Consider the following 57,671-nt stretch of genomic DNA (forward strand, 5'->3'; position numbering starts at 1 on the left):
GATTCGAACCCTCGATACGGGATAAACCGTATACTCCCTTAGCAGGGGAGCGCCTTCAGCCTCTCGGCCACCTCACCGTCTTGCGGTCGCTCATATTACTGTCAGGCAAAAATAAGTCAAACACTTTATTGAGAAAAAGCGCCTTTCCATCGCTGGCTGAACACTTAATCACCAAACCGCTATCAAAAGCTTCCCGGGTGGTGACTTCATCATAATTTTCACTGACCTGGCGCGTTGTCAGCGCACAAAAACAAAAAAGGCCAGCTAATTAGCCGACCTCTTTATAAAACAGGAATTAGTAGTTACCTGAACCCTGTGTTCCGGTATCTTTTTCTGCCTGTATACGCATGTAGATCTCTTCACGGTGAACAGACACTTCTTTCGGCGCATTAACACCGATGCGAACCTGATTTCCCTTTACGCCAAGTACGGTCACGGTTACTTCGTCACCGATCATTAGCGTCTCACCTACGCGACGAGTCAAAATTAGCATTCGATTGCTCCTTGAGTAATCTTACTTGTAATTAGTGTTTATAAAGCTTTTTTATACAAAAAAGCCCATAGAGTTCATGGTCACTGCTCAAGAAACAGCGAGAAGTGGGCGATTATCCAGACTTTAACAATCAACCACAAACATTTTCTGCATCTGGCGTACCACTCAGATCAGGCCCAAAAACTGTACTCGACCACTCGCCATTACATATTCTGTCAGGTTCAACGACTCAATTGTCTGTAATTGTAGCACTTTTTTAATGATTGATGTCGACTGTACCACAGTCAACATCAACCCTTAAGTCGCCGTTCTGCAATCAAAGCGCTTCGTTAAAGGCGCTCGGTCAACCAAGGCGATACACTTTCCAGTGCGGCGGGTAACGCGCCGGCATCTGTACCGCCTGCCTGAGCCATATCAGGACGACCGCCGCCTTTGCCGCCAACCTGCTGAGCCACCATATTCACCAGATCGCCAGCTTTGACTTTCGCAATCACATCTTTGGTGACACCCGCTATCAGGCCAACCTTGCCGTCACTGACGTTACCCAAGACAACAACGCCGCTTCCCAGCTTGTTTTTCAGCTCGTCTACCATACCACGCAGTGCTTTGTTATCTGCACCGTCCAACTTAGCAATCAAGACCTTAGTACCATTAATTTCTTGCACCTGATTAATCAGATCCGCGCTTTCCTGGGCGGCCAGCTTGTCTTTCAGTTGCTGGATTTCTTTCTCCAGCTGCTTACTGTGAGCGACCAAAGCATTCACTTTGATGGCCACAGATGCTGAATCCGATTTCACCAGACTGGCCGTTTCGGCCAGCAGGCTGTCCTGCTCATGCAGCAGCGCAATGGCGCCTTCGCCCGTCACCGCTTCGATACGACGGATACCCGCGGCGATCCCCCCTTCCGACACTATCTTGAACAGGCCGATATCACCGGTCTGGCGGGCATGAATACCACCGCACAGCTCAGTCGAGAAATCCCCCATGCTCAGTACGCGCACTTGGTCATTGTATTTCTCGCCAAACAGCGCCATCGCGCCTTTGGATTTTGCGGATTCAATGTCCATGACATTGGTTTCAATCACATGGTTCAGGCGGATTTGTTCGTTGACAATGCGTTCAATCTTGCGCAATTGCTCAGGTTTGACTGACTCCAGGTGCGAGAAGTCAAAACGCAGACCATCAGGTTTCACCAGTGAGCCTTTTTGAGCCACGTGCTCACCCAGTTCCTGGCGCAGGGCCGCATGCAGCAGGTGCGTGGCTGAGTGGTTCAGACTTATAGCCGCACGGCGCTTAGCATCAACCTGGGCATTCACACGATCACCCACAGACAAAGCGCCTTCGCTCAGGGTGCCCTGATGGCCAATCGCGTCACCAAACTTCTGCGTGTCTTCCACGGTGAAAACCACACCCGTGGCAGAAAGCAGTCCTGTGTCGCCACACTGACCACCAGACTCAGCATAAAACGGTGTGTGGTCCAGAATGATCAGCGCTTTGTCGCCGGCAGCCACAGTGTCCACCGCTTCACCGTCACGGAAAAGCGCTACAATCTGACCTTCACCCTGAGTGCCGTCATAACCGCAAAACTCAGTTTCCGCATCCACTTTCACGCTGTCGTTATAATCAACGCCGAACTGACCGGCTTCACGGGCACGCTGACGCTGTGCTTCCATGGCATTGTTGAAGCCTTCTTCATCAATGCTGAAACCACGCTCACGCGCAACATCGTTGGTCAGATCAGCAGGGAAACCATAGGTATCGTACAGTTTAAAGACAGTTTCACCGTCCAGCACTTTGCCATCCAATGCATCAATCGCTTCATTGAGGATCGACATACCGCGATCCAGCGTACGACCAAAGTTTTCTTCTTCGATCTTCAACACTTTCTCAACCATGGCCTGCTGCTGTTTCAGTGTCTCGCCAGCGCTACCCATGACCTCAGCCAGAGGACCAACAAGCTTGTGGAAGAAAGCACCGCTCGCACCCAGTTTGTTACCGTGGCGTACCGCACGACGAATGATACGGCGCAGAACATAACCGCGGCCTTCGTTAGACGGCATCACACCATCCACAATCAGGAAAGCACAGGAACGGATATGGTCAGCAACAACCCGCAGAGACTGGTTAGTCAGATCGTCATAACCAATCACAGAGGCCGCTTCTTTGATCAGCGCCTGGAAGATATCTATTTCATAGTTTGAGTGAACGTTTTGCATGATGGCCGCCAAACGCTCGATCCCCATGCCTGTGTCGACAGAAGGCTTGGGCAGCGAATCCATCTGGCCGTCGGCCTGACGGTTAAACTGCATGAAAACGATGTTCCAGATCTCAATAAAGCGATCGCCGTCTTCTTCCGGCGAACCCGGAGGACCACCCCAGATATGATCACCGTGATCGTAGAAAATTTCAGTGCAAGGTCCGCACGGGCCGGTGTCGCCCATCTGCCAGAAATTATCAGACTCGTACGCCTTACCGCCGGTTTTGTCGCCAATGCGGATAATGCGATCTTCCGGTAAACCAATCACCTTATGCCAGATATCAAAGGCCTCATCATCGGTCTGATACACAGTGACCAGCAAACGCTCTTTCGGCAATTTCAGCACACCGGTCAGAAACTCCCAACCATACTGAATTGCTTCTTCTTTGAAGTAGTCACCAAAGCTGAAATTACCCAGCATTTCAAAGAAAGTATGGTGACGGGCAGTAAAGCCGACATTCTCCAGGTCATTGTGTTTACCACCAGCACGTACACAGCGCTGCGCCGTGGTCGCTCGGGAGTAATTACGCTTTTCCAGACCCAGAAAAGTATCTTTAAACTGGTTCATACCTGCATTTGTAAACAGCAGGGTCGGGTCGTTGGCGGGAACCAGCGACGAACTTTCGACTATCTGGTGGCCTTTGCTTTCAAAAAACGTAAGAAACGCACGGCGAATCTCATCAGTGCTCATGTACATTTGACAATCCTGAATAATGCTGTGTTAATCCCCCTGCCTGCAACTGCGCCCCAGTTGCCTGCTGCCGAACAGCAAAGTTCAGCTAACATGCAGGTTTAATCAATCTAAGATAAAAGGTTTACCGGCTATTGTAAAACAACGCGGGTTTGACGGGAAATGTTCTGTTAACACAATGGCAGAATCAGCCTCAGTATTCATCTTCAACCGCTAAGGCATAGCGAATCTGGTCGAAATCAAAACCTCTTGATTGCATAAAACGTAATCGGCGGGCTTTTTCTTTCGGTGTGTCCATCTGAGTGTCACCAAACTTGCGTTGCGCCACCGCTCTGGCCTGTTCGAACCAATCCACTTCGGCATCTTCCAGTGCTTGCTTGATACACAAGTCATGCACCCCTTTCATCTTCATTTCCTGTTTGATGCGCAGCATGCCCCAGCCTTTTGATACCCCGTTTCGCAACGCCATGGCCGCGTAGCGGGCATCATCCAGCCAGTTGTAATCCTGGCAATAGGCGACCGCGTCACTGATCTCCTGTTCGCTGTAACCGCGCTGCTTGAGCTTCTGCTGCAACTCTCGCTGGGCATGGTCACGCCGTGACAGATAACCTACGGCCGCTTCTTTGGCCGAGATTTTAGGTGCTTGCCTTCTCACCTAGATACCTCCCCGATTGACGTATACCTACGTAAAATAAATGACGGGTTCATTCCATGCCCCTCAAACGACTCAGGTACATCGATTGTAAATACAAAACGGGCACTGGCATGGGTGATTTCACCTCTGCACAGCGCCCGTTAAAGAATGACTGCTCCGGCTAACCAGCCGTGACATCATGCGTCGTGATTAAAAAGCTTCATCCTGAGCATCGACTTTATCAGTCTCTGTATTCACAAGCTCAGCATCGGCTTCTGAAACATTGGCAGGGTTCAGCAGCAACTCACGCAGCTTCTTATCAAGCTCTTCAGCAATTTCTGGATGCTCACCAAGGTACTTACAAACATTGGCCTTGCCCTGACCAATCTTATCGCCTTTATAGCTATACCAAGCGCCTGCTTTGTCTACTAGTTTGTTCTTCACACCAAGGTCAACCAGCTCGCCTAAACGGTTGAAGCCCTGACCATAAAGTATTTGGGTTTCAGCTTGCTTGAACGGTGCGGCAATCTTGTTCTTGACCACTTTAATGCGGGTTTCGTTACCCACCACTTCATCGCCTTCTTTGATAGCGCCGGTACGGCGGATATCCAGACGAACAGAAGCATAAAATTTCAGTGCGTTACCGCCTGTTGTGGTTTCCGGGTTACCGAACATCACACCGATCTTCATACGGATCTGGTTGATGAAGATACACATACAGTTAGACTGTTTCAGGTTACCCGTCAGCTTACGCATGGCCTGAGACAACATACGCGCCTGCAAGCCCATGTGCGAATCACCCATTTCGCCTTCGATTTCGGCTTTTGGTGTCAGCGCGGCAACGGAGTCGACCACTATCATATCGACAGCGCCGGAACGGGCCAGGGCATCACAGATTTCCAGTGCCTGCTCGCCGGTATCCGGCTGTGACACCAGCAGCTGATCAATATCCACACCCAGCTTCTTGGCATAAATCGGATCCAGCGCATGCTCTGCATCGATAAAGGCACAGGTTTTACCCTTGCGCTGCGCGGCGGCAATGGTTTCCAGTGTCAGGGTTGTTTTACCTGACGACTCCGGACCATAAATTTCGACGATACGACCCATTGGCAGGCCGCCGGCACCCAGTGCAATATCCAGAGACAATGAACCGGTTGAGATGGTCTCAATGTCCATCGTACGGTTATCACCCAGCTTCATAATGGAGCCTTTACCGAACTGCTTTTCGATCTGACCCAGGGCAGCGGCAAGAGCCTTCTGTTTGTTGTCGTCCATTCGACTCTCCAACGGATGCTAATTCAATATTCAAATTACTGGTTAGTATACTGTCTATTCATACAGTGTCTAGCACTGTATGGCATTTTTTTCCTGACCGGCTGCCAGGCCGGGCAAGAGTGTGATCTTCACTGCAGAGTGTTCAGGCGCTCAAGTAAACCTTGCAATGCACGCTCGATAGCCTGCGCACGCACCGCCTGCCGGTCTCCACGAAAATGACAGGTTTCGGCACCCAGCCAGCCTGTGGTATCCGCCCAGGCAAAACACACAGTGCCGACCGGTTTATCCGGCGTGCCGCCATCAGGCCCGGCAATACCGCTGATAGCCACGCTGATAGAGGCCAGAGAATGTGCCAGCGCACCTGTCGCCATCTCCTGCACCACAGGCTCACTCACCGCGCCGTACTGAGCCAGGGTTTCAGGTTTAACGCCCAGCATCTCCTGCTTGGCGTCATTGCTATAGGTAATAAATGCCCGGTCAAACCAGGCAGAACTGCCCGCAATATCCGTGATCGCAGCAGAGACACCGCCACCGGTACAGGATTCTGCGGTAGTGGCGAGCCATTGCTGGATTTTCAGTGCCTGACCAAGCTGCGCTGACAAAGATGTCGTCACCATCGGCTTTCCTCCGTACACAGTCAATGCCGACACCTTACTAGGATGGTATGGGCGCTTCAAGCATTAGTCGCGACATGAAATTGCGCTTCCCCCCTTTGCCACTATTACGCTTTCACGTATCCTAGACGGCCTGATTTTTCTCGGTTTGATGCGGGCAACAGCGTGACAATAAAAGGTTTAGAAACACACACACCCATGATGCAGCAATATTTGAGGCTGAAAGCTGAAAACCCTGATGTGCTGATGTTTTACCGCATGGGGGATTTCTATGAACTCTTCTTTGATGATGCCAAGCAAGCTTCTCAACTGCTGGATATTTCGCTCACCAAGCGAGGTTCAAGCAACGGCCAGCCCATACCTATGGCTGGCGTGCCTTACCATGCCGTTGAAGGTTATCTCGCCAAGCTGGTTCAGTTAGGCGTTTCCGTCGCAATATGCGAGCAGATTGGCGATCCTGCCACCAGCAAAGGGCCGGTTGAACGCCAAGTTGTGCGTATTGTCACACCCGGGACCGTCAGCGATGAGGCGCTGCTTCAGGAAAGACGCGATAACCTGATTGCGGCGATTTTCTGTCAGAATGGCCGCTTCGGCTATGCCACGCTGGACATCACCTCCGGCCGTTTCATGCTGATTGAGCCCGATACCGAAGAAGCCATGCAGGCCGAGCTGCAGCGTACCAGTCCGGTCGAGTTGCTGTATCCGGAAGATTTTCCTCTGCCTGACCTTTTCAGCCATATGAAAGGGGCACGCCGACGCCCGGTGTGGGAGTTTGATCTGGACACTGCTCGCCAGCAGCTGACGCTGCAATTCGGCACCCGTGATCTGGTGGGGTTTGGCGTTGAAAACGATGAGTTCGGCCTGTGTGCGGCCGGCTGCCTGCTGCAATATGTGAAAGATACTCAGCGCACCGCGCTGCCTCACATTCGTGCCATCACCCGGGATACCCAGGAACAATCAGTGATCCTGGACGCCGCTACCCGGCGTAATCTGGAACTGACCCAGAACCTGGCCGGCGGCACAGAGAATACGCTGGCTTCCGTGCTGGACCATACGGCCACCCCCATGGGCAGCCGCCTGCTCAAACGCTGGCTGCATCAGCCCGTCAGAAACCGTCAGCAACTGAATCTGCGCCTGGATGCCATCGGCAACCTGAAAGACAGCGGCATGTTCGCCGAGCTGGCCGGCGTGCTGCGTCACATGGGCGATCTGGAAAGGATCCTGGCCCGACTGGCATTGCGCTCGGCCCGGCCGCGGGATCTTGCCCGCATGCGTACGGCACTGCAGCATCTGCCCGCCCTGGCTGAGCTGCTGGCCGAGTTAAACAGCCAATCACTGCGCCAGCTGGCTGAACAAAGTCAGCCGATGGACGAGATTTGCAGCCTGCTGGAACACGCTATTATTGAAAACCCGCCTGTCATTATCCGTGACGGTGGCGTGCTGGCACCTGGCTACAATGCCGAGCTGGACGAGTGGCGCGATCTGGCCGATGGTGCCACCAAATTCCTGGCTGAGCTGGAAGCGCGCGAACGTGAGCGCCATGACATCGACAGCCTGAAAGTCGGTTTTAATCAGGTGCATGGCTTTTATATTCAGATCAGCCGCGGTCAGAGCCACAAAGTACCGAGCCATTATGTTCGCCGTCAGACGCTGAAAAATGCGGAACGTTACATTATCCCTGAGCTGAAAGAGCACGAAGATAAAGTCCTTAACTCCAAGTCCAAAGCACTGGCGCTGGAAAAACAGCTCTGGGAAGCCCTGTTTGACAGCCTGCTGCCGCATCTGGCTCAGTTGCAGCAGACCGCAGCCGCGCTGTCGGAGCTGGATGTGCTGGCCAACCTGGCTGAACGTGCAGATACCCTGAATTACTGCCGCCCGACACTGAGCGATAAACCCGGCCTTGAGATCAATGCCGGCCGGCACCCGGTGGTCGAGCAGGTGCTGGATGCGCCTTTCATTGCTAACCCGATCTCGTTACACCAGGATCGCCGCATGCTGATCATCACAGGTCCGAACATGGGCGGTAAATCCACCTATATGCGTCAGACCGCGCTGATCGCGCTGATGGCACATGTCGGCGCTTATGTACCGGCAGATTCCGCCACTATCGGGCCTCTGGATCGCATTTTCACCCGGATCGGTGCTTCGGACGATCTGGCCTCAGGCCGCTCCACCTTCATGGTGGAAATGACGGAAACCGCCAATATTCTTCATAACGCCACGGAAAACAGCCTGGTGCTGATGGATGAAATCGGCCGTGGTACCAGTACCTATGACGGGCTTTCTCTTGCCTGGGCCAGTGCCGAATGGCTGGCAGAAAAAATTGCGGCCATGACGCTGTTTGCCACTCACTATTTCGAGCTGACCGAGTTGCCGTCACTGATAACCGGGCTGGCCAATGTCCACCTGGATGCCATTGAGCACGGTGATGAAATTGCCTTTATGCACGCAGTGCAGGAAGGAGCGGCCAGCAAGTCTTTCGGTCTGGCGGTTGCCAGCCTGGCAGGTGTTCCTAAATCGGTGATCAAGCGCGCCAAGCAAAAGCTGCAGCAACTGGAGACCACGGGTCACCAGCACGCCATGGACCAGCCGCAGACGCAGCGCGCAGATAATCAGCAACTCTCGCTGATCCCTGAGCCCAGCGAAGTCGAAGAAGCGCTGGCGCGTCTGAATCCGGATGAGCTGACACCAAGGCAAGCTCTGGATGAGCTGTACCGTTTAAAAGCGTTGTTGTAACGGATCCCAGGTAACGGATCCGGCACGATCAAGAAAGGACGCCGCAGCGTCCTTTCTTTTACCTTTTTACCGTGTTTCTTATTTCTAGCTTCTTGTTTTTGGTTCTTGTGTCTATTTTCGTTGTGTCAGCATGCACTTAAGAAGGGCGCTTGCCTCAAATTTCCTGATTGAACAGGGATTCAATATTCAGGCCCTGATGTGTCAGCATATCACGCAGACGGCGCAGACCTTCGACCTGGATCTGACGCACACGCTCTCGGGTCAGGCCAATCTCGCGACCAACATCTTCAAGGGTAGAGGCTTCATAGCCCAGCAGACCAAAACGTCGGGCCAGCACTTCACGCTGTTTGGGGTTCAGTTCCTGCAGCCAGGTGACAATAGAGGTTTTCATATCGTCATCTTGCGTGGAGGTTTCCGGGCCGCCGCAACGTTCATCCGGGATAATATCCAGCAGGGCTTTTTCAGTATCTCCGCCAATCGGGTTATCGACCGAGCCGACACGTTCATTGAGACGCAGCATGCGGTTCACATCATCCACCGACTTATCCAGCTGCAGGGCAATATCTTCCGCTGTGGGTTCATGATCCAGCTTCTGAGCCAGCTCACGAGCCGTACGCAGATAGACATTCAGCTCTTTCACCACATGAATCGGTAAGCGGATGGTCCGGGTCTGGTTCATGATAGCCCGTTCAATGGTCTGACGGATCCACCAGGTTGCATAGGTAGAGAAACGGAAACCACGCTCAGGGTCGAATTTTTCCACCGCGCGGATCAGGCCCAGGTTACCCTCTTCGACAAGATCCAGCAGGGCAAGACCACGGTTACTGTAACGGCGGGAGATCTTCACCACTAAACGCAGGTTACTTTCGATCATGCGTTTGCGGGCGACTTCATCACCCCGCAGCGCACGGCGGGCATAGAGAACTTCTTCTTCGGCGGTTAAAAGTGGGGAAAAGCCGATTTCGCCGAGATAAAGCTGAGTGGCATCCAGTGCTTTCTGAGTGACACTGTAGGACGAGATATCCAAATCTTCGTCGGCGTCATCAACCTCTGAGTCTGCTTTTGCTGAAACGTCGGCTTCCTGCTCTTCAACATCAAGCTCCATCTCATCTTCAAACTCTTCGTAGTTTTCGATATCAGTAGCTGCATTACTTCTGCTCATAGCGCCTCCCAGATAGCGTTTTGCAAATCCGGTTCACCACGCCCGAGCAGTCTGTCAGTTTGGCAGGTACTTGAGCGGATTCACTGACTTGCCTTTATAACGGATCTCAAAGTGCAGTCGGACATTGTTCGTTCCCGAGCTGCCCATCAAAGCAATTTTTTGCCCTGCGGTTACCGTATCTTGCTCCCTGACGAGTACTCTGTCGTTATGTGCATAAGCACTTAAGTAGTCGTCATTGTGCTTTATAATGACAAGGTTGCCATAACCCCGTAATGCATTGCCGGCATACACTACTTTCCCTGCAGCTGTTGCGTTGACGTCCTGGCCTCTCTGGCCTGCAATATCAATGCCTTTGTTGCCATTATCACTGCTGGAAAAGCCGGAAATGACTCTTCCCTTCGCCGGCCATACCCAGGTATCAACCTTGTCAGCGACAGCTGCTGGCGTCTTGCCTGCCTTGTCACTTGTGCCAACCTTGTTTGTAACAACTTTGTTAACTTTTGAGTCTTGAGAGTACTCTTTTGTGGGAGCGCGATCAACATCTTTATTGACGCTTTTTTGCACGGTTTTTGCAGGTGTTGTAACCGGATTCGCTTTGGTCTGAGGCGCTGTTTTAACCGGTTTACCCGGGGGGGTTGATTTTACTGGTGGTTTAGCAACCACCACAGCCGTTGAAGCAGCTGCGGTACCTGAAGCGACAGCAGCTGTCGCAACTGGACCGACCACAACTACTGGCTGATAAGGCACAGCTTCCCGCTTGGGGGGCGCTGGCGGTTTTTTATTGATCGGTGGCGCAGGCTGAGCTGCCACTTTTTGGCCAAACTGAGGGGCGACGTATTTGGACTTCCACAGAAACAATTTCTGGCCGGGATAGATCGTATAAGGGGGCGTCAGCTGATTAAGTGCAATCAAGTCGTTAACATCACGACCTGAAAGGTAAGAGATAAAATAAAGGGTGTCACCTTTTTGCACTTCATAGTAACTGCCGCGGTAGCTGCCAGGTCGGGTGTTGTCATAATTCGCGCCGTCAGGCGGATAAGTGGCACAGGCCGACAGCAACAAACAGGCTGCCAGTACCATAGGAACTTTGTGCTTTTTTCCGCTAAAACCTTTCATGCGCTACGCCAGCTCCCCTGCCACCAGAGGCACAAATCGGACCGGCGCAATTTCATCTGTCACATAGTGGCCATCCAGTAAGCGGATGCGTTTCAGCATCTGGTGCTGCTCACCGACAGGGATCACCAGGCGCCCCCCTTCGGACAGTTGCTCCAGCAACGCCGGCGGGACGACCTCCGCGGCAGCGGTCACTATGATGGCATCGAATGGCCCTTTACTTGACCATCCCTGCCAGCCATCACCATGCTTGGTCGAGATATTATGTAAGTCCAGCTGTTTGAAACGGCGCTTGGCCTGCCACTGCAAAGCCTTAATGCGTTCAACCGAGTAAACATGCTCCACCATACGAGACAGAATCGCGGTCTGGTAGCCTGAGCCGGTACCAATCTCCAGCACTCGGGTGCCGGGTTGCAAGGCAAGCAACTCTGTCATTCTGGCCACAATATAAGGCTGTGAGATGGTCTGCCCACGCCCGATGGGCAGGGCATTATTCTCGTAAGCCTTGTGCGACAAGGCTTCATCAATAAAATGCTCACGGGGAACCGTATCCATTACCCGCAATACCCTACGGTCTGCTATCCCCTGCTGAGACAAATATTCCATCAGGCTATGGCGTTGTTCCGCATAGCGCATTATCAGTTGCTCTCCACTTGTTTCATCCACTGTGCCAAGTCGTCCAGCGCATCGTGTGCTGTCAGATCAACCTGAAGCGGTGTAATTGATACTTGCTTGTGTTCTATTGCATAAAAGTCTGTACCTGGTCCGGCATCCTGGCAACTCCCGGGAGGACCAAGCCAGTAAATCGTTTTGCCGCGGGGATCGACATCCCTGACCATTTTTTCCGCGCGGTGACGGGCACCCAGGCGCGTTACCTGCCATTCGCCCAGTTCAGACAAAGGCACATCCGGCACATTGATATTGAGAATTTTATTTCTCGGCAGCGGCTGCGCCATCAAACGCCCCACCACTTCTTTGACGACCTGAGCGGCCGTCGCAAAATGTTCACGCCCGACTAAAGACACGGCAATGGCCGGTACGCCGAGAAAATGCCCTTCCGTCGCGGCAGCCACTGTGCCTGAATACAGCACATCATCACCCAGGTTGGCGCCGTGATTAATCCCGGCCACCACGATATCCGGTTTATCGGTCAGCCACTCGTTCAGCGCGAAGTGTACACAGTCCGTTGGCGTCCCTTCCACCGACATACGCCTGATGCCTTCTTCACGGACACGCAAAGGGGTTTCCAGTGTCAGTGAATTGGAGGCACCGCTGCGATTACGATCCGGTGCCACCACATACACCTCACCCAGCTCTTTGAGGGTATCGGCCAGTGTGTTGATTCCTTCAGCAAAGATGCCATCATCATTACTGATCAAAATTCGCATATCTGCCATCCTTCTGCTCAGGCTCATCAATCAGCTCTCTCAATACTGCCGTGGCGAAACACCCTGCAGGCAAGGAGAACTGTACCTCCAGCTGATCAGCATGCAGTTGCCAGTGCATGTCCGCCGGACGCAGCATCAGGGCACGACGTTCATGTCGCATCCTGTTATCGCGGATCAGTTTCAGCAGCAATGGCTCCTGCTCAATCACCGCCATTTCAAAAGCCGCCGCCTCACCCTGGCTGGGCAGCGCATTGTCACCGGTCACAGGCGCGGTGATCAGCCACTCGCCCGCCGCCACCTGTGCCTGCCATTCAGGCGTGATTTGCTCAACCAGCTGCCAGTCTTCTCTGCCCTGTTGCTGAACACAGTCACCCGCCAACAAGGTATCAGCCTTGCCATCGGCAATACGCTGGGACAACACCAGATTAAACAGCCAGGAACGGGCGGCTGACAGGTAGAAACTGCGCTTACTCTTGTCGCGGACACGAAACTCATCGTTGCCCCAGGCTCTGGCTTTGACCACGTTATTGCCGTCATGGCCGAAACGCTGCGCCCCAAAGTAATTCGGCACGCCCTGCTGTTGAATCTTAACCAGACGCGCGTCGAGATCCTGAGGGTTATCCAGCTCGGTCAGACGCAACTCAAAATGGTTGCCGGCCAGATCGCCGGGACGCAGTTTTTTGTCGTGACGATCAGTCGCCAGCACTTCAACACCGGGATGCTCGGCGACAAATGGTGTCAAATCCGGGTCTGGTTTACCCGGCAGATGCACACTCAGCCACTGCTCGGTCACCGCGTGCCTGTCTTTCAGGCCAGCCCAGCTGACATCGCGGGATTTCACTCCGCACGCTTTCGCCAGCTCGTTGACAACATATTTGGTGTTCTCGCCGGTTTTACGGATCTTCACCATGAAATGCTCACCACTGCCGGTGAAGTCAAAACCCAGTTGCTCTTTGACGATAAAATCTTCCGGACGAACTTTGCTTCGTCCCTGGCAGACAGGTTTACCATGCAGCCAACTCAGGCTGTCCATATCAATTGTCATATTCTTTCCGTTATACAGGAAGGGGCGGCGTCAGAGCGAGCGCAGCAAAACGACCGCTTCGCAGGCTATGCCTTCTTTGCGGCCCGTAAAACCCAAACGTTCAGTCGTTGTGGCCTTTACATTAATATTATCGACCGTGGTGTCGAGATCGTCGGCAATGGTTTGGCACATTTGTTCAATATAAGGCGCCATTTTCGGTGCCTGCGCAATAATTGTGACATCCAGATTGCCCAGGCGGTAGCCTTTCGCTTTCACCTTGGCGTACACGTCACGCAGCAGCATGCGACTGTCTGCCCCCGCCCACTCCGCATCGGTATCAGGGAAATGACGGCCGATATCACCAGCACCTATCGCGCCCAGCAGCGCATCACACACAGCATGCAGAGCGACATCACCATCGGAGTGAGCAATCAGACCCTGTTCATAAGGTACTGCTACCCCGCCGATGATCACCGGGCCATCACCGCCAAACTTGTGTACGTCAAAACCGTGTCCAATTCGCATTATGCCTGCTCCTTTTGTCGTTGCTGCAGGTAAAATTCAGCCAGTGCCAGATCTTCAGGCTGAGTGACTTTCAGGTTATCAGCCCGACCGGGCACCAGCAGCGGCGAAAAGCCGCAATATTCCAGCGCCGATGCTTCGTCTGTGAGCACAGCCCCTTCCGCCAGCGATTTGACCATGGCATCTCTGAGCTGTCTGACCCGAAACATCTGGGGGGTCAGTGCATGCCAGAGGTCGGTGCGATCCACTGTTGCCGCAATAGTTTGCCGGCCGTTGCCACGTTTCATGGTATCGCGCACCGGCGCGGCCAGAATGGCACCAAAGGCATGCTGTTGTGCCTGTTCAATCAGACGGGACAAATCATCCTGATGCAGGCAGGGACGGGCAGCATCGTGTACCAGCACCCAGTCATCATCTGCCAGTGTGGCCAGACCGGAAAACACCGAATCGGCACGTTCGCGACCGCCAGGTACCACGACGACATCCGGACGACGGGCCAGAGGCAGATGGTTAAAATAAGGATCGCCGTCACTGATCGCAATCACTACCCGGCCGATAGCGGGGTGCTGTAACAAACTGTCCACCGTATGTTCCAGTATCGTTTTGCCAGCGATAACCAGATACTGCTTCGGCCTGTCGGCCTGCATACGGCTGCCAACACCTGCAGCAGGCACTACCGCCGTTAAGGTTTGAGTCATGATGGGTTTACTGCCAAGTTAACACTGAGTGACCACTCCTAGAGAGAATGGTCACCGACTATGCGGAAAAAAGTTTCTCCGGGCTTGATCATACCCAGCTCATGCCGGGCACGCTCTTCTACCGCTTCCAGGCCCTGATGCAAATCATTGATTTCTGCATACATCTGCTGGTTACGCTGCACCAGTTCGGCATTCGCTTTTTGCTGTAGCGCCACATTGTTTTTAAGCGCCATATAATCAGACATGCCATTCTTGCCGGACCAGAATTCGTACTGCAGCCAGGATAATACCAGCAGTAACACTGCACTGAATACACGCATGCAAGCCTCATTCTTGGGTGATTAACACAAGTCGACAGGCTATCTCATCAGCCTCTAAGGCGGTAATAATCCCATAAAGCGCCGTATGTGACCAGTTCCGGACCCGCCATTCGGACAGAAAAAAGCCGCTCTGTTGAGCGGCTTATCATCCGGGGTCACTCAAAGTGACAAAAGTGAAGCTTCAGACTTATGCCTGACCTTTCACTTCTTTCAGACCGTTATACGGTGCTTTCTCGCCCAGCGCTTCCTCGATACGGATCAGCTGGTTGTACTTAGCAACACGGTCAGAACGGCTCATAGAACCTGTCTTGATTTGACCTGCTGCGGTACCCACTGCCAGATCAGCAATCGTTGCATCTTCAGTTTCACCGGAACGGTGAGAGATAACAGCGGTGTAACCGGCATCTTTCGCCATCTTGATAGCAGCCAGCGTTTCAGTCAGAGAACCGATCTGGTTGAACTTGATCAGGATAGAGTTCGCGATACCTTTGTCGATACCTTCTTTCAGGATCTTGGTGTTAGTCACGAACAGATCGTCACCCACCAGTTGCAGTTTATCGCCCAGCAGTTCTGTCTGGTGCTTGAAGCCATCCCAGTCAGACTCGTCCAGACCGTCTTCGATAGACACGATTGGGTACTGGTTCGCCAGATCCTGCAGGTAGAAGTTAAACTCTTCAGATGTGAAGATTTTGCCTTCGCCTTTCATGTTGTAGTTGCCAGCTTCTTTGTCATAGAACTCAGAAGCCGCACAGTCCATCGCCAGCGTGACGTCTTTACCCAGTACATAACCTGCCGCTTCAACCGCTTCTTTGATAGCAGCCAGTGCCGCAGCGTTAGATTCCAGGTTTGGTGCGAAACCGCCTTCATCACCAACGGCTGTGCTCAGACCTTTGGCTTTCAGTACTTTGGCCAGGTTGTGGAACACTTCAGCACCGATACGCAGACCTTCTTTCAGTGTTTTAGCACCGACTGGCTGGATCATGAATTCCTGGATGTCGACGTTGTTATCAGCGTGCTCACCACCGTTGATGATGTTCATCATTGGCAGAGGCATAGAGAACTGGCCCGGAGTGCCGTTCAGTTCTGCAATGTGCTCGTACAGAGGCATGCCTTTTGCAGCCGCGGCCGCTTTTGCGTTCGCCAGAGAGACAGCCAGGATAGCGTTAGCACCAAACTTAGATTTGTTTTCAGTGCCGTCCAGGTCGATCATGATTTGGTCGATGTCCGCTTGGCTTTTCGCGTCTTTACCAACCAGTGCCTGAGCAATAGGACCGTTAACCGCTTCAACGGCTTTCAGTACACCTTTGCCAAGGAAACGAGATTTGTCGCCGTCACGCAGCTCCAGAGCTTCGCGGGAACCCGTTGATGCACCAGAAGGTGCCGCAGCCATACCAACAAAACCACCTTCCAGGTGGACTTCAGCTTCCACTGTCGGGTTACCGCGTGAGTCGATGATTTCACGACCCAAAACTTTAACGATCTTAGACATAGTGTTTCCTCTTGCTTTATTTTGATTTAAAAAAGCGAAAAAAAAGCTGCCGCACTCCATGTGCAACAGCTGTTTGTAACTTATTTCTCTTCGAACTCACCACGCTGGTGCTGACCAGCCGCTTTGACGAATCCTTCAAACAAAGGATGGCCATCGCGAGGTGTTGAGGTGAACTCAGGGTGGAACTGAGCGGCCACAAACCAAGGGTGATTCGGCACTTCGATAATCTCTACCAGCTTCTTGTCAGCAGACAGGCCGGAGATTTTCAGGCCTGCTTCTTTCAGCTGAGGCAGCAGGTTGTTGTTCACTTCGTAACGGTGACGGTGACGCTCGTGAATGGTTGCACTGCCGTACATTTCACGGGCTTTGCTGCCCTCTTCCAGATGGCACAGCTGAGAACCCAGACGCATAGTACCGCCCAGATCCGACTCTTCCGTGCGCTCTTCCACGTTACCTTCGCTGTCGACCCATTCAGTGATCAGGCCCACCACAGGATACGGTGATTTAGCGTCAAATTCCGTCGAGTGAGCACCGCTCATGCCCGCCACATTTCGGGCGAACTCGATCAGCGCCACCTGCATACCCAGGCAGATGCCCAGATAAGGGATGTTGTTTTCACGCGCATATTGCGCTGTCATGATCTTGCCTTCAACACCACGACCACCAAAACCGCCCGGTACCAGAATCGCATCCAGACCTGCCAGCATTTCTACGCCTTTTGATTCAACATCCTGTGAATCAACGTATTTGATGGTCACAGACAAGCGGTTTTTCAGACCCGCATGCTTCAGTGCTTCGTTGACTGACTTATACGCATCCGGCAGTTCGGTGTATTTGCCCACCATACCGATAGTCACTTCACCGGTCGGATTGGCATCTTCATAGATAACGCGCTCCCACTCGCTCAGATCGGCTTCCGGGGCGGTAATACCAAAGCGCTGACACACCAGTTCATCCAGACCCTGCGACTTAATCAGCTGAGGGATCTTGTAGATGGAGTCAACGTCTTTCATTGAGATAACGGCTTTTTCCGGCACGTTACAGAACAAGGCAATCTTGGCTCGCTCATTGGCCGGAATCATGCGGTCAGAACGGCAGATCAGCACATCCGGCTGAATACCGATAGACAGCAGTTCTTTGACTGAGTGCTGAGTAGGCTTGGTTTTCACTTCACCGGCCGCGGCCAGGTAAGGCACCAGAGTCAGGTGCATAAACATCGCACGCTCACGGCCCAGCTGCACGCCCAGTTGGCGAATCGCTTCCATAAATGGCAGGGACTCGATATCACCGACCGTACCGCCCACTTCGACGATAGCGACGTCGTGGCCTTCTGCACCGGCAATCACACGCTCTTTGATAGCGTTAGTAATATGAGGGATGACCTGAATGGTCGCACCCAGATAGTCACCGCGACGCTCTTTACGCAGCACGTCTTCATAGACACGGCCAGCAGTAAAGTTGTTGCGCTTGGTCATCTTGGTACGGATAAAACGCTCATAGTGACCAAGGTCAAGGTCGGTCTCTGCACCGTCTTCCGTAACGAATACTTCACCGTGTTGAATCGGGCTCATAGTGCCTGGATCAACGTTAATGTAAGGGTCTAGCTTCATCATGGTCACTTTCAGACCACGGGCCTCTAAGATGGCCGCCAGTGAGGCTGCAGCAATACCTTTACCTAGGGAGGATACAACACCGCCCGTCACAAAAATGTAATTCGTTGTCATGTTTAACCTGGAAGATTGGTGTAGAGGATAAAAAGTATCTGGACGGGAAATTAGTATACCAGACACATTTTATTGCCACAACGTGAAAACTATCACAGTAAACCCAGACGCTTTTTGTTCCAAATCAAGCCCGGTATCCTTGATGGAAAGTCCGCTTGCGGGTTAGTACTCACTTTGATGCTGAAACAGACTTTTCCTTGCGCTTAACATTTTCCCACTCGGCATCCAGCTCATCCAGTGAACAAGCGTCAATCTGCTTGCCCTGTTCCAGCACACAGCGCTCCACTTCGCGAAACCGGCGTTCGAACTTACGGTTGGCTTTGTGCAAGGCCATTTCCGGTTTCACTTTCAGGTGCCGGCTCAGGTTCACCACAGCAAACAGCAGATCGCCGATCTCCTCTTCGATACGTTCCTGATTGGGTACCGCCTGATGGGCTTCTTCCATCACTTCGTCGATTTCTTCCTGCACTTTGTCAACCACCGGTCCCAGTGTTGGCCAGTCAAAACCCAACCGGGCGCAACGTTTCTGGATTTTATCGGCCCGGTTCAGCGCAGGCATTGCCTTAGGGATATTAGCCAGAATACTGTCATCCTGCCCTTTTTCTGCACGCTCTTTGGCCTTTTCCGCTTCCCAGTTCGCATGTATCGCAGCTTCATCGGCGAAATCTTTATCTGCAAAAACATGAGGATGGCGACGAATCAGTTTGTGGTTGATCGCGCCGACCACATCATCAAAATCAAACAAGCTTTTTTCTTTCGCCAGCTGGCTGTAGAAGATCACCTGAAATAACAGATCGCCCAACTCCTCCTTCACATCATCCCAGTTCTCTTCGGCAATGGCATCTGCCACTTCATAGGCTTCCTCCAGCGTGTGAGGCACGATAGAGGCAAAATCCTGTTTGAGATCCCAGGGGCACCCCCGCTGCGGGTCGCGCAGCTGCGTCATGATGGAAAGTAAGATGCTGATGGGCTTGTCGCTCATAATGGTTTTCCTGTGCTCTGTGTAGCGTTGTCATTGGGCAGAAAACGGGCCGGGGCCCGTTCTGTCGATAGGATGAGATCAGTGCAGTCGTCTGGCTTCAAAGACATCTTTCACCTGCTCCAGGCGGAGGATCAGTCTGCCCAGACTGTCGAGATCGGTCAGTTCAATATCAAAATCCATGATCGCCATCTGCTTTTTGAAATCGATCCGGCTTTTCACCCCGGCCACTTTGACCTTTTCATTGTGCATGGTGTTGGTCAGATCTTTAATCAGGCCGTTACGCTCAGAAGCGGTTACCCTGACGGTCAGCGTGTAGCGCCCGGCAAAGCTGCCGCCCCAGACAGTATGAATGATCCGCTGCGGCGCGACATGACGCAGTTCTTCCAGCTGTTCACAGTCGCTGCGGTGAACCGAGATCCCCCGCCCCTGTGTCACAAAGCCCACTATGTCATCGCCGGGAATGGGCTGGCAGCAACGCGCCAGGTGGGTCATCAGGTTATCCACCCCTTCCACCACTACGGCGTCGCGCTGCGGTTTTTTCTGGCTGGCCTTGCTGCCCGCCTCGGTTAAACGCTCCAACAGCTGCTGATCTTCTTCTTCAGCCGTGGGCTTATTCACCAGCGCATTGATATGGTTAATGACCTGATTGATACGCAGATCACCGCTACCGATACCGGCGAACAACTCATCCGTCGAGTTCACGTTAAAGCGCTTCAGGGCGTAGGACTCGGCATCTTTCATGGTGGCGCCGATTTTATGCAGCTCCTGCTCCAGAATTTCCCGCCCAGCCGTGATGTTTTTATCTCTGTCTTGCTTGCGGAACCAGGCATGCACCTTGGCTCGTGCCCGGCTGGAATTGACAAAGCCCAGGTTCGGATTCAGCCAGTCACGCGATGGATTCGGCTCTTTCTGGGTGATGATTTCGACCTGATCGCCCATTTGCAGGTGATAAGTGAAAGGCACAATTCGCCCTTCCACTTTGGCCCCGATACAACGGTGGCCGACCTCAGAGTGAATGTGGTAGGCGAAATCGAGCGGGGTGGCATTCAAGGGCAGATCGACCACATCCCCTTTCGGGGTGAAGGCATAGACCCTGTCGTCGAAGACTTGACTGCGCAGCTCTTCGAGCATTTCGCCGGAGTCGGACATTTCTTCCTGCCAGGCCAGCAGCTTACGCAGCCAGTTGATTTTCTCATCATAGGCAGAATGGGCGCCGGCAGAGGTGCCGGATTCTTTGTATTTCCAGTGCGCGGCCACCCCCAGCTCGGACTCTTCGTGCATCTGCTTGGTGCGGATCTGGATCTCAATGGTTTTGCCTTCCGGGCCGATCACCACAGTGTGGATCGACTGATAACCGTTAGGTTTAGGGTTGGCTACATAGTCATCGAATTCTTTGGGCAGATGGCGGTATTTGGTATGCACCACCCCCAGTGCCGCATAGCAGTCCTGCAGCTGGTCCGCGATAATACGCACCGCACGCACATCGAACAGCTCATCAAAGGCGAGATTCTTTTTCTGCATTTTGCGCCAGATGCTGTAGATATGCTTGGGGCGTCCATGCACCTCAGCCTTGATATTCGAGGCTTTCATCGACTCATCCAGATCCTTCACGAAATGGTCGATGTAGTGTTCCCGGTCGATACGACGCTCAGACAGCTGTTTGGCGATCTGCTTATAAGTCTCCGGGTGTTTGTAGCGAAACGCGTAATCTTCGATTTCCCATTTAAGCTGACCGATACCTAGACGGTTTGCCAGCGGAGCATAGATATTGGAACACTCCCGCGCGGCGGCACGACGAACATTATCCGGCTCGTCCTTCACTTCACGCAGATTACAGATACGCTCGGCCAGTTTGATCACCACGCAGCGGAAGTCGTCCACCATAGAAAGCAGCATGCGGCGAATATTATCGACCTGTGCCGATTGCGCCGCGCCTTCTTTAATGGCATTCAACTGGCTGATTGCCGCCATCTGCTTGACGCCCTTGACCATTTGCAGAATGGTCTGGCCGTATTCCTCTTTGATGTCATCACTCTTGTAGAAGCCACCTTCAACAAGCGGGAACAGCAGGGCCGCCACCAGGGTGTCGGTATCCATACTGAGCATCACCAGGATTTCAACCATTTCCCGGCCACGCCACAATAACTGGCCGGCCGCTTCCTTGTTGTCCAGATGCGCTTCACAGCGCTGATAAGTTTGGATCAGACGGTCCGAGGTTTTAGCATCCTGCAGCAGACTCTCTACCCAGGGTACCAACTCAAATTTAGCGTTTTCCTTCAAATGCGCACCGCGAACTGCGACCATGATTCTGTCCTGTATAGCGTTATTACGGATGGCTTTTCTGTTACTCCCGGCGGCCTTCGCAGGCTCAGCCTGGCATCAGGTGCGGATAAACAGTGCCATAGATTCTAAGTGCCCCGTATGGGGAAACATATCCAGCATTCCCAGCCGTTGCAACTGGTAGCCCTGTTGCAACAGTACCTGACTGTCCCGCGCCAGCGTGGACGGATTGCAGGAGACATATAAAATCCGGCTGGGTGATAGCGCTGCCACTTCTTTCATTACCCCGGCAGCACCCGCGCGTGCCGGATCCAGCAATACTTTGTCGAAACCTTTGCTGGCCCAGCTGAACGACTCAATCCCCTGCTCAAGATTACCCTGATAAAAAGCCGTATTCGCGAGCTGATTCCGTGCCGCGTTGTCACTGGCCCGCTGCACCATCTCATCCACCCCTTCGACACCGACGACTTGCTGCGCTTTCTGAGCCAGCGGTAAACTGAAATTACCCAGGCCGCAGAAAAGATCCAGCACTCTGTCCTGCGGCTGAATATCCAGCCAGTCCAGTGCCTGCTCTATCATCCGGGCATTCACCGTCCGGTTCACCTGAATGAAATCTTTGGGCGAGAACTGCAGCGTCAAACCGTTCACAGCATAGCAAGGTGTGTCACCGGCCAGCTGAGTCACTTCATCAGGTTCCGGCGCCAGGAAAAGCATAACATGATGACTGTCAGCAAATTGCTGAATGCTCGTCATATCCGGGTCAGAAAATGGTTTGAGATGTCGGATCAAGACCACAGGGCCATTATCGGCTTCGACCAGCTCGACGTGCCCCAGGTTCCGGCGACCCTGCAATTGCGCCAGTAATTCACGCAAAGGCGGCAGCAGAGCATTCAGCGAAGCCGCCAGTACAGGACAATGCTCAATATCAACAATCTCTTTGCTCTGCTCCTGGCGAAAACCAAAACACAGCCCTTTGCCGGATTCAAACCTAAGGCTGAAACGCGCGCTCCGTCTGTACTGCCACGGGTCACCGGTCACAGGTTCGTCCTGCACTAATGCCGTCGCCGTCTCGTTTTCTCCCCCCAAGGCAAACTTCGCCATCAACTCCCCCAGAGACTGGCGCTTAGCCGATACCTGGGCAGAATGAGAGAGATGTTGCAAGTTACACCCACCACACTGGTCATAAACAGGACACTGAGGTGTAATGCGCTCAGGGCTGTCAGTCAGCCGTTTGATGACTTTCGCCCGGGCATAGTGTTTTTTATTGTCAGTGAGCTGCACCAGCGCACGTTCGCCAGGCAGCAATCCCGGAATAAAAACCGGTTTGCGGTCGAGATGGGCGATACCAGAGCCCAGATGGTCGAGACGTGAAACCATCACTTCTTTGTGTTTGGTGTCGCTGACAATTCGTTTAGTCGGCTTAAAAAAGCGTGCCATAATGTTGTAACTCACGGTGTTCTGTCGCCTTTTCAGGACAACGCCGGATCGACATCAATTGTCGCTACGGTAAAGATTCATTAAGCTAAGGGCTGGAACATGCTTGCGTGACCAGCATAGACAGCAATTCTCCCACAGAATCGAATTCTTGTAACCATGACCAAATACGGACTTCGCGCCCGGGTTTTCACCCTGACATTAGCACCAACCCTGATCATTGGCCTGCTATTGAGCGCATTTTTCACATTGAGCCGCTACCGTGATCTGGAGCATCAGCTGATTGCAACCGGCACCAGCATCATAGAGCCGCTGGCGATTGCCACCGAATACGGCATGGCAGATCATAACCGTGAAGCGGTCAGACGCATCATCAGTTATGCCCATCGCAAGCATTCCGATATTGTACGCAGTATCGCGGTATTTGACGGCAATAATGAGCTGTTTGTGACCTCAAATTTCCACCGGAATTTTGAGGCACTGATGTTCCCCGATGATCAGCCGATCCCCTTCCTGCCTGACATCATCATCAATGACAGCACCATGATCATGCGGGCCCCTATACTGACAGAAGCACAGCAAAGTAACCTGTCCGCCCCAGGGTTTCAGGCCAGGGCGCTGGGTTACATCGCCATTGAAATGGACATGAGCCCGCTGCGGCTGCAGCAGTATCAGGAAGTGTTCACTGCGCTGATGGTCTTGCTGCTGGGCCTGATCCTGTCGGGATTGTTTGCCTATCGCCTGATGCGGGATGTCACCCGCCCGATCTCGCACATGATCAGTGTTGTGGACAGAATTCGCCGCGGGCATCTCGATATCCGGATTGAAGGTGAATTGCTGGGTGAGCTGGATAACCTGAAAAACGGTATCAATGCCATGGCCATTTCGCTGTCTGACTACCATATCGAAATGCAGCAAAGCATCGATCAGGCCACGTCTGATCTGCGTGAAACCCTTGAGCAGCTGGAAATACAGAACGTTGAGCTGGATATTGCCAAGAAACGCGCTCAGGAAGCTGCCCGGGTCAAATCCGAATTTCTGGCCAATATGTCTCACGAACTGCGCACACCGCTGAACGGCGTCATTGGCTTTACCCGCCAGATGCTCAAAACCCGGCTCAGTGCCAGCCAGCACGATTACCTGCTGACGATAGAAAAATCCGCTAACAACCTGCTGACCATCATCAATGACATCCTGGACTTTTCCAAACTGGAAGCCGGTAAGCTGCTGCTGGAAAACATTCCGTTCGACTTCACCGACTCGCTGGATGAAGTCATGCGCCTGCTGGCACCCAGCGCCCATGAGAAAGGCCTGGAACTGACTCTGCGGGTTGATCAGCGCATCCCAACCGGCCTGATTGGTGACCCGCTGCGTATTCAGCAAGTGCTGACTAATCTGATCGGTAACTCAGTGAAATTTACCGAGCGCGGCAACATAGACATAGCCGTGGAGCTCAAAGCCGATCGCGATGAGAGCCTCGAATTGCAATTCATGGTCCGCGATACCGGGATTGGGATTTCAGAGCGCCAGCAAGCGCAATTATTCCAGGCCTTCAGCCAGGCTGATGCCAGCATTTCACGCCGCTATGGCGGAACCGGGCTGGGGCTGGTGATCACCCAGAAACTGGTTACTCAGATGGGCGGCGAGATCAGCCTGACCAGTCGCCTGCACCAGGGTTCCACCTTCTGGTTCACCCTCAAACTGACCAAAACTGACCTGCCGGTATCTCAGCCTATCGATACCAGCGAGCTGAAAAACCGCCACCTGCTGCTGATCGAACCCAATCTGCAGGCGGCCAACGTGCTGCAGCAACGCCTGCTGCAGGCGGGACTGGATGTGACCTACCGGGCCGACATGCCGGAGGACGATGTCGAACATCACGACTTTGCCCTGCTCTGCCTGTCACCGGGCGAACAGCCGCCGCTGGCAACAATTCTGGATAAAGTCTTTAAAGCCGAGCAACTGGCCGATAAAGTCCTGGTGTGCCTGCCCACCACAGAGCTGGCCTTGTCGGAACGCTTGCTCAGTGCCGGTGTGACGGCTTGTCTGGGTAAACCGCTGGCCCGGCGTAAACTGTTTGATGCCTTGATTGGCCAGACAGATCAACAGGAAGAGCCCGAACCACTGCCACTGGCTGCCGCGAACGATGCCCTGCTGCCGCTCACCGTTATGGCAGTCGATGACAACCCGGCCAACCTGAAACTGATCGCTGCCCTGCTCAGTGAACGGGTAGAAACCGTGATTACCGCCACCGGCGGCCGTAAAGCCGTGGAATACGCCCAGCAGAAAGCCTTTGATTTAGTCTTCATGGATATTCAGATGCCTGAGATGGACGGCGTCAGAGCCTGTGAGGCGATTCATGAAACCACGCTGAACAGCCATACGCCCGTCATCGCAGTCACAGCCCATGCAATGGCTGGCGAACGTGAACGCTTGCTTCGTGCCGGTATGGACGATTACCTGACCAAGCCCATTGAAGAACAGATTTTGCAGCAGATGCTGGCCAAATGGATTCCGCAGCCCCAGAGCAACAGTTCAGCACCTGCCGTGGCTGCCACAGCGCCATCCGTTAAGCCAGATACAGTGAACAATAACGTCAGTTGGGACTGGGATCTGGCACTGAAACAGGCCGCAGGCAAAGAAGGGCTGGCCCGGGACATGCTGCAGATGCTGCTCGATTTTATGCCCGAAGTGGAAATGCTGGTCAATGAAGTGCTGGACGGCAAAAACATTGACCTGTGGCCGTCCATCCACAAACTGCATGGCAGTTGCGCCTACAGTGGCGTGCCAAGGCTGAAAAACCTCTGCTACACCCTGGAAACCCAGCTCAAAGCCGGGAGTTCAGCCACCGAGCTGGAACCGGAACTGTTCGAATTAATCGACGAAATGAACAATGTGGTCAGAGCATCTCAGGCTTACCGGCAGTAAACCCCATCAAGCAGAAAGGATGCTCCTTTCTGCTTGGCTTCATGCTTTGGGCAGCCGGCAGGTGAGTGACATGCCAATACCAGCCCCCACCTTTGAGGCTCTTACGTCAAATCTTGTTCAGTCCTCGAGTTTTTTCGTCAAAAAAAGGGAAACAACGTTTCCCTTTCTTTATCTCCGGCGGACTGATTGCGCTTTCAGCCCGACTCCAGGATCACGGTTGCCACGGCATAGTGTTTTTCATCGGCAATGGTCAGGTGAATATGGCGGACCGCCATCTGCGCGGCCAGTTCGGCCGCTTTGCCGGCCAGTGCCAATTCTGGCTTGCCGCGTTCGTTATTGGTGACGGTAAAATCCTGAAACGAAACACCGCAGGCTATGCCAGTTCCCAGCGCTTTGGCGGCCGCTTCTTTCACGGCAAAACGCTTGGCCAGATAGCGGCCGGCCTGCTTATGCTGGCTGAAAATGGTTAACTCTTCAGGTGTCAGTACCCGCCGGGCAAACGTCTCGCCGGCACGGGCGAGTACATTTTCGACACGGGCAATTTCAGCAATGTCTGTCCCCAATCCGACGATGGCCATGTTACCAGCGCGCTTCCAGCATCACAGCTTTCATGTCTGCCACGGCTTTATGCAGGCCGTCAAACACGGCGCGGCCGATAATCGCATGACCAATATTGAGCTCGTAAATCTCCGGCAGGGCGGCAATCGGTTTGACATTGTGATAGGTCAGACCGTGGCCGGCATTGACTTTGATACCCTGATCATGGGCATAACTGGCCGCAGCGGCAATTTTCTTCAGCTCGGCCTGTTGCTCAGTTTCCGATGCCGCATCGGCGTAATGGCCGGTATGCAGCTCGATATAAGGCGCACCACAGGCCACCGCGGCATCGATTTGCGCGCGATCGGCATCAATGAACAGAGAGACCAGAATGCCTGCCGCGGTCAGCTTTTCAGTTGCCGCTTTCACTTTGTCCAGCTGCCCCACCACATCCAGGCCACCTTCTGTGGTCAGCTCTTCTCGTTTTTCCGGCACCAGGCAGACGAACTCAGGTTGGGTATCCAGCGCTATCTGCACCATCTCATCGGTCACGGCCATTTCCAGATTCATACGCGTCTGAATGGTGTCGCGCAGAATGCGGACATCGCGGTCAGTAATATGACGACGATCTTCGCGTAAATGAATGGTAATACCATCAGCGCCTGCGCGTTCTGCCACTTCTGCCGCATGCACCGGATCCGGGTACCGGGTGCCGCGGGCATTACGTAAAGTCGCAACGTGGTCGATATTGACGCCGAGCAGTATATTCTTCATGTAGCGGTACTCCTTCCTCTAGGGACAAACAATTCCCTGCTTTTTAATGGTTTGCTGCCAAGATACGGTTTCAGGGCCATGCGTGTAAAGCGCTTTGCTGCCCTGAGCTGATCCTGGGATTCAAAATGCCGGGCGGCAATGGCTTTCAGTTGCCGTCCGGTAAACGTCAGCTGGCCGGCAACCATAGAAGCAATAAAACCTCTTTGCTCCCGGTAGTTATACGTCATTTCATCGTCAACCGGCAGCCCGCTGCCGGCACAATGAAGAAAGTCCACACCGTAACCCAAGTGATCCAGCAGCGCCAGTTCAAAGCGGCGTAGTGCGGGTTCGGGATTGTCCGCCTGAGCAAGCTCTCTCAGCACATTGAGATAATCAAGAAACAAGGCAGGATAAGGCGTCTGAACTTCCAGTACCCGAGCCAGAATCTCGTTCACATACAAGGCGGAATACAGGATATAGCTGCGCATGGGCAGCCCGATACTGATAGGCTCGGCGTGGGTCAGAACCGGCATACTGCCTCGGCCAGTCCATTTAATAAATAGGGGGGTAAATGGCTGAAGCGCTCCTTTGAGATTGGAGCGCTTGCGGCGGGCACCTTTAGCCATCAGGGTGATCCGACCGGACTCTTCACTGAAGACGTCCAGGATCAGGCTCGTCTCACTGTAGTGACGAGAGTGCAGAACAAAACAGCGCTGCAACCCTTCCATCGCTGTCCTTAAAGATCGTCGATATAGCCAAGACTACGCAGGGCGCGTTCGTCATCTGCCCAACCGGATTTCACTTTCACCCACAGCTCAAGGTACACCTTGCGCTCGAACAGATCTTCCATGTCGAGACGGGCTTCGCGGCCAATGGTTTTGATTTTCTCGCCACCTTTGCCTATCACCATCTTCTTCTGGCCTTTACGCTCAACCAGAATCAGACCGTTGATATCAAAGCCATCGGTTTCCGGATTATAGTCAAAACGTTCGATGTCAACGGTCACAGAATACGGCAGCTCTTCGCCGGTAAAACGCATCAGTTTTTCACGGATGATTTCCGAGGCCATAAAACGCTGTGAGCGATCTGTCACGTACTCTTCCGGGAAGTAATACTCCCCTTCCGGCAAACAACCGCGGACTATCTTTTCAACATCTTCAATACCGGTACCGTGCTTGGCGGCAATGGGGACGATAGCCTTGAAGTCCATTTTTTTCGCCAGCTCCTGCATATGCGGGAACAGATCGTACTTCATTTTGACGTTATCGACTTTATTGACCAGCAGCACCACAGGCAGACCGCTTTTCGCCAGCTTGTTGAGCACCATTTCATCGTCCGGCGTCCACATGGTGCCGTCCACCAGAAACAGCACCAGCTCAACATCGGTCAGCGAGCTGCTGGCCGCACGGTTCATCAGGCGGTTAATGGTGCGCTTTTCCTCGATATGCAGCCCGGGGGTATCCACATACACAGCCTGGTAACCGTCTCGGGTATCCACGCCCATGATACGGTGGCGGGTAGTCTGCGGTTTACGCGAGGTGATCGACAACTTCTGCCCGACCAGACGGTTCAGCAGTGTTGATTTACCGACATTCGGACGGCCGACGATGGCAATAAAGCCACAATGTGTTTTATCTGTCATGATTCTAACTGCTTCAATGCCAGTTCTGCCGCAGCCTGCTCAGCCTTGCGCCGACTACCGCCTTTACCAACCACAGGGTTATCCAGCCCCGAGACGTCGCACTGTACAGTGAATTCCTGATTGTGTGCTTCACCCTGTACCTTAGTTACAGTATATGCCGGAAGCGGCAATCGACGCCCCTGAAGGCATTCCTGCAGACGGGTTTTCGGGTCTTTCTGGTTTATACCGGGTTGTATGGTGTCCAGACGACTCTGGTACCAGCTCAAAACGATATGGCGGACACATTCGATGTCACTGTCGAGGTAAATTGCCCCAATAATGGCTTCGACACAGTCAGCCAGAATGGAATCGCGGCGATAACCGCCGCTTTTCAGTTCGCCCGGCCCCAGCAACAGATGGTCACCCAGCTCGAATTCGCGGCCTAATTCAGCCAGCGTTTTGCCCCGGACCAGAGTGGCGCGCATCCGGCTCATATCGCCTTCGTCGACTTTAGGGAAGCGATGATATAACTCATCGGCAATCACAAAGCTCAGGATAGAGTCACCCAGGAACTCCAGACGCTCGTTGTGCGTCCCGTTGGCGCTTCTGTGTGTCAGCGCCAGGGTCAGTAATTCGCTGTTCTTAAATTCGTGTCCCAGCTTACGCTGGAGTCTTTGTACAGGAGATGTCATTTTTTCCCGATCAGTCTATGCCTCCGATGCGGCTGAAGCGCACACCGGTAGGAATCCAAGAGGGAAGTACACTATCGGCACTTCGTTCAAATTCAAAGCTGATCCAGATCCCGACCGCCTTGCCAACCAGATTTGCTTCCGGCACGAATCCCCAGTAGCGGCTGTCCGCACTGTTATCACGATTGTCACCCATCACAAAGTAGTGACCTTCAGGCACCACCCATTCAGCCAGCCCGGGACGCGGTTGATAATCAAACGTCTGATTCGGTCTTAGCGGATGGATCAGAATGTCGTGTTTCGCCTCACCAAGCTGCTCAGTAAACTGGATCAACCGGGTTCTGTTCTGAACGAAATCACTATCGTGCATCTGGCTCATCATGACAGGTTTACATTCTGTGGTGCCTTTGGGTGCAATACAGATCTGCTTATTGTCACTATAACGAACCAAATCGCCCGGCAATCCCACAACGCGTTTAATGTAATCAACATTAGGGTTTACCGGGTATTTAAAGACAGCAATGTCTCCACGTTCAGGTTCACCGGTTTCCACCAGTTTATGACGAAATACAGGATCGCGCAGACCATAAGCAAATTTTTCAACCAGGATGAAATCGCCAACCAGCAATGTCGGCATCATCGATCCGGATGGGATCTGGAACGGCTCATATATAAACGAGCGAAACACCATGATAAGCGCTATCACAGGGAACATAGAGCTGGTCGATTCAACCCAGCCAGGCTGTGGCGCAACGGCTTCTAAGGTTTTAGCATCCACCTGGCCACCGGCATTGGCCGCCGCAGCGTCGATTTTCAACTGACGCTTAGGTGCCCAGAGGAACCGGTCCAGTGCCCAGATAATCCCGGTCACTATGGTTGCCAGCACTAAAATTAACGAAAACAGATTTGCCATTGCTGTTCCTAATGTCCCTATGATGAATTTTTCATGGTCTCTCAGGGTCTGAAGACCCTAACCATTCCGCCGCATAATGCGGCGGAAGGCGGACTCGAATTATTTGTCTTTACCTACATGCAGTATGGCGAGGAAGGCTTCCTGCGGCAGTTCGACATTGCCGATCTGCTTCATGCGCTTTTTACCTTCTTTCTGCTTCTGCAGCAGTTTTTTCTTACGGCTCACGTCACCACCATAACACTTGGCGATAACGTTTTTGCGTAACTGTTTCACGGTCGAGCGAGCGATAATGTGGTTACCGATCGCTGCCTGAATCGCGATATCAAACATCTGGCGGGGAATGAACTCCCTCATTTTCTCGACCACATCACGACCACGCGATTGCGCATGGTCTTTATGGGTAATAATAGCCAGTGCATCAACACGATCGCCGTTTAACAGGATATCGACCCGAACCATGTCGGATTCCTGGTAACGCTGGAAGCCGTAATCCAGAGACGCATAGCCGCGCGATGTTGACTTCAGACGGTCGAAGAAATCCAGTACCACTTCTGACATCGGAATGTCATAAGTCAGCGCAACCTGATTACCGTGGTAAACCATGTCGACCTGAGAGCCGCGTTTTTCAACACACAGTGTAATCACGTTACCCAGGTATTCGCTTGGCACCAGAATGTTACAGCGGGCAATCGGCTCACCAATGACTTCAATATCATTGATAGGCGGCAGTTTGGCCGGGCTGTCAACATACAGCATGTCGCCGTTACTTTTCTTCACCTCATACACTACAGTCGGTGCTGTGGTGATCAGATCCAGATCGTATTCACGCTCCAGACGCTCCTGAATGATTTCCATGTGCAACATGCCAAGGAAACCACAGCGGAAGCCAAAGCCCAGAGCGGCAGAGCTTTCCGGTTCGTAGAACAGTGAAGCATCATTCAGGCTCAGTTTGCCCAGTGCATCACGGAAGTTCTCATAATCGTCAGACGATACCGGGAACAGGCCTGCATACACCTGAGGTTTCACTTTCTTAAAGCCTGGCAGCGCCTTTTCACAGCCGTTCTTCGCCAGTGTCAGGGTATCGCCCACCGGCGCGCCCAGGATATCTTTAATACCGCAGACCACCCAGCCCACTTCGCCCGTTCTCAGTATGTCTTTATCCACCTGTTTCGGGGTAAAGATACCGATACGGTCCACGTTCCAGCTCTGTCCTGTGCTCATGACCTTGATCTTATCGTTCTTCTTCAGGGCGCCGTTTTTAATGCGGACCAGAGAAACAACACCAAGGTAGTTATCGAACCAGGAGTCGATGATCAGCGCCTGAGGCGGCGCATCCGGGTCGCCTTCCGGCGCAGGAATCGAACGCACGATATTTTCCAGCACCTCGTCAACGCCCAGACCAGTTTTGGCTGAGCAACGGGTGGCTTCTATCGCGTCGATGCCGACGATTTCTTCAATTTCTTCCGCGACACGCTCAGGATCAGCCGCTGGCAGATCGATTTTGTTCAGGATCGGCACAACTTCCAGATCCATTTCAATCGCGGTATAACAGTTAGCCAGTGTCTGGGCTTCCACACCCTGACCGGCATCGACCACCAGCAGCGCACCTTCACAGGCCGCCAGCGAACGGGAGACTTCATAGGAAAAGTCTACGTGTCCCGGTGTGTCGATAAAGTTCAGTTGATAGGTTTCACCATCTTTTGCCGTGTAATTGAGCGTCACGCTCTGGGCCTTGATGGTGATGCCACGTTCACGCTCCAGATCCATTGAATCAAGCACTTGCGCAGCCATTTCACGATCGGAAAGGCCACCGCAGACTTGAATCAAGCGGTCAGATAACGTCGACTTACCGTGGTCGATATGTGCAATAATCGAAAAGTTACGAATGTGCTTCATGAATTGGCGTGACTAACTCGTGATTAAAAAATGAATGGGATCTTACGATCAAGTTGGCAGATTCTACCGAATTTCAACGGCTGCTGCTATCTTTCGATAGCGCATTTGTTTCCAGCCCCTCCGCGACAGGCTTTCCGAGCACCCGAATCAGGCTGGGTTGATAATCCCCCAGGGCCGATAATCTTCTGGCGTGATATCGCGCCATCAGCAGTCCTATCGCGCCACCGGCAAGGGCACAGGCAATCACGCCCCCTTCGCCCCCGCCAGCCAGCTCAACAAACCACCACTGGCCGAGCAAGGTCCCCAACAGCAGGCACACTAGCGGCAGTACGTAAACCAGCAGCGCAGATTGCAGCACGCTGCGTTCAGATAAGCCGATTTCGACCAGCTGACCGATGTGAATAGGATCATTAATATGGGTCGTCGATAACGTCAGCTGATGCTGGCGACCAGGCAGGACTTTGCTGACCACGCCTGTGCCACAGCTGTTTTGCGAGGCACAGGATCCGCAGCTGGTTTGCTGCTGGCAACTGACGGTGATCTGCTTTTTATCAACGGCCACCACTGTGGCCAGTGAATGCATCATGGCTGGCTGGCTCCCTGAAAAGAGACCGACTCAGCCACCCGGCGTGCCGTTGCCGGCGGTATATCACCGACAACAGTGATCTCTTTGTCTTTCAGTAACTGGCTGTGCAGCGTACGGCGTCCCTGGCGAACCAGTTGCTCCCGCACACTGAAGCCATCGGCTGCCGAGACATAAATAGAGAAACTGAACAGGCCGTCCGTGTACATCTGGCTTTCCACCGGGCGCTCGGTAAGCATCAGGCGGTGCCGGTTATGTGAAATACTTTCAAAGCCCAGCGGCAGCCAGTCGACCTGCCAGGACAAGTCCACCTGTGGCTGTGGCGGTAACTGCACCACTTCCGGCAGTTTCACTGATTTCAGGCTTTCCAGAATATCGGCCACTTTGTCATTCACCACAAAAGACACTGCGCGGTACTGCTCTAAAGGCTCACCATCCCGATCCAGCAAATCTGCCCGCAAGACTAAATGAGAACGGGTGTCCATCCACAACAGGTAGGAATAGCGGGCACCGTCTTTGGGCGCGATACGTACCACATCACAGGCGGTTCCCGCCTCACGGGATCGTCCCATGGGGATGAAGTCATAAAACTGGGCCAGCTCTGCGACATTGGTACGCATAATCGGCGGCAAAGGGGCCACCATGCGATTGCTGTCGATGGTAAACGGGTCCAGTCCAGGCTCAAAGTAACTGACTTCTTTGCCACGCTGAATAACCTCACGCGGCGGGCCGCTGAGGTACACCAGGTGTGCAAATGTCTCGCCATCCTCTACTGCATGGCGATAACGTAAGGGTTCAATACTGTTTTTCTTGATGAGGATGTAAGACACCTCATAGCTCAACTGCCTGGTTGCCTGATCCATTTGATGCAACAAAGCCTCTGCAGAAGTCATAGCGTCTTCTTCCGCAGAGGCTTGCCAAGGCATAGCCAAGCTGACCAGTGTCAGAGCACCGACCAGAATTTTCTTCATATCACCGCCACGAATCAGTGTGATTCCAACAGGGTTCTATCCAGACTGCCGTCTTCCGCATTCAGGCGCAGTTGCAACTCATAGTCCTGCAACATCGCATTAATGCGACGTCTTTGTTCCATCAGTTGTGCTTCGCTTGGCGATTCAGTCCGGGTACGAACAGAATCCCGCGTCAGGCTGACTGGTTCAGCAGTTCCGGCAAAAGGAATGGTCTGTAAAACAGGCACCTGAGTATTAGCATCACTCGCTAACCCAGCCTCTTCACCACCGTTATATTGTTGTACGCCGACAATCACTGCCAAAGAAACACAGGCAGCTAATGCCACCTGACCAAATTGTGTCAGCCAGGCCGGCATAGTACGACGTGCCTGATGAGGCGTTGGTTGCTCCACATGCGGCAGAGACACCACATTCGCCGACGCTGCGACACTGTCTGCGTCAGCAAGGCTGTGCGCGGGTTCATTGTCGAGCGCCATCGCCACATTGCCGGCGATATCCCACTTGGGGTGCCCCGGCGCTTCACCGTGCATCACATCGCTCATCAATTGATAAGCTTGCCAGCTTTGCTTTGCATTATCATCCACCAGAAGCTGGTTTATGATACTTTGATCAACGTCTTCGCCATCAAGCAAAGCCGAAATCTTTTCTTTATCAGCCATCTTTGTCACCGTTTGGCCCAAATATTAGCGCTGCATTAGGGGGGCAATACGTTTTTCTACCGCCTCCCGAGCCCGGAAAATACGGGAACGTACCGTACCCACCGGACAGCCCATGACTTCCGCAATTTCCTCGTAACTCAATCCTTCAAGTTCGCGAAGCGTAATTGCGGTTTTCAAATCATCCGGGAGGCTTTCTATGGTACTGAATACCACCCGCTTCAATTCATCTGACAACATTTGGTTCTCAGGGTTCGAAATTTCTTTTAATGCACTGCCATTTTCATAGTACTCGGCATCTTCCGCATCCACGTCTGTTGCAGGCGGACGGCGCCCCTGAGCCACCAAGTAATTTTTTGCTGTGTTCACAGCTATGCGATATAGCCAAGTATAAAATGCACTTTCCCCACGAAAAGACGGTAGCGCACGGTAAGCTTTGATAAAGGCTTCCTGCGCCACATCCGGCACATCACCGGAATTGCCAACATAACGGGCAATCAGGTTGCAAACCTTGTTCTGGTACTTGACGACCAGTAAATTAAAGGCTTGCTTGTCCCCTCGTTGTACTCGCTCAATCAGTGCCTGGTCAGTTAACTGCTCGCTCATTCGAGCGTGTACTCCTCTGTCTGTGACAAGGTCATCTCTGCTCTGAACCGTACCGGATGCAGCCAATTTACCCATCCTGTGTTCAGAACTATTTATATTCTATGGACATAGAAGCCTAAAGAATTACTGACCCCAAAAAAAGCGCAAAGTTCCCGCACACCTTACTGGCACATTCGCCCGGGCGCAACTGCCATTCATTCTGGCAGATGTACGCCGCCAGGGGCAATTTGCCTTACCTAGCTTTACAGATCAAAAAAGCCCCACATAAAGGGTTTTTTGGTAATATGGCGAGCTTACCACAGGGATATGAGATCAATATGAACGAGAACCGAGAACACAGTTGTGACGTCCTGGTCATCGGTAGCGGCGCCGCAGGCCTCTCTCTGGCCTTGCGTCTGGCTCCGATGTGTAAAGTGCTCGTCCTGAGTAAAGGCCCGCGGAGTGAAGGGGCGACTTACTATGCTCAGGGCGGTATCGCTGCTGTTTTTGATGAAACAGACAGCGTGGACTCTCATGTTGAAGATACTCAGATTGCCGGTGCCCACCTTTGTGATGAAGAAGTGGTTCGCTTCATTGCTGAAAATGCCCGCGATTGCGTGCAATGGCTGATAGACGCCGGGGTGCCCTTTGATCAGGAAGACAACAGCACCGACGATCATCCTCGCTACCACCTGACACGCGAAGGCGGTCACAGTCACCGCCGGATTCTGCACGCGGCAGATGCGACGGGCATGGCCATGCAGATGTCGCTGCAGGACAATGTTCACAACCACCCGAATATTGAAGTGCTGGAGCGCCATAATGCGCTGGATCTGATCACCAGCCATAAAATAGGTGAGACCGATGCGCCCAACCGGGTGCTCGGCGCTTACATCTGGAACCGCCAGCGTGAGTCTGTCGAAACCGTGCGGGCCAAATTCGTGGTACTGGCCACCGGCGGTGCTTCTAAGGTGTATCAGTATACCTCGAACCCGGATGTCTCATCCGGTGATGGTATCGCCATGGCCTGGCGGGCGGGCTGCCGTGTCGCTAATCTGGAATTCAATCAGTTTCATCCCACCTGCCTTTTCCATCCAGAAGCGCGTAATTTCCTGCTGACCGAAGCCCTGCGCGGCGAAGGGGCGTATCTGCGCCGTCCGGACGGCTCCCGCTTTATGCAAGAGTTTGACGAGCGTGCCGAGCTGGCCCCGCGGGACGTCGTTGCCCGCGCAATCGACTATGAGATGAAGCGACTGGGTGCAGACTGCATGTATCTGGATATCAGCCATAAACCCGCTGATTTTGTGACCAAGCATTTTCCGACCATCTACGAGAAACTGCTCGGCTATGGTATCGACATTACCAAAGATGCCATTCCCGTCGTCCCGGCCGCCCACTATACCTGCGGCGGAGTCATGGTCGACCGGCAGGGACAAACGGACCTGAACGGCTTATATGCCATTGGCGAAGTCAGCTACACCGGCCTGCACGGCGCCAACCGCATGGCGTCCAACTCGCTGCTGGAGTGCGTGGTGTATGCCTGGTCGGCCGCTGAGCACATCAGTCAGCACCTCAATGAGGTGAGCTTGCCGTCATCCATCCCGCTGTGGGATGAAAGTAAAGTCTCCAATTCAGATGAGGAAGTTGTCATCCAGCACAACTGGCATGAATTGCGTCTGTTCATGTGGGACTATGTCGGCATAGTGCGCACCACCAAACGCCTGGAGCGGGCCATGCGCCGGATCCAGCTGCTGAAGCAGGAAATTGATGAGTACTACAGTAACTTCAGGGTATCCAACAACCTGCTGGAGCTGCGGAACCTGCTGCAGGTCGCCGAACTGATGGTGCGCTGTGCGCTGGAGCGAAAAGAAAGCCGGGGGCTGCATTACACTCTGGATTATCCGGATATGCTGGAGACGCTGTCACCCACCATACTGGATCCGCGTAATCCGCAATAAAAACAATAGCAACGGGAGCCACCCGGGCTCCCGTCAGTAATGCCAGTGATGTCTTCCTACCTCAGCGGTCAGCTCATACTTTGTAGGCTTTGATCGCCTGCGATAAGGTGTGGGCCTGCACGGAAACAGAGTGGGCTGCCTGCGCATTTTCCTGCACCACCACCACATTGCTATTGGTGACATCGCGAATCGACACTACCCGCGCTCCAATATCTTCAGACACCTGGCTCTGCTGCTCCACCGCCGCAGCGATTTGGGTGCTGGAATCCAGTATCCGCTGCATATCGGCAATCACGGTTCGGATCTTTGCCTCCGCACTTTGCGCCTGGGCCACACTGTCATCCCCTTGCACCCGACAGTGCTCAATATGGCTGACCACTTGTTCCGTCTGCTGCTGCAGTGAGCTGATAATGCTGGTGATTTCTTGCGTTGACTGTTGGGTGCGCATGGCCAGAGAGCGTACCTCATCGGCCACGACCGCAAATCCCCGACCCTGTTCACCGGCCCGGGCGGCCTCGATGGCAGCATTCAAAGCCAGCAGATTGGTTTGCTCAGCAATGTTTTTAATCACTACAACCACAGAGCCGATACTGTCTGACAAACCGGAAAGACTGGACACTTCCTGGCTGCTCTGAGCCAGCCCTGCGGACAGCTGATCAATCCGTGCACGCGTTTCGACAACTTCCGATAACCCTTGTGTGGCTTGATCATGGCTGCGGCCCGTCTGTGAAGCCGCTTCATGGGTAATATGAGCCACTTCGCTGATGGTCGCTTGCATTTCTGTACTGGCCGCCGCCACAGAATCGCTGTCCAGCAGTTGGGCCGCCAGTGCCTGCTCCGCGTCCTGGCTGCGGCGCTGAAGCTGGGAAGAAGCTGCACCGAGTTCCGACACGGCGGACTGCACATCCCCCACCAGCTTGCGCAAACTGCTCAGCAGATAGTTAAAGTGCGTCCCCATCGCGGCAAGCTCGTCTTTACCTGAGGTATCGGCATGCAGGGTGAGATCATGACTGGTGGCGATACGGTTCATTAAGTGGCTCAAACGCTCAACCGGGGCCAGAATAGAGGCGCTGATTTTCCATGACAGCGCGATCAGTCCTGCAATGATGACAGCGACAAAAAGCCAGGTCAGCCGGCTGACTGAAACCTTAACCTGGTCCGCTTCTTTGTCTATCTGCTGCTGCATTTGGCCAAATTCGGCCTCAACCTGATGAGACAAGGTGCGGATCTGCCCTCTCAACCCATCTTTATGGCTCAGGCCAATTCGGGTTTTCTGCGCCACCAGCTGGTTGAATCTCTGATTAAATTCGCGGTAATTTTGGCCAAACTGCGTATCCAGCTGCTCACCGTATTGCGCGACAAACGCCTGATAGTCTGCCAGCAAAGCTTTGTCATCGGTCGCTGCAAATAACTTTGCCGTCAGTATCAAGCGATACAGATCCAATGTCTGCGTGCTTTCAGCTGCCAATGTCATTAGCTGTTCACCGCTTTGATACAGTGACTGGTAAATCCCTTGTGATGGTGTCAGTCCCAGAGTCTGGTAGCCTGAGACCATAGCCTGCATACCGGCATGATAATCATGTATCTGGCCTTGCAGAGCTGTCACTTGCGGCAGATCAATCGACAACGCAGCCACATCTTGCTGCAGCCGTACTAATTGCGCCTGAAATTTGCCGTAATTGTCATTGAAGGTCTGCAGGTACTTAACATCCATACGTGCCAGAAAATCTTTTTCATTACGCCTGAGGTTAAGCAATGTCACTTCCAGTTGATCAAGCTGGCTGCCAGCCACTTCTATATTCACAAGCTTTTGATTGGTATAACTATTTATTCCAAACAACAAAAATATCGCTGTGACACTTAATCCTGCCAGCCCTAGCAGCTTATGCCTGACTTTCATTACACAAAATTCCTTAAAAGTATAAAATGTTGGCGTTTTATACAGTTAAACACCAAGAAGGCATTATAAGTTTCCAGGCAATCAATTACATCAACTATGATTCAGAGTTTTACTCTGTTCTGTTTTATGATCGCAATATTGTGATAACGGGCAGGATAAGAATGACATTGCTTCCAGAAGCCGGCGATAAAGCCAGCAGGCTCAACCCTTGCCGTCAGCAGGTACGGCAGAAAAGGCTCAGCAGACGAAAATCTTTGTCAGAACAGGCATCCCGGCTGACGGCAAGCCAGTAATGCTGGTGGGCGCGTTGCAACTCAATAACCAGTAACCGGGAGGTCAGCACACGGGTATGGAACAATTGCCAGCGGCAGTGCTGCCATTCAATTTGCCGGTCATCAAATAAAATCAGCGCGCCATGCAGGGAGGCGAGCTGGATTCTGGCGCAAAGATACTCGCCCCACAGCCATTCACACAACAGCCACCATAACGGTAAGGGCAGAACATCAGCAAGCATCAGGAAAGACAACAGGCTTGCCACTGCCAGATATGCTCCGGTTAAAGCGGCAAGCAAGATAGAAGAAGGGTAAAGCGTAAGGTTAGCGAAGCTTGCTCTTGTTGTGGGCAACAATCTTGTCCACCATTGCAGCATGCGCAGGGTTAGTGCTGCGTCCGTGCTCCATCAGCCAGTTGAACAGGTCCGGATCATCACATGTCAGTAAAGACACAAAATCCTGGCGATCCTGCGGGTTTAAATCATCAAAGCACTCTTCAAAGAACGGCATGATAATGACGTCCAGCTCCAGCATGCCACGACGGCAGGCCCATCTAATTCGTGCTTTATCGTCTGCACCTATCATTTCCAACCTCAACTCCTGGTGGTGTTCATTCTGCGGCAATACTACCAGCCAGTTTTCCTGCCGACTATCTGCAGTCACATATGGCACAACAAAATGAGAGCTGGTCGTGATAATACCTGACACAAAAACTCAGGTACTTTTGCTTGCAGGCTGACAAAGCTCAGCCAGAGCGATAACATAGCGCTTATTCGAAGCTTTTCTGAAAGCTGAAGCCAGCTTTCCTTACCAACGACGGATTCGACTATGAGCACCTGGTCAGATACTTTGCAATTCGACACACTTCCACTTTCCGCTGACGCTCCTCTGCCATCACTTGCCCTGGTAAATCTCACCCATTGGGGACTGGTGACTCTGGTTGGTCAGGACAGCATTTCCTATCTGCAGGGACAAGTCACCTGCGATGTGGTCTCTCTGGCTGCCCGGCAGTCAACACTTGGCGCGCACTGTGACGCCAAAGGTAAGATGCGCACCATCTTCCGCCTTTTTCATCACAGGGACGGCCTGGGCTGGCTGCAGCGTAAAAGCGTCATGGACACCCAATTGCCGGAGCTGAAAAAGTACGCCATCTTTTCAAAAACCGCTATAGAAGCCAGTACCGACGTCTTACTGGGCCTGACTGGTGAGCAGGCACAAGCCACCATAGACAGTGTAGTGGGTGGTGAGGGAGAGGTACGGGCATTTGACAAAGGTACCGCGGTGAAAATTGATGCGCAGCGCTGGCTGCTGGCAGTGGATAGCGCCGCCGCCGGCGAGATCGCCGAAAAAATTGCCGCCAAGGCCGTGTTGTCAGACGACTCGCTCTGGGATCTGTACGATATTCGCCAGGCCCTGCCCCGTATTGATACCGAAACCGAGCTGGAATTCATTCCTCAATCCATGAACTTGCAGGCGCTTAACGGCATCAGCTTCAAAAAAGGCTGCTATACCGGTCAGGAAACGGTCGCCAGGGCCAAATGGCGCGGCATCAACAAACGGGCCATGTACATTGTCTCTGGCCAGGCCGAAAACTGCCCGAAAGCCGGCGATGTGCTGGAGCGCAGTGTCGGTGACAACTGGCGCAAAGGCGGCACAATCATTGCCGGTTATCAGTTCAGTGATCAACAGTCCCTGGCCTTGGTGGTACTGCCCAATGATCTGGAGGAAAATACGGCTTTTCGTCTGGCTGCCGAGCCTGAAAACCAGTGGCAACAGCTGCCATTGCCGTATTCGCTGGATGAAGAGGCGTAATGCTGGATACTCCCATCACGCGTTATCTGCAGCAGGAAGGGGTTAACTTCCTGCTGCTCCCTCATAACAAGCCTGCCCGCACCATACAAGAAGCGGCTGAAGCGCGGGGTGTAGAGCCCCATCGGATGGTCAAATCGATTTTGCTGCGGGATATGGGCGGGTTGCACGTTCTGGCGTGTGTGCCCGGCACCAGACAGGTTGATCCTAAAAAAGTCCGCACCTTATTTGGCTGCCGCCGGATGACGTGTGCAGACGCCCAAGACGTTGAAGAAGTCACCGGCCTGACTATCGGCACGGTTGCCCCTGTCGGGCTCAGGCAGCCGCTGCCTGTGGTTTTTGACCTGTCACTCTCTCACTATCAGACAGTCAATATCAGCAGTGGTGATCGCATGGCGGGAATTGAGCTGGCGATGAACGATCTTGTTCAGCTGTGCGAACCAATCTATGGCGATATCTGTCGCTAGCCAAAACCGGGCCTCGCTTCCATTTTTTGCGTAACCATTCACCCTTTTCGCAATTTAACGCACAGATCAGAGCAGTTGCACTGGTCAGCAGAAAATACTTTTTTGCTGTCTTCGCCTCATGTTTATGTACAAAAAAACACCAACACATTCCTACAGCAAATACTGTAACTGTTATCCAACCAAGACAGGCAAGAACACAATAAACCACTGATAAAAAACAATAAAAATCAGCATCCCCTGCGTTTCACGCCCGGAAAAACCGTCCGGTTTTAACTGAGTATTCACACAGCAATTCAGAATAATACTCTGCACAATGACAAATCTGTAAAAATTAATTACACCAAGCCATCATTTTACATAAACATTATGCTGAGAGTATCACAAATATTTCATAGTCAATTATCTATAATGGCCGCGAAATAAACACAACAACAATAGAAATAAGGCAAGGTTGCTCATCATTATGCGCATGTTTAAACAGTATTTACCGAAACTGGTAGCCAAACACGTCAGCAGGCTATTCAGTGGCCGCTTGTACATTGACGGTCGTGGCGGGTATGAATTTGACAATGGGTTGCTCAAACTGCCCGTGAAAGCAGAACAGCGTCATTTCAAAACCGTGAAAGAAGTGAATATGGAAATCCGCCGGCTCAAAGAAGCGGCCTGATAGCCATATGTCAGGCCGGTCAGTCACCGGCCTGATTATTATGTTTGGCTGATATCAGTCTTCTTCAGTAGTAAATTCCTGGTACCCTTCGGCATCCAGCAATTCATCCAGCTCACCTTCATCATCGGCTTTTATCTGAATCAGCCAGCCATCTCCGTACGGATCGTTATTCACCAGCTCAGGAGACAATTCGAGGTCTTCATTGATAGCCACCACAACCCCGGATATGGGTGCATACACATCCGACGCCGCTTTAACCGATTCCGCCACCGCAAACTCTTCGCCGGCCTCAGTGACTCTTTCCACTTCCGGTAAATCAACAAACACCATATCCCCCAGCATTTGCTGCGCGTGATCTGTGATGCCGACAGTATAGATACCGTCCCCTTCGGGACGTACCCATTCATGAGTATTAGTGAATTTCAATTCAGAAGGAATATGAGCCATAAGTAGATCCTTACCAAAACGGCGACGCCGATATGTTCACAAAAAGAGGTCTAACCTTCCCTTACAAAGGCTTCGTCTTGCCTAACTGTTATTACTTTAGGAGAAAAAAAACAGATTGAAAGCAAATGGACTCACAAAAAAAAACCGCCTCTTAGCGAGACGGCTTTTCAGAATTAGCATTCAGTTAAAAGAACCTTACTCAACCCTGGCTAACGCAGGCAGTTCTCCGCTCAGTCCCAGGGCCCGGCGCATAAACTGATCTTTGACCCCAGGCGCATGGTTGACCAGCAACAGTCCCACATCACGGATCAGCTTTTTCGCCGGATGACTGCCTTCAAACAGTTCCCGGAACGCTTGCATAGCCGCAATCATTTTCGCCGCTTCCGCTTTTCGCCAGCGCTCAAAATAACGCAGATGCTGGCGGGCCCCTATGTCCTTGTCCTGACGCCACAGCTGGCTCACAGTCTCCGCCAGGCAGGCAGCATCCAGCAACCCCAGATTCACCCCTTGCCCTGCCAGCGGATGAATCGTATGCGCAGCATCGCCAATCAGCGCCACACGCTCACGGACAAAATCACGGGCATAACGCATTTTCAGCGGCACAGCCTGACGCTCGCCTTCCAGACGGCACAACCCCAGCCGGCAATCAAACGCCGCGGACAACTGATGGCTAAAGCTGTCGGCATCCAGAGCCATCAAGTCTTCCGCCTTCTGCGGCGAGACAGACCAGACAATCGAGCACAGATCCGGTTCTGACAAGGGCAGAAATGCCAGTGGTCCATCAGGGGTAAAAATTTGCCTGGCGGTGCGCGTGTGGGACTCAGCACAGCGAATGTTGGCAACAATGGCGTGATGACCATAATCCCAGTGAGTCAGCGGGATATCCATCTGCCTGCGTACCCATGAATTGGCGCCATCCGCCCCCACCACCAGCTTGGCCGTCAGGCTCTGACCGTTGTCCAGCGTCAGCCAGGCTTCACGCTCACCAAAAGCCAGTTGCTGGCAACGCACCGGGGCAATCATGGTCACATTGGGCTGAGCATTCACTTGGTCCAGCAGTGCCAGCTGAATCACGCGATTTTCGACGATATGACCAAGATCAGGCTGCGCCAGAGAGGCAGCATCAAAACTGATATGGGCAAAGCTGTCCTGCTCCCAGACATCCATCTGCTGATAAGGGCTGATTCGGCGCTCCGCCATGCCTTGCCAGGCTCCGACCCGCTGCAAAATCCGCTCACTGGCACGGCTCAATGCAGAGACTCGGACATCCGGTAACGGGGCCAGTTCTGGGTCAGGCAACTGGCCTTCAATGACAGCAATACGAAGATCAGTATCGGCCAGGGCCGCTGCCAGAGTTAACCCCACCATACCGCCACCGATAATGGCTATATCCACACTTTGCATCATGATTATCTGTCTACCTGTCCCATCGCCCGCTTCATCAGCGGCGCTTTAATTGTATCCATTACACTCATCGCCATCAGGCCGGCATTACGTCCGGCAACCAAAGGCCAGTGTTCATTTGCAAACAGTTTTACCAGGCAGGTTGTCATCGCCACCGTGGCTGTCTGGTCTGGCTCGCGACGTTGCCGAAAGCGGCTCAGTATCGCCGTTGATCCCGGGTCTTCACCGGCCTGATAACCGGCCACCACTTCCTCAGCCAGCGTCACGACATCACGCAAGCCCAGGTTGAACCCCTGCCCCGCTATCGGATGCAATGTCTGAGCGGCATTGCCGACCACAGCAAAACGATGAGAAACCCGGCGCTCAGCCTGGCGCAGACTCAACGGATACACAAATCGCTGGCCGGTTTTTATCAGCTTGCCCATGCGCCAGCCAAAGGCGGCCTGTAACTGCGCCAGAAACGTCTCGTCGTCCCATCCCATCACTTCCTGCTGCTGTTGCGGCGATATGCACCATACCAGCGAGCTTCGCCCCTGGCTCATCGGCAGCAACGCCAGAGGACCATAAGGGGTGAATCGTTCAAAGGCTTCGCCCTGATGAGACAAAGCGGTCGAGACATTGGCAATCACAGCGACCTGTTCAAAGTCCAGGCTCTGATGGCCTATGCCCAGTTGCGCGCAGCAGCCGGACACCCCGCCATCGGCCGCCACCAGCAAGCTGGCCTGCAGGGATTCGCCGGTAGAAAGCTGCAGGCTGACCACACCCTGTTCGCGATGCAGCGTATGGATTCTGGCCGGACAAAACAAATCAATTGCCGCCCTTTTCGACAGCTGTTCGAGGAATACTGAGCCTGCCTGAGCCAGCTCAATCACATAGCCCAGCGCACTGATACCATACTCACTGGCTGACATACGGGCTAAGCCGGGATGACCGCGATCAGACACATGAATACGAGAGATGGCCGTGGCGTCATCCGCCAGAGATGACCAGAGACCGAGTTGCTCCATCAAACGGACGGAGCCTAAGGACATGGCAATACTGCGGGCATCATAACCGGGATGGCCTGTCTGTTCAGGAGAAACCGCTTCAACAACGGCAATGCGTAAATTACCCTGACTCAGGGTATTCAGTGCAAGGGCCAGGCTGGCACCCGTCATGGCTCCCCCCGCAATGACAACATCATACTGCTTCACGTCTGTTTTACCTCAAACCTGCCCTGTCAGTGCAGCGTAGGCGCATCGCCCTGACCCGACTGGTGCCGCGACACCAGCTCGAAATAACAGGTCAGCGTGCACATCCGGACATGCTCTATGACCTGCTCAAACAACGTCGCCTGCTCTTCCAGATCATCCTCATCGTCGATCCCCAGCTGCGCGATATCCTGCAGATCGCCCAAGGCTTCCTGCACTGAAGCTGGCAGTTTTTCTTGATTCAGTCCCATCAGACCCAATCCGGACAAGAAACAGTTAACCCATTCACTCAAAGCTTCAGCCCGCAGCATCAAATCCACATCATCATCTGGCAGCAACAAAGACGCGTCAAAACCCGTACCAGCCAATTCCTTCGAAGTAATGTCCACCAGGTTTTGCGTCAGCGTTCTGGCGTCACCGTCCAGAGATTCGCCATTGTTGGCGTAATCCGAGATCGGACCAATCCAATGCTCGCCGACCGCGGGTAAACCGCCGCACAGCATACCCGTCAGTAATCCGTGTAATTCTGAGGGCGTAACCGCCAGAGACTGACTTTTCAGCGCGGCTTCAACCGCTTCATAAGCCGGCAATTTTACTTCGCTCATGGGCTTTTTCACCTTAATAAGATTGGTGTCAGATGGGTTTGTGATATGCTACCACTAAGGCTGGATTCAGGCTAACCTAAAGCAAAAGGCGATTGATTGAGTCGATATTTTTACTGGCATTCATCGGCTCAACGGCAAAAATAACACCGAACTGATGAAGATTTGTCATCTCGCTTGCGGGCCGTTCATGCAGTCAGGTCGCATGCTTGCAAGTTAAATAGGCTTTTTCTATATTAGCGGCCGATCTTCGCTTCACGAATTCACAGTGACTGACACGGATACAAAACAGCTATGAGCTCGCAGGCAGTTGAAATTGAAATTTTAGGCCGTACCATTAAGGTAAATTGCCCCGTTGGCCAGGAAACAGCGTTACGTGCAGCCGCGGCGGATTTTGACAATCGCCTGAATGAACTGTCGCAGCGAACCAAAATCTCCAACCCGGAGCAGTTACTGATGTTTACCGGGCTGAACATCTGCAGTGAACTGCATAACGAACGAAAAGAATTTAACAACAATGCCGATTCTTTGTCCGAGCGCATCGGTCAAATAACAGAAACTCTGACTGAGGCATTGCAAAATCAACCGCAACGTTGATAATGGATTGACCCTGGGGTGTGCGTCAGCGAATCGACGTCCCCGAGCCGATAAGCAAAAAACCAGGATTTGCTTTTATTAGCTATTGAGCATGCTCAGCACGACTGAGAAGCCTACGGTTAATGTTGCCGATCCACCTTGAACGTCTGGTTCAAGGGCTACAATTCGCAACGGCACCTTGGGGCACCCCCTCTATTTTCTATTCTGCTCACAGCCAGCAGTTCTCTCTTTGAGCAGGCGACGACAGGCATAGAATGTTATGGATGCATCTCACCCGCAAGGCCTGACCGGCCAAACAACCCAAACCACACGCCAGCAGCTTCGCCAGCAGGTGCGCCTTAAACGCCAGGCACTGACCCCACATCAGCAGGAACAGGCCAGTAAGGCTGTGCTGAGCCGCTTTTGTCAGCTCAGTGAGGTTCGCCAGTCGCAACATGTGGCTTTATACCTCAACAATGACGGTGAGTTAGATACCGAACCGTTAATCGAATGGCTGTGGCACCAGAACAAGAACGTCTATCTGCCCGTGTTACATCCCTTCAGCAAAGGCCACTTGTTATTTCTGCATTACCGGCCTGAGACGAAAATGCATTGTAACCGCTATGGTATTGCCGAGCCTGTGCTGGATGTCCGTCTTGTTAAACCCGTTCACGAATTGGATCTGATTTGTACCCCTCTTGTCGCCTTTGATGAGCAGGGACAAAGGTTAGGCATGGGAGGCGGGTACTATGACCGCACATTAAGCCAGTGGCACCATAACGGCGCAGGCCCTCGCCCTCTCGGACTGGCCCACGACTGCCAGCAGGTCCGGCATCTGCCGGCAGAAGCCTGGGATGTGCCCCTGCCAGCCATTATCACCCCCTCGGCGCACCATCACTGGTAAACATCCAGCTGCCAGTTGCCTAAACAGGGATCTTCATCATGATTTTAACCTGCCAGAGTATCAATGCTCGGCTATAATCAGCGCTCCGCAATCCATAGGCCATCACGAGGAAAAAGCATGACACAAGATGAAATGAAAAAAGCGGCTGGCTGGGCAGCCCTGGACTACGTGACCAAAGACAGCATTGTTGGCGTTGGTACCGGCTCTACCGTCAATCACTTCATCGATGCGCTGGCAACCCGCAAAGAAGAAATCAAAGGTGCTGTGTCCAGCTCTGTGGCATCAACACAGCGGCTGGAAGAGATCGGTATTCCGGTATTTGATGCCAATGAAGTGTCTGCGCTGGATATCTACGTGGATGGTGCCGATGAAATCAACCCTGACTTTGACATGATCAAAGGTGGCGGTGCGGCACTGACACGCGAGAAGATTGTTGCGGCCATTGCCAAAAAATTCATCTGCATTGTCGACAACACCAAAGAAGTCGATGTGCTGGGTGCTTTCCCGCTGCCGGTTGAAGTCATTCCGATGGCGCGCTCCTACATAGGCCGTGAATTAGTGAAGCTGGGCGGCGATCCTGTATACCGTGAAGGTGTCATCACTGATAACGGCAATATCATCTTAGATGTGCACAATCTGCAGATCACTGATGCAAAAGATCTGGAAAATAAGATTAATGCACTGCCAGGCGTGGTCACTGTCGGCCTTTTTGCCCGGCGCGGTGCGGATGTCCTGCTGGTAGGCTCTCCAGATGGCGTGAAAACTGTCACTAAATAACAGTTTCAGCGCTGTTCATAAGGCTTGATGACTAAACGGCATAATATATGCCGTTTTTTATTATCCATTTCGTAATATTCTCGCCACTTCATCGAAATTTTTGATACTTTAATGTGAACGCAATCGTTTAAGCTCACCAGACGGCAACACAGGATGTACGCCTGTCACCGTGTGACATCACAATGTGCTGTTGCATGAACACGTTATCCTGCCCGCTGTATGGAATACCTGTTGTTTTTAAGGAAAAGGACCATGGCAAAAGTTTCGCTGGATAAAGACAAGATTAAAATTCTGCTGCTGGAAGGCGTTCACCCCTCTGCACTTGAAGTGCTCAAACAAGCCGGCTACGAGAATATCGAGTATCACAAAGGCTCGCTGGCAGGTGATGAACTGCTCGACGCAATCAAAGATGCCCACTTTGTTGGCATTCGTTCCCGCACCCAGCTGACTGAAGAAGTCTTTGACGCGGCCAAAAAGCTGATTGCTGTCGGCTGTTTCTGCATTGGTACCAATCAGGTTGATCTGGCTGAAGCCAACCGTCGTGGTATTCCTGTATTTAACGCCCCCTTCTCAAATACCCGCAGTGTGGCTGAACTGGTACTGGGTGAAATACTGCTGCTGCTGCGCGGTATTCCGGAAAAAAATGCCAAAGCCCACCGGGGTGAATGGCAAAAAACGGCGGATTCTTCCTATGAAGCCCGTGGTAAGAAACTGGGTATCATAGGCTATGGCCACATAGGGACTCAGCTCAGTATTCTGGCTGAAAACCTGGGTATGGATGTGTATTTCTATGACATCGAAAACAAACTGACCTTAGGTAACGCAACCCAGGTTGATTCCCTGAGTGAGCTGCTCAATAAATCCGATGTTATCAGTCTGCACGTTCCTGAAACGCTGGACACTCAGAACCTGATGGGTGCCGAAGAATTCGCGCGCATGAAGCCGGGTTCGATCTTTATCAATGCCGCTCGCGGCACAGTCGTCGACATAGATGCACTGTGCAGTGCGCTGGAAAGCAAACATCTGGCAGGTGCGGCTATTGATGTCTTCCCGGTCGAGCCTAAAACCAACAAAGATATGTTCGAGTCACCACTGACACGCTTTGATAACGTTATCCTGACGCCGCACATCGGTGGTTCGACTCAGGAAGCCCAGCAAAACATTGGGATCGAAGTGGCGGGCAAAATAGTGAAATACTCAGACAACGGTTCAACCGTGTCGGCCGTTGGCTTCCCTGAAGTGTCATTGCCTGAGCACCGTGGCTGTTCGCGCCTGCTGCACATTCACGAAAACCGCCCGGGTATCCTGAACCAGATCACCACAATATTCGCCTCTGAAGGCATTAACATTGCCGCTCAGTATCTGCAAACCAGTCCTGAGCTGGGTTATGTGGTGATTGACGTTGAGACCGAGCGCTCTGAAGAAGCACTGAATAAGCTGAAGGCCATTGACGGCACAGTCCGTGCCCGTATTCTGCATTAATTCCGGCACGCCCCTGAAACCAAGAAGCTCACCCTGGGGTGAGCTTCTTGCTGTCTGACGCATGGCGTTATTTTTCCAGACGGAAAACCACTTCCACTCTGTCGCGGAAAGTAATTTCGGCATCCTGATAGGTGGCCTGAGTTTCCATCGCCGCATCCATTTTCATCCGCCCCATCACCGGACGCGGCATCGGATCGAAATAGCGGATATTCCACACGCCTTCGATATCGGTATCAAAACCTTGTGCCAGTGACTTGGCCTTACTCTGCGCATCTTTGATGGCGGCCTGGCGAGCTTGCTCCATATACTTATCGGCATCGCTGACTTTCAGTTCGATGTTCTGAATCCGGTTGATGCCATCACCCAGCGCACTGTCCAGATAGGTGTTGAGTTGTTCTAAATCGCGAACAGTCACAGTCACCTGACGTGAAGCCTGATAACCCACCAGTTCAGGTGGTGCATCGTTGCTGCTGTGATACTGCGGATGCAGATAAATATTGGCGCTTTCAATATCTGCACGTTTCACGCCGCTTTTTTGCAAGCGGTCCATAAAGGCCGTGACGGCTTTATCCGCGGCCTGTTTCGCTTCCTGAGCGGTTTTGCGATTTTCTTCAACCGCCACTGTAAATACAGCCATGTCCGGTTGAGCGGTTATTTCACCCACACCAATGGTTTCCAGACGGGGAAAACTGTCTTCTGCCATTGCCAACGGACTGATCAGCGTCGCTCCACTCAAACAAACAGCAAGTAAGGTTTTTTTCATAACACCATCCAAATCATAACGTTAGGTTTCAGCTCATTGGCCTTATGCTGTTTTTGACACCGGACGGAGAAAAATTATCCCTGGATCGCAAAAAATTTTGCACATCATTTTATTAAAGTGACAATTATCAATACCCGCTTACGCAGGCTCCCCTCACTGGGGCAGACGGTGTCTGGCATGGTCAAGCAACTGAGCTGTCACTTCACTAAAGACACCACTTTCCAGCGCCCAGTGATGCCAGTAAATTCTGCGGGTCAGCATGATACCCGGGGTCAGGTTGACCAACTCGCCGCTTGCCAGTTCTGACTCTATCTGAATTTTAGGGATCAGGCAGTATGCCACTCCCTGAAGCGCCAGTTTGACGAAGGCTTCTGAGGAGCGCACCCTGTGGGTCAGCACGCTGCCACGCGGCAAATTAAAATGCTGCTGAATGAAGACTTCATGCAAATCGTCATACTGGTCAAATGCCACAGCAGGAGCGCGCATCAGCGCCTCGCGGTTAACACCAGCGGCAAAATACCTCGCCTGAAAGTCCGGACTGGCGACACACAGATAATCCATCCGGCCAAGGTAATCAGACACACAACCTGGCATTGCGGTGGCCTCCATGCTGATGGCCCCGACCACTTCCCCGCTGCGCAGCCTGTCGAGGGTTCGGCTTTCATCTTCCAGCATCAGGTTAATTTCGATGCGGCGCTGTTTGAGCAGCGGACTGAGCGCCGGCAGCAACCAGGTGGCCAGACTGTCGGCATTCGTGGCGATCGACATTTGTAATGGCTGACTTTGTTCGCCAGGGCGGATATCCGGCAGCAACTCCTGCTCCAGCAGACGAACACGGCGGTACAGGCCAAGCAATTTTTGTCCTGCCGGCGTGGGCCTTGGTGGCTGCTCCCGAACCAGCAATGGCTGAGCCATGTGTTTCTCCAGCTGTTTTATCCGCTGCGAGACCGCAGACTGAGTAATGCACAGCATTTCTGCCGCCCGTTCAAACCCTCGCTGTGACACCACCGCGTCCAACGCCTGTACCCAGCGATAATCCAGTCCTTCCATGCCCACCCTCATTATTAGGAAGTCTAATAAATCATAAAAATTATTAGATTTACTAAATCATAGCGAGCGATTTAAGCTTTAGCCAGATGTAACCTGTCTAGCCCGTCATTTTCACCACAGAATAAGGACAATATCACCTATGAGCCTATGGCCGTTACTGCAAGGCTTTGGCCTTGGCGCCAGCATGATCATTCCGATTGGCGCTCAAAATGCGTATGTACTCAATCAAGGCATTAAACGTAATCACCATTTAACCACAGCCACTGTATGCAGCCTGCTTGATGTGTTGTTCATCAGTCTGGGCGTATTTGGCGGCGGCGCGCTGCTTTCCAGCAACGAAAGCGTGTTGCTGGCCGTGACATTGGGCGGGATCGCTTTTCTGCTGTTTTACGGCAGCCTGTCGCTGAAAAGTGCCTTTAGCCAGACCTCTGAAGAAGAGGCACAAAGGCAAATACTGGCTCGCGGCAGACGGGCCGTGGTTGCTGGCGCGCTGGCTGTTACTGTGCTCAACCCGCACCTGTACCTGGATACCGTTGTTATTCTGGGCTCGATTGGCGGCCAGTTTGAAGGCCAGGACCGTATTGCTTTTGCCATAGGTACAATACTGGCATCGTTCGTTTGGTTCTTTACCTTATCGATTGCCGCCGCGAAGATGGCACCCACCTTGTCCAAACCCAAAGTCAAACGCGGCATCGATATTGCCGTTGCCGCCATGATGTTCATTATTGCAGCCCATCTGGCTCAAGGCCTGCTGGCACAGTATGCTTTCTAGCTGTCGCGTGATACCGGCCAAAAACAACAATGGAGCCAAACGGCTCCATTGTTGTTTCAATCTAGCTGAATATTACTGTTCAACTTTGTTGAGATGCACATCCATTTGCGGAAACGGAATCTCAATCCCTTCTTTATCCAGCTCTTCTTTGATTGCCTGAAGCAAATCAAAGTAAACAGCCCAGTAATCGGCCGTTTTTACCCAGGGACGCACCACAAAATTCACCGAAGAGTCAGCCAGTGCCACCACACCAATGGTTGGCGCAGGCGTTTTCAGCAAACGCGGCTCGGCATCCACAACGCGCTTGAGCACTTCTTTGGTTTTCTTCAGATCCGATTTGTACGAAACCCCGATGACATAATCAATACGACGGGTTTCATGCTTGGAGTAGTTGGTGATAGCTCCGCCGATCACAGCGGCGTTAGGGACAACCACCATTTTATTGTCCGGGGTATTGAGTACAGTCTGAAAGACCTGAATAGATTCGACCGAACCGGCCACACCGGCCACTTCAACATAATCGCCGGATTTAAAAGGACGGAAGGCAACAATCAGCACACCGGCCGCGAAGTTGGACAGCGAGCCCTGCAAGGCCAGGCCGATAGCCAGGCCGGCGGCACCGATAATCGCTACTACAGAAGCCGTTTGTACGCCCACTCGGCTTAACGCTGCAATCAGCACTATCACAAACAGCAGATAACGAACCAGTGACTGCAGGAATTTGACAACTGCTTCATCCATTTGTTTACGACGCAGCATTTTGCCGAATCCGCTCGCCACCCCTTTCGATACCAGGTTACCAATAAACAGGATTAACAAGGCTGAAATCAGGTTAACGCCATACTGGATTAACAGTTCCTGATTATCAATAATCCAGTTACCCGCTTGTTTCACACCATCAGCCAGCTCATTATTGGCAATGGTATCAACCACTTTATCCGTTACACTCTCAGTCATAGCGCTCTCTCTACATTGGGGATGATGCGGTAATGCTCAAGTCCCGTGATACATAACAAACAGAACGAAATTACCCTAACATTAATCACATATCTGGACTCAGATAATTATGATACGACATGCGCAATATTGCCGTCATAACGGTCACAAGCAAGACATTTTTATGCGGCTTAAGGTAACTTTATTCAGCTCTGGCTATTAAACCAAATAAAAAAGCCCGCACAGCGGGCTTTTTACTATCTCATCTGCTCAGAGTGACGAATTACAGCACGTCTACTGCATTCAGATCAGAGAAAGCTTGTTCCAGGCGCTTAACCATAGAATCCTGACCTTTACGCAGCCATACGCGTGGATCATAGTATTTCTTGTTAGGCGCGTCTTCACCGGTTGGGTTACCGATCTGGCCCTGCAGGTAAGCTTCGTTTTCCAGGTAGTATTCACGGATACCGTTCCAGGTTGCCCACTGAGTATCGGTATCGATGTTCATTTTGATCACACCGTAGCCGATAGATTCGCGGATTTCTTCCAGAGAAGAACCTGAACCACCGTGGAATACGAAGTTCAGCGCATTGGACTCAATACCGAACTTCTCAGAGCAATACGCTTGAGAATCACGCAGGATAGTTGGCGTCAGAACCACGTTACCTGGCTTGTAAACACCGTGTACGTTACCGAATGACGCTGCGATAGTGAAACGCGGGCTGATAGCATTCAGTTTCTCATAAGCGTACGCCACATCTTCTGGCTGAGTGTACAGAGAAGATTGGTCCAGGTGAGAGTTATCCACACCGTCTTCTTCACCACCGGTACAGCCCAGTTCAATTTCCAGTGTCATGTTCATCTTGCTCATGCGCTCAAGGTACTTGGCACAGATTTCGATGTTTTCTTCCAGCGACTCTTCAGACAGGTCAATCATGTGCGAAGAGAACAGAGGCTTGCCTGTTTCCGCAAAGTGCTTTTCACCGGCATCCAGCAGACCATCGATCCATGGCAGCAGTTTTTTCGCCGCATGGTCAGTGTGCAGGATCACTGGCACACCGTAAGTTTCAGCCACGGCGTGAACATATTTTGCACCGGCAATCGCACCCAGGATCGGGCCGTTCTGACCTTCCAGCTTCAGGCCTTTACCGGCAAAGAAACCTGCACCGCCGTTTGAGAACTGAACAACAACAGGGGCTTTCACTTTCGCGGCAGCTTCAAGCACTGCGTTGATAGAGTCCGTGTTAACCACGTTAACCGCTGGCAGAGCAAATTGGTTTTCTTTTGCTACTGCAAATACTTTCTGTACGTCGTCGCCAGAAATCACACCAGGTTTTACGAAGTCGAAGATCTTAGACATAACAATAGTCCTATTAGCTTTTAGCTTTGTTGTCTGGGTTTAAAGATAAACTCATTGCTAATGTGTGCGGCCAAACGGTTAAAGTTCACGCCACACACAGCATATTCCAGGCGCAGAGCAAGCCCAGCGCCGCTGTTATCAGGCTTTCGCTCGTTCTTCCAGCATAGCAACTGCCGGCAGTTTTTTGCCTTCCACAAACTCCAGGAACGCACCGCCACCGGTTGAGATGTAAGACACTTTATCTTTGATGCCGTACTTATCAATGGCTGCCAGCGTATCGCCGCCACCGGCAATAGAGAAACCTTCAGAGTCGGCAATCGCTTGCGCGACCACTTCAGTCCCTTTGCCGAATTGCTCAATCTCGAACACGCCGACCGGGCCGTTCCACAAGATAGTTTTGGCATCTTTGATAATACGGGCCAGCTCAGCAGCAGAATCCGGACCGATATCCAGTACCATGTCGTCTTCTGCAATGTCAGAAGCAGACTTAATGGTGGCTTCAGCGGTGTCAGAGAATTCTTTGGCGCAGACCACATCAGTCGCAACCGGTACATTGGTTTGCGCCATCAGTGCTTTGGCTGTATCAACCAAATCGGCTTCATACAGAGATTTACCGACACCGTGACCTTCAGCTGCAATAAAGGTGTTCGCGATACCGCCACCCACCACAACCTGATCGGCAATCTTAGCCAGCGACTCCAGCACTGTCAGTTTGGTCGACACTTTCGAGCCGCCAACAATCGCCACCATAGGGCGAGCCGGATTACCCAGCGCCTTACCCAGCGCGTCCAGTTCCGCAGCCAGCAGCGGGCCGGCACAAGCGACAGGGGCAAACATGCCCACACCGTGCGTCGATGCCTGGGCACGGTGCGCCGTACCGAATGCATCCATCACAAACACGTCACACAGCGCCGCGTATTGCTTGGACAGCGCTTCGTCATTCTTCTTCTCGCCCACGTTAAAGCGAACGTTTTCCAGTACCACCAGCTCGCCAGCGTTCAGATCCAGACCATTCAGATAGTCTTTCGCCAGCGTCACATCACAGTCGAGCGCGTCTTGCAGATAGTTCACGACAGGCTGCAGAGAGAACTCGTCAGCATATTCACCTTCGGTCGGGCGACCCAGGTGAGAGGTAACCATTACCTTTGCGCCTGCTGCCAGGCATTGCTTGATCGTTGGCAGAGATGCCAGGATACGTGCATCAGAAGTTACTTTACCTGCTTTGACTGGCACGTTCAGATCGGCACGGATCAGCACGCGTTTACCGGCCAGATCCAGATCAGTCATCTTGATTACAGACATGGTTTGTCCTCTCAATAGTCTTACTGTGTAAATGATAAATACATTCAGCCCTGCGATTTTGCCTGGCTGGGGAATTCAGAAACGTCTTGCAGCTGACCACTGACCTGATGCATCACCAGTGCTGTATCCAGCATACGGTTTGCAAATCCCCATTCGTTGTCGCACCAAATCAGCAATTTCAGCAGATGCTGATTACTGACACGCGTCTGGGTGCCATCAACAATAGCGCTGTGGGGATCATGATTGAAGTCAACAGAAACAAGTGGCGCTGTGGTGTAATCGACAATATCCGTCAATGTACACCTGGCAGCCTCGGCCAGGGCTTGATTTACATCATTAACCGAGACATTAGTCTTTACCGTAACGCTCAGATCCATCGCGGTGACGTTAATTGTAGGAACCCTGACTGAAATCGCCTCAAATTTATCCGCAAAATGAGGAAAAATACGGCCGATACCTAAGTGTAATTTTGTGTCGACCGGAATGATCGACTGACTCGCAGCGCGTGTCCGGCGCAGGTCAGTATGATAGGCATCGATCACCTGCTGGTCATTCATGGCTGAATGAATGGTTGTGATCGTGCCGGATTCAATGCCGAAAGCATCATCAAGCACTTTAATCACAGGCACAATGCAGTTGGTGGTACAGGAACCGTTGGAAACAATGCGATCTTGAGGTGACAGGCTGTCTTGGTTCACACCGAAGATGATGGTGTTATCGATATCGTTCGCAGCAGGATGGGAAAACAGGACTTTCTTGGCACCGGCCTGAATATGGGCTTCACCGTCGGCTCTTGAGCCGTACACCCCGGTACAGTCCAGAACAATATCCACTTCCAGATCCCGCCACGGGAGCAACTGGATATCACTCAGATGAAGAATACGAATCGCGTCTTCACTCTGACCATTGGCAATGAACAGATGTTCCTGATCATGGCTGACCTTACAGCCAAAGCGACCATGACTGGAATCATACTGAAGTAGATGTGCCATCGCTTCAGGCTGAGCCAGTTCGTTCACTGCCACGACTTTTATCTGGTGATGTTTGCCGCTTTCATACAAGGCCCGCAGTACACTGCGGCCGATACGGCCAAATCCATTAATTGCGACTCGTAATGTCATATCCGTGCTACGTAAGTGAAAAGCCGCTCTAGTGTATACCAAGCGTTAACGAGATTCATCCTAATTGTGACCCGCCTCACTCCCCAGGATCATTGTCTGCGAGCGTAGCGCAATGCCAGTAAATACGCCCGCTGTCACTCCATCCTTCCTTATAACAGATATATAAATAGTGCTTTATCGGAATAAAAAAAGCTCCCGTCTGGCGTATTTTTTTCATTGTCCGAAATAATTTTTCTGCAACCTATCAATAACAATTGGTCCGAACATCAAATCGCCGCGACTCGATCAGGCAATCGCGGCTCAGATAGCAATACGCGCCGGGACATCAAGAGGCCGGGACGCCTTTCGCAAAGAAAAGAAGGGGCTGTCAACTCACAAAGAAGTTAAATGGTCTGATTTTTTAATGTAACCCAGTATTATTCACCAACAAGATTACAAACCACATAATGAAGATAATCGTTTGGCTGACAATTATCTTATTTCCACACATATCTAGTTGTTGATTTTGATCCCATACAAGTTATTATAGCCGTCTAGACGGAGGTAGCTCTATACATACAGACTGATGATTTATCACTCAGACTGCTGAAAATCACACCTCCAATTACCTTTTAAAGTTTTTCTAATAGTGAGAATACTCATGGCGAAACACCTGTTTACTTCTGAGTCGGTATCGGAAGGCCATCCAGATAAAATTGCAGACCAGATCTCAGATGCAGTCCTGGATGCGATCTTAGAACAAGACCCGAAAGCACGTGTTGCGTGTGAGACTTACGTCAAAACCGGCATGGTCATGGTCGGTGGTGAAATCACCACCACGGCCTGGGTGGATATCGAAGAGCTGACCCGTCAGACAGTGCGCGACATTGGTTACGTCCATTCAGACATGGGTTTTGATGCCAACTCTTGTGCCGTTCTGAGCGCGATTGGTAAGCAGTCTCCTG

General features: G+C 52.5%; 55 protein-coding genes and 1 other RNA gene (1 of these 56 running past the window's edge). 14 read left to right on the forward strand and 42 right to left on the reverse strand.

The window, feature by feature from the left end:
- A partial coding sequence (locus tag P0Y67_RS09865; protein WP_342391741.1) for a hypothetical protein occupies window positions 1-215 on the forward strand: 215 nt, incomplete at its 5' end.
- An 80-nt stretch (window positions 216-295) separates the two neighbouring features.
- On the opposite strand, the gene csrA is transcribed toward P0Y67_RS09865, so the two are convergent.
- The 5 genes from csrA to pncC all read right to left on the reverse strand — a co-directional run bounded on the left by csrA (window position 296) and on the right by pncC (window position 5,967).
- Window positions 296-493 carry a carbon storage regulator CsrA gene (gene csrA, locus P0Y67_RS09870; RefSeq protein WP_027253546.1) on the reverse strand — a complete coding sequence of 66 codons (198 nt, stop codon included), beginning with the start codon at window positions 491-493 and terminating at the stop codon, window positions 296-298.
- 329 nt (window positions 494-822) lie between these two features.
- Window positions 823-3,447 carry an alanine--tRNA ligase gene (alaS, locus tag P0Y67_RS09875; RefSeq protein ID WP_342391742.1) on the reverse strand — a complete coding sequence of 875 codons (2,625 nt, stop codon included), beginning with the start codon at window positions 3,445-3,447 and terminating at the stop codon, window positions 823-825.
- A gap of 187 nt (window positions 3,448-3,634) precedes the next feature.
- Window positions 3,635-4,096 (reverse strand): recombination regulator RecX, encoded by a 462-nt coding sequence (recX, locus tag P0Y67_RS09880; protein WP_342391743.1) that lies wholly within the window; start codon window positions 4,094-4,096, stop codon window positions 3,635-3,637.
- A 189-nt stretch (window positions 4,097-4,285) separates the two neighbouring features.
- Window positions 4,286-5,350 carry a recombinase RecA gene (gene recA, locus P0Y67_RS09885; RefSeq protein ID WP_342391744.1) on the reverse strand — a complete coding sequence of 355 codons (1,065 nt, stop codon included), beginning with the start codon at window positions 5,348-5,350 and terminating at the stop codon, window positions 4,286-4,288.
- A 128-nt stretch (window positions 5,351-5,478) separates the two neighbouring features.
- Window positions 5,479-5,967, reverse strand: a complete 489-nt coding sequence (gene pncC, locus P0Y67_RS09890; protein ID WP_342391745.1) for a nicotinamide-nucleotide amidase — start codon at window positions 5,965-5,967, stop codon at window positions 5,479-5,481.
- A 162-nt stretch (window positions 5,968-6,129) separates the two neighbouring features.
- On the opposite strand from pncC, the gene mutS reads away from it, so the two are divergent.
- The gene (gene mutS, locus P0Y67_RS09895; protein WP_342391746.1) at window positions 6,130-8,700 is read left to right on the forward strand and encodes a DNA mismatch repair protein MutS; all 2,571 of its coding nucleotides are present in this window, start codon (window positions 6,130-6,132) and stop codon (window positions 8,698-8,700) included.
- Between the two features lie 154 nt (window positions 8,701-8,854).
- Here mutS and rpoS read toward each other — a convergent pair whose 3' ends face one another.
- From rpoS to rlmD, 13 genes are all read right to left on the reverse strand, one after another.
- Window positions 8,855-9,862, reverse strand: a complete 1,008-nt coding sequence (gene rpoS, locus P0Y67_RS09900; RefSeq protein ID WP_192015714.1) for an RNA polymerase sigma factor RpoS — start codon at window positions 9,860-9,862, stop codon at window positions 8,855-8,857.
- 54 nt (window positions 9,863-9,916) lie between these two features.
- Window positions 9,917-10,978, reverse strand: a complete 1,062-nt coding sequence (locus tag P0Y67_RS09905) for a peptidoglycan DD-metalloendopeptidase family protein (protein ID WP_342391747.1) — start codon at window positions 10,976-10,978, stop codon at window positions 9,917-9,919.
- Between the two features lie 3 nt (window positions 10,979-10,981).
- Window positions 10,982-11,611, reverse strand: coding sequence for a protein-L-isoaspartate(D-aspartate) O-methyltransferase (locus tag P0Y67_RS09910; protein WP_192015716.1), 630 nt, complete (start codon window positions 11,609-11,611; stop codon window positions 10,982-10,984).
- Window positions 11,612-11,613: 2 nt separating this feature from the next.
- Window positions 11,614-12,363 (reverse strand): 5'/3'-nucleotidase SurE, encoded by a 750-nt coding sequence (surE, locus tag P0Y67_RS09915; RefSeq protein WP_192015717.1) that lies wholly within the window; start codon window positions 12,361-12,363, stop codon window positions 11,614-11,616.
- A complete protein-coding gene (gene truD, locus P0Y67_RS09920; protein WP_342391748.1) occupies window positions 12,344-13,408 on the reverse strand; it encodes a tRNA pseudouridine(13) synthase TruD in 1,065 nt (354 codons plus the stop codon). Before truD ends, surE begins: the two co-directional genes overlap by 20 nt.
- A gap of 30 nt (window positions 13,409-13,438) precedes the next feature.
- On the reverse strand, window positions 13,439-13,912 hold the full coding sequence (gene ispF, locus P0Y67_RS09925; protein WP_027253557.1) for a 2-C-methyl-D-erythritol 2,4-cyclodiphosphate synthase: 474 nt from the start codon (window positions 13,910-13,912) through the stop codon (window positions 13,439-13,441).
- On the reverse strand, window positions 13,912-14,607 hold the full coding sequence (ispD, locus tag P0Y67_RS09930) for a 2-C-methyl-D-erythritol 4-phosphate cytidylyltransferase (protein WP_342391749.1): 696 nt from the start codon (window positions 14,605-14,607) through the stop codon (window positions 13,912-13,914). The genes ispF and ispD overlap by 1 nt, the downstream gene beginning before the upstream one ends.
- Before the next feature lie 38 nt (window positions 14,608-14,645).
- The gene (gene ftsB / locus P0Y67_RS09935; RefSeq protein ID WP_192015721.1) at window positions 14,646-14,927 is read right to left on the reverse strand and encodes a cell division protein FtsB; all 282 of its coding nucleotides are present in this window, start codon (window positions 14,925-14,927) and stop codon (window positions 14,646-14,648) included.
- Window positions 14,928-15,114: 187 nt separating this feature from the next.
- Complete coding sequence (gene eno, locus P0Y67_RS09940; RefSeq protein WP_027253560.1) at window positions 15,115-16,416, reverse strand: phosphopyruvate hydratase; 1,302 nt, start codon at window positions 16,414-16,416, stop codon at window positions 15,115-15,117.
- 80 nt (window positions 16,417-16,496) lie between these two features.
- The gene (locus P0Y67_RS09945; RefSeq protein WP_027253561.1) at window positions 16,497-18,140 is read right to left on the reverse strand and encodes a CTP synthase; all 1,644 of its coding nucleotides are present in this window, start codon (window positions 18,138-18,140) and stop codon (window positions 16,497-16,499) included.
- Between the two features lie 169 nt (window positions 18,141-18,309).
- The gene (gene mazG, locus P0Y67_RS09950) at window positions 18,310-19,122 is read right to left on the reverse strand and encodes a nucleoside triphosphate pyrophosphohydrolase (protein ID WP_342391750.1); all 813 of its coding nucleotides are present in this window, start codon (window positions 19,120-19,122) and stop codon (window positions 18,310-18,312) included.
- A 78-nt stretch (window positions 19,123-19,200) separates the two neighbouring features.
- Window positions 19,201-21,426, reverse strand: coding sequence for a GTP diphosphokinase (relA, locus tag P0Y67_RS09955; RefSeq protein WP_027253563.1), 2,226 nt, complete (start codon window positions 21,424-21,426; stop codon window positions 19,201-19,203).
- A gap of 75 nt (window positions 21,427-21,501) precedes the next feature.
- A complete protein-coding gene (rlmD, locus tag P0Y67_RS09960; protein ID WP_342391784.1) occupies window positions 21,502-22,839 on the reverse strand; it encodes a 23S rRNA (uracil(1939)-C(5))-methyltransferase RlmD in 1,338 nt (445 codons plus the stop codon).
- Between the two features lie 156 nt (window positions 22,840-22,995).
- Here rlmD and barA point away from each other — a divergent pair, with 156 nt between their 5' ends.
- The gene (gene barA / locus P0Y67_RS09965) at window positions 22,996-25,764 is read left to right on the forward strand and encodes a two-component sensor histidine kinase BarA (RefSeq protein WP_342391751.1); all 2,769 of its coding nucleotides are present in this window, start codon (window positions 22,996-22,998) and stop codon (window positions 25,762-25,764) included.
- A 194-nt stretch (window positions 25,765-25,958) separates the two neighbouring features.
- On the opposite strand, the gene acpS is transcribed toward barA, so the two are convergent.
- The 11 genes from acpS to rpoE all read right to left on the reverse strand — a co-directional run bounded on the left by acpS (window position 25,959) and on the right by rpoE (window position 34,989).
- Window positions 25,959-26,342, reverse strand: coding sequence for a holo-ACP synthase (acpS, locus tag P0Y67_RS09970; RefSeq protein WP_342391752.1), 384 nt, complete (start codon window positions 26,340-26,342; stop codon window positions 25,959-25,961).
- Window position 26,343: 1 nt separating this feature from the next.
- The gene (pdxJ, locus tag P0Y67_RS09975) at window positions 26,344-27,075 is read right to left on the reverse strand and encodes a pyridoxine 5'-phosphate synthase (RefSeq protein WP_342391753.1); all 732 of its coding nucleotides are present in this window, start codon (window positions 27,073-27,075) and stop codon (window positions 26,344-26,346) included.
- The gene (gene recO, locus P0Y67_RS09980) at window positions 27,072-27,782 is read right to left on the reverse strand and encodes a DNA repair protein RecO (RefSeq protein ID WP_027253568.1); all 711 of its coding nucleotides are present in this window, start codon (window positions 27,780-27,782) and stop codon (window positions 27,072-27,074) included. Before recO ends, pdxJ begins: the two co-directional genes overlap by 4 nt.
- A gap of 8 nt (window positions 27,783-27,790) precedes the next feature.
- Window positions 27,791-28,696 (reverse strand): GTPase Era, encoded by a 906-nt coding sequence (gene era, locus P0Y67_RS09985; RefSeq protein WP_192015730.1) that lies wholly within the window; start codon window positions 28,694-28,696, stop codon window positions 27,791-27,793.
- Window positions 28,693-29,367: a ribonuclease III gene (gene rnc / locus P0Y67_RS09990; RefSeq protein WP_027253570.1), complete on the reverse strand. Its 675-nt coding sequence runs from the start codon at window positions 29,365-29,367 to the stop codon at window positions 28,693-28,695. Before rnc ends, era begins: the two co-directional genes overlap by 4 nt.
- Before the next feature lie 10 nt (window positions 29,368-29,377).
- Window positions 29,378-30,277, reverse strand: coding sequence for a signal peptidase I (lepB, locus tag P0Y67_RS09995; protein WP_027253571.1), 900 nt, complete (start codon window positions 30,275-30,277; stop codon window positions 29,378-29,380).
- A gap of 99 nt (window positions 30,278-30,376) precedes the next feature.
- Complete coding sequence (gene lepA, locus P0Y67_RS10000) at window positions 30,377-32,173, reverse strand: translation elongation factor 4 (protein WP_342391754.1); 1,797 nt, start codon at window positions 32,171-32,173, stop codon at window positions 30,377-30,379.
- A gap of 73 nt (window positions 32,174-32,246) precedes the next feature.
- Window positions 32,247-32,759, reverse strand: coding sequence for a SoxR reducing system RseC family protein (locus tag P0Y67_RS10005; protein WP_342391755.1), 513 nt, complete (start codon window positions 32,757-32,759; stop codon window positions 32,247-32,249).
- Window positions 32,756-33,727 (reverse strand): sigma-E factor regulatory protein RseB, encoded by a 972-nt coding sequence (gene rseB, locus P0Y67_RS10010; protein ID WP_342391756.1) that lies wholly within the window; start codon window positions 33,725-33,727, stop codon window positions 32,756-32,758. Before rseB ends, P0Y67_RS10005 begins: the two co-directional genes overlap by 4 nt.
- Window positions 33,728-33,741: 14 nt before the next feature.
- Window positions 33,742-34,386 (reverse strand): sigma-E factor negative regulatory protein, encoded by a 645-nt coding sequence (locus P0Y67_RS10015; protein WP_342391757.1) that lies wholly within the window; start codon window positions 34,384-34,386, stop codon window positions 33,742-33,744.
- Window positions 34,387-34,410: 24 nt separating this feature from the next.
- Complete coding sequence (gene rpoE, locus P0Y67_RS10020) at window positions 34,411-34,989, reverse strand: RNA polymerase sigma factor RpoE (RefSeq protein ID WP_027253576.1); 579 nt, start codon at window positions 34,987-34,989, stop codon at window positions 34,411-34,413.
- A gap of 317 nt (window positions 34,990-35,306) precedes the next feature.
- Between rpoE and nadB the strand changes: the two genes are divergently transcribed.
- The gene (gene nadB / locus P0Y67_RS10025; protein WP_342391758.1) at window positions 35,307-36,926 is read left to right on the forward strand and encodes an L-aspartate oxidase; all 1,620 of its coding nucleotides are present in this window, start codon (window positions 35,307-35,309) and stop codon (window positions 36,924-36,926) included.
- Between the two features lie 73 nt (window positions 36,927-36,999).
- Here the strand turns inward: nadB and P0Y67_RS10030 are convergent, their stop codons facing one another.
- The 3 genes from P0Y67_RS10030 to P0Y67_RS10040 all read right to left on the reverse strand — a co-directional run bounded on the left by P0Y67_RS10030 (window position 37,000) and on the right by P0Y67_RS10040 (window position 39,683).
- Window positions 37,000-38,826 (reverse strand): methyl-accepting chemotaxis protein, encoded by a 1,827-nt coding sequence (locus P0Y67_RS10030; protein WP_342391759.1) that lies wholly within the window; start codon window positions 38,824-38,826, stop codon window positions 37,000-37,002.
- Window positions 38,827-39,040: 214 nt separating this feature from the next.
- Window positions 39,041-39,454: a protein YgfX gene (locus tag P0Y67_RS10035; RefSeq protein WP_342391760.1), complete on the reverse strand. Its 414-nt coding sequence runs from the start codon at window positions 39,452-39,454 to the stop codon at window positions 39,041-39,043.
- Window positions 39,423-39,683, reverse strand: coding sequence for an FAD assembly factor SdhE (locus P0Y67_RS10040; RefSeq protein ID WP_120513499.1), 261 nt, complete (start codon window positions 39,681-39,683; stop codon window positions 39,423-39,425). The genes P0Y67_RS10035 and P0Y67_RS10040 overlap by 32 nt, the downstream gene beginning before the upstream one ends.
- 243 nt (window positions 39,684-39,926) lie before the next feature.
- Between P0Y67_RS10040 and ygfZ the strand changes: the two genes are divergently transcribed.
- From ygfZ to P0Y67_RS10055, 3 genes are all read left to right on the forward strand, one after another.
- On the forward strand, window positions 39,927-40,910 hold the full coding sequence (gene ygfZ, locus P0Y67_RS10045; RefSeq protein ID WP_342391761.1) for a tRNA-modifying protein YgfZ: 984 nt from the start codon (window positions 39,927-39,929) through the stop codon (window positions 40,908-40,910).
- Complete coding sequence (locus P0Y67_RS10050) at window positions 40,910-41,374, forward strand: aminoacyl-tRNA deacylase (RefSeq protein WP_342391762.1); 465 nt, start codon at window positions 40,910-40,912, stop codon at window positions 41,372-41,374. The genes ygfZ and P0Y67_RS10050 overlap by 1 nt, the downstream gene beginning before the upstream one ends.
- Window positions 41,375-41,837: 463 nt before the next feature.
- Window positions 41,838-42,041 (forward strand): DUF1107 domain-containing protein, encoded by a 204-nt coding sequence (locus P0Y67_RS10055; RefSeq protein ID WP_027253583.1) that lies wholly within the window; start codon window positions 41,838-41,840, stop codon window positions 42,039-42,041.
- A 54-nt stretch (window positions 42,042-42,095) separates the two neighbouring features.
- On the opposite strand, the gene gcvH is transcribed toward P0Y67_RS10055, so the two are convergent.
- From gcvH to P0Y67_RS10075, 4 genes are all read right to left on the reverse strand, one after another.
- Complete coding sequence (gene gcvH / locus P0Y67_RS10060) at window positions 42,096-42,479, reverse strand: glycine cleavage system protein GcvH (protein WP_342391785.1); 384 nt, start codon at window positions 42,477-42,479, stop codon at window positions 42,096-42,098.
- Between the two features lie 204 nt (window positions 42,480-42,683).
- Complete coding sequence (locus P0Y67_RS10065) at window positions 42,684-43,895, reverse strand: FAD-dependent 2-octaprenylphenol hydroxylase (RefSeq protein ID WP_342391763.1); 1,212 nt, start codon at window positions 43,893-43,895, stop codon at window positions 42,684-42,686.
- A 2-nt stretch (window positions 43,896-43,897) separates the two neighbouring features.
- Window positions 43,898-45,085 carry a 2-octaprenyl-6-methoxyphenyl hydroxylase gene (ubiH, locus tag P0Y67_RS10070; RefSeq protein ID WP_342391764.1) on the reverse strand — a complete coding sequence of 396 codons (1,188 nt, stop codon included), beginning with the start codon at window positions 45,083-45,085 and terminating at the stop codon, window positions 43,898-43,900.
- A 26-nt stretch (window positions 45,086-45,111) separates the two neighbouring features.
- The gene (locus tag P0Y67_RS10075) at window positions 45,112-45,687 is read right to left on the reverse strand and encodes a UPF0149 family protein (RefSeq protein WP_342391765.1); all 576 of its coding nucleotides are present in this window, start codon (window positions 45,685-45,687) and stop codon (window positions 45,112-45,114) included.
- A gap of 291 nt (window positions 45,688-45,978) precedes the next feature.
- Between P0Y67_RS10075 and P0Y67_RS10080 the strand changes: the two genes are divergently transcribed.
- The 5 genes from P0Y67_RS10080 (at window position 45,979) to serA (ending at window position 49,423) form a co-directional block, all read left to right on the forward strand.
- On the forward strand, window positions 45,979-46,281 hold the full coding sequence (locus P0Y67_RS10080) for a cell division protein ZapA (protein ID WP_342391766.1): 303 nt from the start codon (window positions 45,979-45,981) through the stop codon (window positions 46,279-46,281).
- A gap of 7 nt (window positions 46,282-46,288) precedes the next feature.
- Window positions 46,289-46,470: non-coding RNA, 6S RNA (ssrS, locus tag P0Y67_RS10085), on the forward strand.
- A 70-nt stretch (window positions 46,471-46,540) separates the two neighbouring features.
- On the forward strand, window positions 46,541-47,164 hold the full coding sequence (locus tag P0Y67_RS10090; RefSeq protein ID WP_342391767.1) for a 5-formyltetrahydrofolate cyclo-ligase: 624 nt from the start codon (window positions 46,541-46,543) through the stop codon (window positions 47,162-47,164).
- A 117-nt stretch (window positions 47,165-47,281) separates the two neighbouring features.
- Window positions 47,282-47,941, forward strand: a complete 660-nt coding sequence (gene rpiA, locus P0Y67_RS10095) for a ribose-5-phosphate isomerase RpiA (RefSeq protein ID WP_342391768.1) — start codon at window positions 47,282-47,284, stop codon at window positions 47,939-47,941.
- Between the two features lie 252 nt (window positions 47,942-48,193).
- Window positions 48,194-49,423 carry a phosphoglycerate dehydrogenase gene (gene serA, locus P0Y67_RS10100; RefSeq protein ID WP_337112842.1) on the forward strand — a complete coding sequence of 410 codons (1,230 nt, stop codon included), beginning with the start codon at window positions 48,194-48,196 and terminating at the stop codon, window positions 49,421-49,423.
- 67 nt (window positions 49,424-49,490) lie between these two features.
- Here serA and P0Y67_RS10105 read toward each other — a convergent pair whose 3' ends face one another.
- Together P0Y67_RS10105 and P0Y67_RS10110 are read right to left on the reverse strand one after the other, a co-directional pair.
- Complete coding sequence (locus P0Y67_RS10105; protein ID WP_161455997.1) at window positions 49,491-50,186, reverse strand: oxidative stress defense protein; 696 nt, start codon at window positions 50,184-50,186, stop codon at window positions 49,491-49,493.
- 153 nt (window positions 50,187-50,339) lie between these two features.
- Entirely contained in the window at window positions 50,340-51,236 is an 897-nt protein-coding gene (locus tag P0Y67_RS10110; RefSeq protein ID WP_342391769.1) for a LysR family transcriptional regulator ArgP, read from the reverse strand.
- Between the two features lie 139 nt (window positions 51,237-51,375).
- On the opposite strand from P0Y67_RS10110, the gene P0Y67_RS10115 reads away from it, so the two are divergent.
- Window positions 51,376-52,008 (forward strand): LysE/ArgO family amino acid transporter, encoded by a 633-nt coding sequence (locus P0Y67_RS10115; protein WP_342391770.1) that lies wholly within the window; start codon window positions 51,376-51,378, stop codon window positions 52,006-52,008.
- 72 nt (window positions 52,009-52,080) lie between these two features.
- On the opposite strand, the gene mscS is transcribed toward P0Y67_RS10115, so the two are convergent.
- The 4 genes from mscS to epd form a co-directional block, all read right to left on the reverse strand.
- Window positions 52,081-52,965, reverse strand: coding sequence for a small-conductance mechanosensitive channel MscS (gene mscS / locus P0Y67_RS10120; RefSeq protein ID WP_027253595.1), 885 nt, complete (start codon window positions 52,963-52,965; stop codon window positions 52,081-52,083).
- Between the two features lie 262 nt (window positions 52,966-53,227).
- Complete coding sequence (fbaA, locus tag P0Y67_RS10125; RefSeq protein WP_027253596.1) at window positions 53,228-54,304, reverse strand: class II fructose-bisphosphate aldolase; 1,077 nt, start codon at window positions 54,302-54,304, stop codon at window positions 53,228-53,230.
- A 138-nt stretch (window positions 54,305-54,442) separates the two neighbouring features.
- Window positions 54,443-55,606 (reverse strand): phosphoglycerate kinase, encoded by a 1,164-nt coding sequence (locus P0Y67_RS10130; RefSeq protein WP_337112837.1) that lies wholly within the window; start codon window positions 55,604-55,606, stop codon window positions 54,443-54,445.
- 44 nt (window positions 55,607-55,650) lie between these two features.
- Window positions 55,651-56,727 (reverse strand): erythrose-4-phosphate dehydrogenase, encoded by a 1,077-nt coding sequence (gene epd / locus P0Y67_RS10135; protein ID WP_342391771.1) that lies wholly within the window; start codon window positions 56,725-56,727, stop codon window positions 55,651-55,653.
- A gap of 640 nt (window positions 56,728-57,367) precedes the next feature.
- Here epd and metK point away from each other — a divergent pair.
- Window positions 57,368-57,671, forward strand: partial view of a methionine adenosyltransferase gene (gene metK, locus P0Y67_RS10140; protein ID WP_342391772.1) — the beginning only. The gene runs 851 nt beyond the window's last position; only the first 304 of its 1,155 coding nucleotides appear in the window; it begins with the start codon at window positions 57,368-57,370; the stop codon falls past the right edge of the window.

The organism is Photobacterium sp. SP02, from assembly GCF_038519165.1.
Lineage (GTDB): Bacteria > Pseudomonadota > Gammaproteobacteria > Enterobacterales > Vibrionaceae > Photobacterium > Photobacterium halotolerans.

Excerpts from the sequence above, each read along its gene's own strand:
- relA (WP_027253563.1), bottom strand. The coding sequence starts at position 21,426 with ATGGTCGCAGTTCGCGGTGCGCATTTGAAGGAAAACGCTAAATTTGAG.
- P0Y67_RS10065 (WP_342391763.1), bottom strand. The coding sequence starts at position 43,895 with ATGATGCAAAGTGTGGATATAGCCATTATCGGTGGCGGTATGGTGGGG.
- mazG (WP_342391750.1), bottom strand. The coding sequence starts at position 19,122 with ATGAGCGACAAGCCCATCAGCATCTTACTTTCCATCATGACGCAGCTG.
- recA (WP_342391744.1), bottom strand. The coding sequence starts at position 5,350 with ATGGACGACAACAAACAGAAGGCTCTTGCCGCTGCCCTGGGTCAGATC.
- rpiA (WP_342391768.1), top strand. The coding sequence starts at position 47,282 with ATGACACAAGATGAAATGAAAAAAGCGGCTGGCTGGGCAGCCCTGGAC.
- P0Y67_RS10050 (WP_342391762.1), top strand. The coding sequence starts at position 40,910 with ATGCTGGATACTCCCATCACGCGTTATCTGCAGCAGGAAGGGGTTAAC.
- nadB (WP_342391758.1), top strand. The coding sequence starts at position 35,307 with ATGAACGAGAACCGAGAACACAGTTGTGACGTCCTGGTCATCGGTAGC.
- serA (WP_337112842.1), top strand. The coding sequence starts at position 48,194 with ATGGCAAAAGTTTCGCTGGATAAAGACAAGATTAAAATTCTGCTGCTG.
- P0Y67_RS10105 (WP_161455997.1), bottom strand. The coding sequence starts at position 50,186 with ATGAAAAAAACCTTACTTGCTGTTTGTTTGAGTGGAGCGACGCTGATC.
- ispF (WP_027253557.1), bottom strand. The coding sequence starts at position 13,912 with ATGCGAATTGGACACGGTTTTGACGTACACAAGTTTGGCGGTGATGGC.
- rnc (WP_027253570.1), bottom strand. The coding sequence starts at position 29,367 with ATGACATCTCCTGTACAAAGACTCCAGCGTAAGCTGGGACACGAATTT.
- csrA (WP_027253546.1), bottom strand. The coding sequence starts at position 493 with ATGCTAATTTTGACTCGTCGCGTAGGTGAGACGCTAATGATCGGTGAC.
- P0Y67_RS10055 (WP_027253583.1), top strand. The coding sequence starts at position 41,838 with ATGCGCATGTTTAAACAGTATTTACCGAAACTGGTAGCCAAACACGTC.
- ispD (WP_342391749.1), bottom strand. The coding sequence starts at position 14,607 with ATGACTCAAACCTTAACGGCGGTAGTGCCTGCTGCAGGTGTTGGCAGC.
- ftsB (WP_192015721.1), bottom strand. The coding sequence starts at position 14,927 with ATGCGTGTATTCAGTGCAGTGTTACTGCTGGTATTATCCTGGCTGCAG.
- P0Y67_RS10090 (WP_342391767.1), top strand. The coding sequence starts at position 46,541 with ATGGATGCATCTCACCCGCAAGGCCTGACCGGCCAAACAACCCAAACC.
- P0Y67_RS10040 (WP_120513499.1), bottom strand. The coding sequence starts at position 39,683 with ATGATAGGTGCAGACGATAAAGCACGAATTAGATGGGCCTGCCGTCGT.
- ygfZ (WP_342391761.1), top strand. The coding sequence starts at position 39,927 with ATGAGCACCTGGTCAGATACTTTGCAATTCGACACACTTCCACTTTCC.
- P0Y67_RS10130 (WP_337112837.1), bottom strand. The coding sequence starts at position 55,606 with ATGTCTGTAATCAAGATGACTGATCTGGATCTGGCCGGTAAACGCGTG.
- pncC (WP_342391745.1), bottom strand. The coding sequence starts at position 5,967 with ATGGTGACGACATCTTTGTCAGCGCAGCTTGGTCAGGCACTGAAAATC.
- epd (WP_342391771.1), bottom strand. The coding sequence starts at position 56,727 with ATGACATTACGAGTCGCAATTAATGGATTTGGCCGTATCGGCCGCAGT.
- surE (WP_192015717.1), bottom strand. The coding sequence starts at position 12,363 with ATGCGAATTTTGATCAGTAATGATGATGGCATCTTTGCTGAAGGAATC.
- truD (WP_342391748.1), bottom strand. The coding sequence starts at position 13,408 with ATGACAATTGATATGGACAGCCTGAGTTGGCTGCATGGTAAACCTGTC.
- alaS (WP_342391742.1), bottom strand. The coding sequence starts at position 3,447 with ATGTACATGAGCACTGATGAGATTCGCCGTGCGTTTCTTACGTTTTTT.
- barA (WP_342391751.1), top strand. The coding sequence starts at position 22,996 with ATGACCAAATACGGACTTCGCGCCCGGGTTTTCACCCTGACATTAGCA.
- lepA (WP_342391754.1), bottom strand. The coding sequence starts at position 32,173 with ATGAAGCACATTCGTAACTTTTCGATTATTGCACATATCGACCACGGT.
- fbaA (WP_027253596.1), bottom strand. The coding sequence starts at position 54,304 with ATGTCTAAGATCTTCGACTTCGTAAAACCTGGTGTGATTTCTGGCGAC.
- P0Y67_RS10075 (WP_342391765.1), bottom strand. The coding sequence starts at position 45,687 with ATGAGCGAAGTAAAATTGCCGGCTTATGAAGCGGTTGAAGCCGCGCTG.
- pdxJ (WP_342391753.1), bottom strand. The coding sequence starts at position 27,075 with ATGAAGAATATACTGCTCGGCGTCAATATCGACCACGTTGCGACTTTA.
- P0Y67_RS09945 (WP_027253561.1), bottom strand. The coding sequence starts at position 18,140 with ATGACAACGAATTACATTTTTGTGACGGGCGGTGTTGTATCCTCCCTA.
- P0Y67_RS10115 (WP_342391770.1), top strand. The coding sequence starts at position 51,376 with ATGAGCCTATGGCCGTTACTGCAAGGCTTTGGCCTTGGCGCCAGCATG.
- mscS (WP_027253595.1), bottom strand. The coding sequence starts at position 52,965 with ATGACTGAGAGTGTAACGGATAAAGTGGTTGATACCATTGCCAATAAT.
- rlmD (WP_342391784.1), bottom strand. The coding sequence starts at position 22,839 with ATGGCACGCTTTTTTAAGCCGACTAAACGAATTGTCAGCGACACCAAA.
- lepB (WP_027253571.1), bottom strand. The coding sequence starts at position 30,277 with ATGGCAAATCTGTTTTCGTTAATTTTAGTGCTGGCAACCATAGTGACC.
- P0Y67_RS10110 (WP_342391769.1), bottom strand. The coding sequence starts at position 51,236 with ATGGAAGGACTGGATTATCGCTGGGTACAGGCGTTGGACGCGGTGGTG.
- recO (WP_027253568.1), bottom strand. The coding sequence starts at position 27,782 with ATGGAAGGGTTGCAGCGCTGTTTTGTTCTGCACTCTCGTCACTACAGT.
- P0Y67_RS10015 (WP_342391757.1), bottom strand. The coding sequence starts at position 34,386 with ATGGCTGATAAAGAAAAGATTTCGGCTTTGCTTGATGGCGAAGACGTT.
- eno (WP_027253560.1), bottom strand. The coding sequence starts at position 16,416 with ATGTCTAAGATCGTTAAAGTTTTGGGTCGTGAAATCATCGACTCACGC.
- P0Y67_RS10005 (WP_342391755.1), bottom strand. The coding sequence starts at position 32,759 with ATGATGCATTCACTGGCCACAGTGGTGGCCGTTGATAAAAAGCAGATC.
- rpoS (WP_192015714.1), bottom strand. The coding sequence starts at position 9,862 with ATGAGCAGAAGTAATGCAGCTACTGATATCGAAAACTACGAAGAGTTT.
- rseB (WP_342391756.1), bottom strand. The coding sequence starts at position 33,727 with ATGAAGAAAATTCTGGTCGGTGCTCTGACACTGGTCAGCTTGGCTATG.
- P0Y67_RS09905 (WP_342391747.1), bottom strand. The coding sequence starts at position 10,978 with ATGAAAGGTTTTAGCGGAAAAAAGCACAAAGTTCCTATGGTACTGGCA.
- era (WP_192015730.1), bottom strand. The coding sequence starts at position 28,696 with ATGACAGATAAAACACATTGTGGCTTTATTGCCATCGTCGGCCGTCCG.
- acpS (WP_342391752.1), bottom strand. The coding sequence starts at position 26,342 with ATGGCCATCGTCGGATTGGGGACAGACATTGCTGAAATTGCCCGTGTC.
- rpoE (WP_027253576.1), bottom strand. The coding sequence starts at position 34,989 with ATGAGCGAGCAGTTAACTGACCAGGCACTGATTGAGCGAGTACAACGA.
- P0Y67_RS10030 (WP_342391759.1), bottom strand. The coding sequence starts at position 38,826 with ATGAAAGTCAGGCATAAGCTGCTAGGGCTGGCAGGATTAAGTGTCACA.
- P0Y67_RS09910 (WP_192015716.1), bottom strand. The coding sequence starts at position 11,611 with ATGCGCTATGCGGAACAACGCCATAGCCTGATGGAATATTTGTCTCAG.
- P0Y67_RS10080 (WP_342391766.1), top strand. The coding sequence starts at position 45,979 with ATGAGCTCGCAGGCAGTTGAAATTGAAATTTTAGGCCGTACCATTAAG.